The organism is Algoriphagus sp. NBT04N3, assembly GCF_019443765.1.
Classification (GTDB): Bacteria; Bacteroidota; Bacteroidia; order Cytophagales; family Cyclobacteriaceae; genus Algoriphagus; species Algoriphagus ornithinivorans.
Genome location: NZ_CP048415.1, coordinates 2,914,058 through 2,971,728, shown reverse-complemented (window position 1 = coordinate 2,971,728; position 57,671 = coordinate 2,914,058). Strand labels below are relative to the sequence as shown.

General features: G+C 39.5%; 49 protein-coding genes (2 of these 49 running past the window's edge). 28 read left to right on the top strand and 21 right to left on the bottom strand.

The annotated features are described in order from the left end of the window. Positions 1 to 777, bottom strand: partial view of an endonuclease/exonuclease/phosphatase family protein gene (locus GYM62_RS12825; protein ID WP_219956707.1) — the 5' portion only. The gene continues 264 nt to the left of window position 1, outside the view; only the first 777 of its 1,041 coding nucleotides appear in the window; it begins with the start codon at positions 775 to 777; its stop codon lies beyond the left edge, outside the window. A 161-nt stretch (positions 778 to 938) separates the two neighbouring features. Between GYM62_RS12825 and acnA the strand changes: the two genes are divergently transcribed. Continuing rightward, positions 939 to 3,710, top strand: a complete 2,772-nt coding sequence (gene acnA, locus GYM62_RS12820) for an aconitate hydratase AcnA (RefSeq protein WP_219956706.1) — start codon at positions 939 to 941, stop codon at positions 3,708 to 3,710. A gap of 160 nt (positions 3,711 to 3,870) precedes the next feature. Here acnA and GYM62_RS12815 read toward each other — a convergent pair whose 3' ends face one another. After that, positions 3,871 to 4,659 carry a hypothetical protein gene (locus GYM62_RS12815; RefSeq protein WP_219956705.1) on the bottom strand — a complete coding sequence of 263 codons (789 nt, stop codon included), beginning with the start codon at positions 4,657 to 4,659 and terminating at the stop codon, positions 3,871 to 3,873. Positions 4,660 to 4,757: 98 nt separating this feature from the next. Between GYM62_RS12815 and pgi the strand changes: the two genes are divergently transcribed. Further along, complete coding sequence (pgi, locus tag GYM62_RS12810) at positions 4,758 to 6,404, top strand: glucose-6-phosphate isomerase (RefSeq protein WP_219956704.1); 1,647 nt, start codon at positions 4,758 to 4,760, stop codon at positions 6,402 to 6,404. A gap of 29 nt (positions 6,405 to 6,433) precedes the next feature. Here pgi and GYM62_RS12805 read toward each other — a convergent pair whose 3' ends face one another. From GYM62_RS12805 to recQ, 4 genes are read right to left on the bottom strand one after another with little or no spacing between them, the layout of a single operon-like run. Beyond that, positions 6,434 to 6,892, bottom strand: coding sequence for a gliding motility lipoprotein GldH (locus GYM62_RS12805; RefSeq protein ID WP_091649021.1), 459 nt, complete (start codon positions 6,890 to 6,892; stop codon positions 6,434 to 6,436). Next, on the bottom strand, positions 6,885 to 8,318 hold the full coding sequence (locus GYM62_RS12800) for a regulatory iron-sulfur-containing complex subunit RicT (protein WP_219956703.1): 1,434 nt from the start codon (positions 8,316 to 8,318) through the stop codon (positions 6,885 to 6,887). Before GYM62_RS12800 ends, GYM62_RS12805 begins: the two co-directional genes overlap by 8 nt. A gap of 35 nt (positions 8,319 to 8,353) precedes the next feature. Continuing rightward, complete coding sequence (gene purD / locus GYM62_RS12795; RefSeq protein ID WP_219956702.1) at positions 8,354 to 9,643, bottom strand: phosphoribosylamine--glycine ligase; 1,290 nt, start codon at positions 9,641 to 9,643, stop codon at positions 8,354 to 8,356. Positions 9,644 to 9,657: 14 nt separating this feature from the next. Next, on the bottom strand, positions 9,658 to 11,838 hold the full coding sequence (gene recQ, locus GYM62_RS12790; RefSeq protein WP_219956701.1) for a DNA helicase RecQ: 2,181 nt from the start codon (positions 11,836 to 11,838) through the stop codon (positions 9,658 to 9,660). A 95-nt stretch (positions 11,839 to 11,933) separates the two neighbouring features. On the opposite strand from recQ, the gene GYM62_RS12785 reads away from it, so the two are divergent. Continuing rightward, a complete protein-coding gene (locus GYM62_RS12785) occupies positions 11,934 to 12,902 on the top strand; it encodes an SIS domain-containing protein (protein WP_219956700.1) in 969 nt (322 codons plus the stop codon). A gap of 7 nt (positions 12,903 to 12,909) precedes the next feature. Beyond that, a complete protein-coding gene (locus GYM62_RS12780; protein ID WP_219956699.1) occupies positions 12,910 to 13,986 on the top strand; it encodes a mannose-1-phosphate guanylyltransferase in 1,077 nt (358 codons plus the stop codon). A 13-nt stretch (positions 13,987 to 13,999) separates the two neighbouring features. Here the strand turns inward: GYM62_RS12780 and rlmB are convergent, their stop codons facing one another. Together rlmB and GYM62_RS12770 are read right to left on the bottom strand one after the other, a co-directional pair. Next, the gene (rlmB, locus tag GYM62_RS12775; protein ID WP_091649035.1) at positions 14,000 to 14,776 is read right to left on the bottom strand and encodes a 23S rRNA (guanosine(2251)-2'-O)-methyltransferase RlmB; all 777 of its coding nucleotides are present in this window, start codon (positions 14,774 to 14,776) and stop codon (positions 14,000 to 14,002) included. After that, positions 14,749 to 15,984 (bottom strand): GWxTD domain-containing protein, encoded by a 1,236-nt coding sequence (locus tag GYM62_RS12770; protein ID WP_219956698.1) that lies wholly within the window; start codon positions 15,982 to 15,984, stop codon positions 14,749 to 14,751. Before GYM62_RS12770 ends, rlmB begins: the two co-directional genes overlap by 28 nt. 60 nt (positions 15,985 to 16,044) lie before the next feature. On the opposite strand from GYM62_RS12770, the gene GYM62_RS12765 reads away from it, so the two are divergent. Continuing rightward, complete coding sequence (locus tag GYM62_RS12765; RefSeq protein ID WP_219956697.1) at positions 16,045 to 16,821, top strand: bifunctional 2-polyprenyl-6-hydroxyphenol methylase/3-demethylubiquinol 3-O-methyltransferase UbiG; 777 nt, start codon at positions 16,045 to 16,047, stop codon at positions 16,819 to 16,821. A gap of 38 nt (positions 16,822 to 16,859) precedes the next feature. Here GYM62_RS12765 and GYM62_RS12760 read toward each other — a convergent pair whose 3' ends face one another. Further along, positions 16,860 to 19,847 (bottom strand): DUF2723 domain-containing protein, encoded by a 2,988-nt coding sequence (locus tag GYM62_RS12760; protein WP_219956696.1) that lies wholly within the window; start codon positions 19,845 to 19,847, stop codon positions 16,860 to 16,862. A gap of 162 nt (positions 19,848 to 20,009) precedes the next feature. Between GYM62_RS12760 and trxA the strand changes: the two genes are divergently transcribed. From trxA to GYM62_RS12695, 13 genes are all read left to right on the top strand, one after another. Beyond that, entirely contained in the window at positions 20,010 to 20,330 is a 321-nt protein-coding gene (trxA, locus tag GYM62_RS12755; protein WP_144606531.1) for a thioredoxin, read from the top strand. Positions 20,331 to 20,414: 84 nt separating this feature from the next. Further along, positions 20,415 to 21,836: a rhodanese-like domain-containing protein gene (locus GYM62_RS12750; protein ID WP_219956695.1), complete on the top strand. Its 1,422-nt coding sequence runs from the start codon at positions 20,415 to 20,417 to the stop codon at positions 21,834 to 21,836. 88 nt (positions 21,837 to 21,924) lie between these two features. After that, the gene (locus GYM62_RS12745; RefSeq protein WP_219956694.1) at positions 21,925 to 23,328 is read left to right on the top strand and encodes a hypothetical protein; all 1,404 of its coding nucleotides are present in this window, start codon (positions 21,925 to 21,927) and stop codon (positions 23,326 to 23,328) included. Between the two features lie 15 nt (positions 23,329 to 23,343). Next, positions 23,344 to 23,925 carry a YeeE/YedE family protein gene (locus GYM62_RS12740; RefSeq protein WP_219956693.1) on the top strand — a complete coding sequence of 194 codons (582 nt, stop codon included), beginning with the start codon at positions 23,344 to 23,346 and terminating at the stop codon, positions 23,923 to 23,925. 12 nt (positions 23,926 to 23,937) lie between these two features. After that, positions 23,938 to 24,429, top strand: coding sequence for a DUF6691 family protein (locus tag GYM62_RS12735; RefSeq protein ID WP_091649670.1), 492 nt, complete (start codon positions 23,938 to 23,940; stop codon positions 24,427 to 24,429). 354 nt (positions 24,430 to 24,783) lie between these two features. After that, positions 24,784 to 25,938 carry an MFS transporter gene (locus GYM62_RS12730; protein WP_219956692.1) on the top strand — a complete coding sequence of 385 codons (1,155 nt, stop codon included), beginning with the start codon at positions 24,784 to 24,786 and terminating at the stop codon, positions 25,936 to 25,938. A gap of 5 nt (positions 25,939 to 25,943) precedes the next feature. Further along, entirely contained in the window at positions 25,944 to 26,675 is a 732-nt protein-coding gene (locus GYM62_RS12725; RefSeq protein WP_219956691.1) for an acyl-[acyl-carrier-protein] thioesterase, read from the top strand. Between the two features lie 102 nt (positions 26,676 to 26,777). Then, complete coding sequence (locus GYM62_RS12720; RefSeq protein ID WP_219956690.1) at positions 26,778 to 27,842, top strand: c-type cytochrome; 1,065 nt, start codon at positions 26,778 to 26,780, stop codon at positions 27,840 to 27,842. After that, entirely contained in the window at positions 27,839 to 29,182 is a 1,344-nt protein-coding gene (locus GYM62_RS12715; protein ID WP_219956689.1) for a hypothetical protein, read from the top strand. The genes GYM62_RS12720 and GYM62_RS12715 overlap by 4 nt, the downstream gene beginning before the upstream one ends. A 441-nt stretch (positions 29,183 to 29,623) precedes the next feature. Further along, a complete protein-coding gene (locus GYM62_RS12710) occupies positions 29,624 to 30,613 on the top strand; it encodes an acyl-CoA desaturase (protein ID WP_219956688.1) in 990 nt (329 codons plus the stop codon). A 4-nt stretch (positions 30,614 to 30,617) separates the two neighbouring features. Then, the gene (locus GYM62_RS12705) at positions 30,618 to 31,823 is read left to right on the top strand and encodes a DEAD/DEAH box helicase (protein WP_091649066.1); all 1,206 of its coding nucleotides are present in this window, start codon (positions 30,618 to 30,620) and stop codon (positions 31,821 to 31,823) included. A gap of 9 nt (positions 31,824 to 31,832) precedes the next feature. After that, a complete protein-coding gene (locus GYM62_RS12700; RefSeq protein ID WP_091649069.1) occupies positions 31,833 to 32,078 on the top strand; it encodes a cold-shock protein in 246 nt (81 codons plus the stop codon). 5 nt (positions 32,079 to 32,083) lie between these two features. Beyond that, positions 32,084 to 32,278, top strand: a complete 195-nt coding sequence (locus tag GYM62_RS12695) for a cold-shock protein (RefSeq protein ID WP_091649072.1) — start codon at positions 32,084 to 32,086, stop codon at positions 32,276 to 32,278. An 87-nt stretch (positions 32,279 to 32,365) separates the two neighbouring features. Here GYM62_RS12695 and GYM62_RS12690 read toward each other — a convergent pair whose 3' ends face one another. Together GYM62_RS12690 and GYM62_RS12685 are read right to left on the bottom strand one after the other, a co-directional pair. Beyond that, entirely contained in the window at positions 32,366 to 33,361 is a 996-nt protein-coding gene (locus GYM62_RS12690; RefSeq protein WP_219956687.1) for a 2-hydroxyacid dehydrogenase, read from the bottom strand. A gap of 145 nt (positions 33,362 to 33,506) precedes the next feature. Further along, positions 33,507 to 34,685: a hypothetical protein gene (locus tag GYM62_RS12685; RefSeq protein WP_219956686.1), complete on the bottom strand. Its 1,179-nt coding sequence runs from the start codon at positions 34,683 to 34,685 to the stop codon at positions 33,507 to 33,509. A gap of 134 nt (positions 34,686 to 34,819) precedes the next feature. Between GYM62_RS12685 and GYM62_RS12680 the strand changes: the two genes are divergently transcribed. Continuing rightward, positions 34,820 to 35,245 (top strand): Dabb family protein, encoded by a 426-nt coding sequence (locus GYM62_RS12680; RefSeq protein WP_219956685.1) that lies wholly within the window; start codon positions 34,820 to 34,822, stop codon positions 35,243 to 35,245. 7 nt (positions 35,246 to 35,252) lie between these two features. Here GYM62_RS12680 and GYM62_RS12675 read toward each other — a convergent pair whose 3' ends face one another. Continuing rightward, entirely contained in the window at positions 35,253 to 35,657 is a 405-nt protein-coding gene (locus tag GYM62_RS12675) for a hypothetical protein (RefSeq protein WP_091649083.1), read from the bottom strand. Between the two features lie 96 nt (positions 35,658 to 35,753). On the opposite strand from GYM62_RS12675, the gene GYM62_RS12670 reads away from it, so the two are divergent. Then, on the top strand, positions 35,754 to 36,359 hold the full coding sequence (locus GYM62_RS12670) for an alpha-ketoglutarate-dependent dioxygenase AlkB (protein WP_219956684.1): 606 nt from the start codon (positions 35,754 to 35,756) through the stop codon (positions 36,357 to 36,359). On the opposite strand, the gene GYM62_RS12665 is transcribed toward GYM62_RS12670, so the two are convergent. After that, entirely contained in the window at positions 36,356 to 36,739 is a 384-nt protein-coding gene (locus GYM62_RS12665; RefSeq protein ID WP_091649089.1) for a response regulator, read from the bottom strand. The two genes, GYM62_RS12670 and GYM62_RS12665, sit on opposite strands and share 4 nt — an antisense overlap. Positions 36,740 to 36,886: 147 nt before the next feature. Continuing rightward, positions 36,887 to 37,966 carry a peptide-methionine (S)-S-oxide reductase MsrA gene (msrA, locus tag GYM62_RS12660; RefSeq protein WP_091649093.1) on the bottom strand — a complete coding sequence of 360 codons (1,080 nt, stop codon included), beginning with the start codon at positions 37,964 to 37,966 and terminating at the stop codon, positions 36,887 to 36,889. A 207-nt stretch (positions 37,967 to 38,173) separates the two neighbouring features. On the opposite strand from msrA, the gene GYM62_RS12655 reads away from it, so the two are divergent. Next, positions 38,174 to 38,770, top strand: coding sequence for an outer membrane beta-barrel protein (locus tag GYM62_RS12655; protein ID WP_219956683.1), 597 nt, complete (start codon positions 38,174 to 38,176; stop codon positions 38,768 to 38,770). 60 nt (positions 38,771 to 38,830) lie between these two features. Further along, positions 38,831 to 40,270, top strand: a complete 1,440-nt coding sequence (locus GYM62_RS12650; protein WP_219956682.1) for a hypothetical protein — start codon at positions 38,831 to 38,833, stop codon at positions 40,268 to 40,270. A gap of 6 nt (positions 40,271 to 40,276) precedes the next feature. Here the strand turns inward: GYM62_RS12650 and GYM62_RS12645 are convergent, their stop codons facing one another. Further along, the gene (locus GYM62_RS12645) at positions 40,277 to 40,939 is read right to left on the bottom strand and encodes a GDSL-type esterase/lipase family protein (RefSeq protein WP_219956681.1); all 663 of its coding nucleotides are present in this window, start codon (positions 40,937 to 40,939) and stop codon (positions 40,277 to 40,279) included. A gap of 324 nt (positions 40,940 to 41,263) precedes the next feature. Here GYM62_RS12645 and GYM62_RS12640 point away from each other — a divergent pair, with 324 nt between their 5' ends. After that, positions 41,264 to 42,349: a DUF4407 domain-containing protein gene (locus tag GYM62_RS12640; RefSeq protein WP_219956680.1), complete on the top strand. Its 1,086-nt coding sequence runs from the start codon at positions 41,264 to 41,266 to the stop codon at positions 42,347 to 42,349. Positions 42,350 to 42,369: 20 nt separating this feature from the next. Here GYM62_RS12640 and GYM62_RS12635 read toward each other — a convergent pair whose 3' ends face one another. The 6 genes from GYM62_RS12635 to leuS form a co-directional block, all read right to left on the bottom strand. Further along, positions 42,370 to 43,089, bottom strand: a complete 720-nt coding sequence (locus tag GYM62_RS12635; protein WP_144606495.1) for a VIT1/CCC1 transporter family protein — start codon at positions 43,087 to 43,089, stop codon at positions 42,370 to 42,372. Position 43,090: 1 nt separating this feature from the next. Further along, the gene (locus GYM62_RS12630) at positions 43,091 to 44,251 is read right to left on the bottom strand and encodes a dipeptidase (protein ID WP_219956679.1); all 1,161 of its coding nucleotides are present in this window, start codon (positions 44,249 to 44,251) and stop codon (positions 43,091 to 43,093) included. A gap of 638 nt (positions 44,252 to 44,889) precedes the next feature. Further along, on the bottom strand, positions 44,890 to 45,930 hold the full coding sequence (locus tag GYM62_RS12625; protein WP_219956678.1) for a glycosyltransferase family 4 protein: 1,041 nt from the start codon (positions 45,928 to 45,930) through the stop codon (positions 44,890 to 44,892). Then, a complete protein-coding gene (locus tag GYM62_RS12620; RefSeq protein ID WP_219956677.1) occupies positions 45,927 to 46,268 on the bottom strand; it encodes a DUF86 domain-containing protein in 342 nt (113 codons plus the stop codon). Before GYM62_RS12620 ends, GYM62_RS12625 begins: the two co-directional genes overlap by 4 nt. Continuing rightward, entirely contained in the window at positions 46,261 to 46,560 is a 300-nt protein-coding gene (locus GYM62_RS12615) for a nucleotidyltransferase family protein (RefSeq protein ID WP_219956676.1), read from the bottom strand. The genes GYM62_RS12620 and GYM62_RS12615 overlap by 8 nt, the downstream gene beginning before the upstream one ends. Positions 46,561 to 46,644: 84 nt before the next feature. Continuing rightward, entirely contained in the window at positions 46,645 to 49,419 is a 2,775-nt protein-coding gene (gene leuS / locus GYM62_RS12610) for a leucine--tRNA ligase (protein WP_219956675.1), read from the bottom strand. 256 nt (positions 49,420 to 49,675) lie between these two features. Between leuS and GYM62_RS12605 the strand changes: the two genes are divergently transcribed. The 5 genes from GYM62_RS12605 to GYM62_RS12585 form a co-directional block, all read left to right on the top strand. Beyond that, positions 49,676 to 51,268, top strand: a complete 1,593-nt coding sequence (locus GYM62_RS12605) for an amidohydrolase (protein ID WP_219956674.1) — start codon at positions 49,676 to 49,678, stop codon at positions 51,266 to 51,268. 255 nt (positions 51,269 to 51,523) lie between these two features. Further along, the gene (locus tag GYM62_RS12600; protein WP_219956673.1) at positions 51,524 to 51,997 is read left to right on the top strand and encodes a GNAT family N-acetyltransferase; all 474 of its coding nucleotides are present in this window, start codon (positions 51,524 to 51,526) and stop codon (positions 51,995 to 51,997) included. Between the two features lie 88 nt (positions 51,998 to 52,085). Beyond that, complete coding sequence (locus tag GYM62_RS12595; RefSeq protein ID WP_219956672.1) at positions 52,086 to 52,712, top strand: 7-carboxy-7-deazaguanine synthase QueE; 627 nt, start codon at positions 52,086 to 52,088, stop codon at positions 52,710 to 52,712. Positions 52,713 to 52,716: 4 nt separating this feature from the next. Further along, positions 52,717 to 54,639, top strand: a complete 1,923-nt coding sequence (locus GYM62_RS12590; protein WP_219956671.1) for an OmpA family protein — start codon at positions 52,717 to 52,719, stop codon at positions 54,637 to 54,639. Between the two features lie 482 nt (positions 54,640 to 55,121). After that, a protein-coding gene (locus tag GYM62_RS12585) for a TonB-dependent receptor (protein WP_219956670.1) crosses the window boundary here: on the top strand, positions 55,122 to 57,671 show its 5' portion. Its footprint extends 432 nt past the window's final position; the window shows 2,550 of its 2,982 coding nt (coding positions 1-2,550); its start codon is at positions 55,122 to 55,124; its stop codon lies off the right edge, out of view.

Sequence of the window (57,671 nt, the reverse complement as noted above, 5' to 3'; positions counted from 1 at the left end):
AGATATTTTTAGAAATAATTCAGTAGTATAACTCCAAGCCACATCGTTCAAATCTCCTATTACCAAAGAAGGAAGTGGGTTTGCTTTAGATTTTTTCCCAACTATAAGTATTTCAGCATCTCTTTCTGTGCTAACCGAATTTTCTCCAGGCACAGGGGGAGTAGGGTGAATGGCATAAAGGGTGATTTTTTGACCATCGTTCAATATAATATCCAGCTCTAAGGATGGAATCTCAGAATCAATCAGATAATGGGTTTCTTGTCTGTCAATTTTAAGGTTGGTATACAACAGCAGTCCATAGGTGTTTTCAAGAGGGATTTTAATGCATTCTGAATATTTCATCTCCAGTTCTTCCATAGCATTAGCCCATGCTTGGTCAGTTTCTACCATAAATACCAAATCCGGGCTTTCCTTTTCCACTAAGCGAAGCATCTTATGGTACTGCCTATTGTATTGATATACGTTAGCCACTATCAAATGAATTCCTGAACGCTGGTCAAAATTTACTTTTTGAATCATTTTCTTTCCCAGAGGGGTGAAAGGAATCACTTTCCGAATTAAGAAAACTTCGCATGCAAGCAGTAAAATTACCCAAATCCAAAATTCAACATTGAATTGAGGAGAGAAAGTAACCCATCCGATTAAAAGCAATAGGTTGATCATGAACTTCTGGATTCTGGGATAATCAAAAACCCGAATCCACCAATGATCCCATTTGATCAATGGGAGAAAAGTGGCAAGGATAAAAAAACCACTAAAAATTCGCAGTAAAATCATGATGAATAAGAGGGAAATAATGGTGAATGTAGAATTTTTAGCAAGGAAATGTTCTCAAAATTCTCAAAAAATAAATACCTTTTACATATATGGGGAATCCAAATGCCCCGATTCTGGTTAGTTTAATAGAAATTGTTTTTATACTCTAATACCTTTTTACCATGAACTTAGATCCATTTAAAATCAAATCCCAACTCAAAACCTCAAGCGGAGAGTATACCTATTGGAGTTTGGAAAAGTTGGAAGCGGCTGGCAAGAAAGTAAAACACTTACCTTTTTCCATCCGAATCTTATTGGAAAATGCTCTTCGAAACTTCGATAATTTCGCAATTACACCAGAGCATTTAGAAACTATTTTAAACTGGTCTCCTAGCCCATCGGATAAAGATATTCCTTATAAACCTGCCCGTGTGCTCATGCAGGATTTTACTGGTGTACCAGCAGTAGTTGATATTGCTTCACTTAGATCAGAAGCTAAAAGAAAGGGCAAAGATCCTTCAAAAATTAATCCCCTGATTCCGGTAGACTTGGTAATCGACCACTCTGTACAGGTTGATTTTTTTGGAACCAATTATAGCTATCAGAAAAATGTGGAGGTAGAATATGAGCGAAATAAAGAGCGATATCAGTTCTTAAAGTGGGCTCAAAAGTCCTTTAATAATTTCTCAGTTGTTCCTCCTGGAATGGGAATCTGCCATCAGGTCAATCTGGAGTACCTCGCTCAGGGTGTAATTACCAGAGACGGAAATGCTTTTCCGGATACTTTGGTGGGAACGGATTCTCATACTCCAATGGTCAACGGTATAGGTGTTGTTGGATGGGGTGTCGGTGGAATTGAAGCGGAAGCGGCTCTTTTGGGGCAACCGATTTATTTCATCATGCCAGAAGTGGTTGGATTGAAATTGACAGGAAAGTTGCCTGCAGGAACCACCGCTACAGATATGGTATTGACCATTACAGAATTGTTGAGAAAACATGGAGTGGTTGGAAAATTTGTGGAAGTCTTCGGTCCAGGATTGGATCACCTTTCTGTGCCTGACAGAGCCACCATTTCAAATATGTCTCCTGAATTTGGATGTACTGTGACTTATTTCCCTATTGATGATAGAACCTTGGATTACATGGGAAAAACCAATAGAAGTGAGGAGCAGATCAAATTGGTGAAGGATTATTGCAAAGCAAACTTGCTATGGAGAAAAGACGAAGATTTGATTCAGTACTCGTCTTTGGTCGAACTGGATTTGGGTACTGTTGAAGCAACTGTCTCAGGCCCAAAAAGACCACAGGATAAAATCCTTGTCAGAGATTTCAAGCCCAAATTCCAAGAATTACTAAAATCTGCGCATGGGAGAGAATACATTCCAATAGATAAACGTGAAGTTTCCCGCTGGTATGCAGAGGGAGGAGGACAAGCAGGTGCAGAAAATACGGCAGTCCAAACAGACGTGAATTATGAGACTAAAGTAAAAAATGGTCTCAAAACTGTTACAGTAGATCTTCACAATGAAAAATTCGAGCTATATGACGGTTCAATTGTTATTGCAGCAATAACCTCCTGTACAAACACATCCAACCCTTCGGTAATGCTTGGAGCAGGTTTGGTTGCCCGAAAAGCTAGAGAAAAAGGATTAGACGTTAAACCTTGGGTCAAAACCTCTTTGGCTCCCGGATCTAAGGTAGTCACTGACTATCTGGAAAAAGCTGGACTGATGGACGATTTGGAAGCTTTGAAATTCCATACCGTGGGTTATGGCTGTACTTCATGTATCGGTAACTCAGGACCACTTCCTCGCCATATTGCAGCTGCAGTGGAGGATAATGATTTGGTAGTGGCATCAGTTCTTTCTGGGAATAGGAACTTTGAAGCGAGAGTTCACCCTCAAGTGAAAATGAACTACCTCATGTCTCCAATGCTAGTGGTGGTTTATGCTTTGACTGGTCGCGTGGATGTGGACTTATATAATGAACCAGTAGGATATGATCCAAACCTAGAACCGGTTTATTTGAAGGATATCTGGCCGAGCCAGGAGGAAATAGATGAAATTGCAAGACAGGTACTTTCTCCGGGAGACTATCAGAAAAGTTACGGAGAAATATTTGAAGGCAATGATATCTGGAAAAAACTGGAATCTGGTGAAGGAGAGATTTATCCTTGGGATGATGAGTCTACTTATATCAAAGAAGCTCCTTTCTTTAAAGGTATTTCAGTGGATGTGCCTGAACCAAAAGATATCAAAGGAGCACATGTTTTACTCAAATTAGGAGATTCTATCACCACAGACCATATTTCTCCGGCAGGTTCTTTTAGAGAAAAGACCCCTGCAGGCCAATATTTGATCAATAGAGGAGTTCAAAGACCTGATTTCAACTCATATGGCTCACGCCGTGGAAATGATGAGGTGATGGTGAGAGGTACCTTTGCCAATGTCAGAATCAAAAACCAATTAGCTACTCAGGAAGGTGGTTTTACCACATATATTCCAAGTGGTGAGGAGATGAGTGTATTTGAAGCATCCACTCAATACCAATCTGCCGGAACTCCATTAATTGTATTGGCAGGCAAAGAATATGGCTCCGGTTCTTCAAGAGACTGGGCTGCCAAAGGAACCAACCTACTGGGAATCAAAGCGGTCATTGCGGAGAGTTATGAGAGAATTCACCGTTCAAACTTAGTTGGTATGGGAGTAATGCCATTACAGTTTCTAGATGGAGAAAATGCCTCTTCACTGGGATTAAGCGGGAAAGAGCAGTTTACCATTTCAGGAATTGAAGCAGGATTGACCCCGGGTCAAGAGCTTGATGTTATTACAAAATCTGACGAGGGTGAGAAAAAATTTAAAGTTAAATCCAGGTTGGATTCAGAGGTTGAAATCGCTTATTACAAGCATGGAGGTATTCTGAATTATGTACTTCGAGATTTTCTGAAAAGTTAAATAATAAATAAGCAATTCTCCTGTTGAAATTCTTCAATAGGAACCTATCAAACTCTCGCGAGTGTCGAAATTTCCTGATACCTAAAAGGAAATTTCGACTTCGCTCAGTTTGGTAATTGTGCGCTTTTGTCAGATTAAATTATTTAGACCTAAGACCAATTTAACGGATAAACTGAAGCGGGATATAAAGCCATTTTTCAATTGGATTTCCAAAAGGGTCAAGGGCGGGCAGATAATTATCACCCCATTTTAAGATGAGTTCTAAGGCTTTTTGCTCAAAATAATCCTCCACTTGGTGAGGGTTTGCAACTTCAATTTCTTTTCTATTGCCATTTTCATCAATTAAAACTGCTATCAATGCATATTGAGAATCCTCTTTGATTCTCATCCCGTTTACCTTGAAATTGCGGTTGAAAAATTTACCCCATTCTTCTTTTGAAGCATTCAATTGAGGAGTGAAATTATTTTTCTCCAATTGCTGAGGTGAATTTTCACCATTTCGTATCACACTGTAATTTCCGTTTCCTTCATAAATTGATTGAGCGACTTGTTTTCCATCGAAATAATAAGTTGTGATAGAAAGTTGATTTTCTAAGTTTTCGATATGGAGTGAAACCAAATCTCCAAGGCTGTCATATTCTTGAACAGTTTTTTCTCGATATCCTCCATCAGGATTATATCCGATGGTTTCCTTTTTGATTATTCGGTTTGATAAATCGTAATACCGGATGATTTTTAGACTATCGCTTAACTCGGTGCTGATCTTCAAAAATGCGACGTTAACTGAATCTTCTGGGGATATATTGATAAAATGCCGATTTAATGGCTCGATTGATCTAGTTTGAGCCTGAACAGCAGGAGCGATTATTAATAAGCTGCTTACTAGGAGAAAAGACTGAAAATAAATAGAAATTTTAACCAACATGAGTAGATTTTGAATACTAAACATCTAAGTAAAAAGGTTTTTCTCTTGAAGCAAAATCCAAGCAGTTCTTTTCCTATCGGGGATAAATCTTAATTTTGTTCCTCATTCCTAAAAACCTATACATGAAGGCAATCAACCCAACCTCCACTTCAGCCTGGAGGAGACTACTTGACTTAGCTACCAAATACAAAACACTGCAGATCCAATCTCTTTTTGAGGAAAAGGGGCGCTTTGATAGATATAGTATTTCTTTGGAAGATATCCTTGTTGATTTTTCAAAAAACCGCGTAAATGACGAAATCAGAAACGCTTTATTGGAATTAGCGAAAGAAACTGAACTTCGTCAAGCTATTGAGGCAATGTTCAGAGGGCAATCAATCAATGAAACTGAAAACAGGGCTGTTTTGCATACTGCCTTGAGAAACCGTTCCAATCGGGCTGTGACTGTAGATGGCAAAGATGTTATGCCAGATGTAAATGCTGTTCTGGAAAAAATGAAATCCTTTGCTGACAAGGTGAATCAGGGCAAATGGCTAGGCTACACAGGGAAACCCATCACAAGCTTGATTAATATAGGAATCGGAGGATCTGATTTAGGTCCTGTGATGGTTACAGAGGCTTTAAAGCCATACCAAGCCGAAAACCTTGAAATCTTTTTTGTATCCAATGTGGATGGAACTCACATTGCCGAAACTTTGAAGAAAGTTGATCCGGAAACTACCCTATTCTTCATCGCTTCCAAGACCTTTACGACTCAGGAAACCATGACTAATGCGCATTCTGCAAGGAATTGGTTTTTGGATCATGCAAAGGATGAGTCTGCTGTTGCTAAGCATTTTGTGGCTCTATCTACCAATCTCAAAGGAGTTGAGGCCTTCGGAATTGACCCCGCCAATATGTTTGAGTTTTGGGATTGGGTAGGAGGAAGGTACTCACTGTGGTCTGCAATAGGTCTGCCTATTGCCTGCGCTATTGGATTTGAAAATTTTGAAAAGTTACTTTCCGGAGCTTATGCCATGGATGAGCATTTCCGAACATCTGATTTTGATCAAAATATCCCGGTGCTTTTAGCCTTAATAGGCATTTGGAATACCAATTTTTTGGGAGCGGCATCCGAGGCTATTTTGCCTTATGATCAATATTTACATCGCTTTGCAGCGTACTTCCAGCAAGGCAATATGGAAAGCAATGGAAAATATGTGTCAAGATCAGGTGAGAAAGTAAATTATAGCACTGGTCCAATCATTTGGGGAGAGCCAGGAACCAACGGTCAGCATGCTTTCTATCAGCTCATTCATCAAGGAACTCAGTTGATCCCTTGTGACTTCATAGCTCCGGCTATATCGCATAATCCTCTTGGAGATCACCATCCAAAACTTCTGTCTAATTTCTTTGCTCAAACAGAAGCTTTGATGAAAGGGAAGTCTTTGGAAGAGGTAAGAAGTGAAATGAATAAGGCGGGGAAATCTGTGGAGGAAATTGATAAAATTGCCCCTCATAGAGTATTCGAAGGAAATAGGCCTACCAACTCTATCTTGGTTAAGCAAATCACTCCATATACCCTCGGAATGCTGATTGCCATGTACGAGCATAAGATCTTTGTTCAGGGGGCGATTTGGAACATTTTCAGTTTTGATCAATGGGGGGTTGAGCTTGGAAAAGTGCTGGCAAATGGAATTCTTCCGGAATTACAAAATGAAGAAGAAATCAACTCTCACGATGGATCAACCAATGGATTGATCAATGCCTATAAAAAAATGAGGAGTTAAAAAGAATGGCCTCCAGATGGAGGCCATTCTTATTTTAAAATTTTGATTCCTGCAGACTCAATCCCAGGTAAATTTTCCTGACGCATATATTGTAGCAAGACAATTGATTGTGTTCCTTCCTTCAATTGGAAAGGCATGGTGTCAAACTTGGTATAAGTGCTCCCAAATCCGGTTCCCAATGGTTCGCCTGACTTGGAATCAAATAGGGGGATATTGATCAGGCGATTTTCTGTAATCTGACCGGTAGAATCCTTGGAAATTACCCTCATATAAAAGTTAGAAAAAGGGTAGTTTTCTGTAAACCGGATTCCAATGATTGGTTTTTTGTCCTGAATAGGTAAATCACCGATCACAAAACTTAAGCTATCATATTGATTCCAGCCTGAAGTTTCATTGACAGAAATGTAATCTTCATATAGCCTGTCTCCAGAGCAGGAATATAGACAGAGGGATAAACCGAGAAAACAAAGAATTCGCAAGCTATTCATTACCCGAGTTGTTGTTTGGATTTTGATTTTTTCTAGGTGGAAAGCGTCTCTTATTTTCTTTTTTTGCAGGCCCTTGTCCAGTATTAGCTCCCTGATTATCCTGCTTAGCTTGTGGGTTAGCAGGATTTGGAGCCTGATTTTGTGGATTTCTAGGCTTCTTTCTATTCTTATTTCTTCTCTTTCTATTTTCTGGATCTCCTCCATCTTGCTTAGGACCAGCCTCAGGATTTCTAGGTCCTTTGTTCCTGTTCTCCCTGTTTTCCGGAGCTGGTCTTGGACTTGCTGCCTGGGGACTATTGGAAGTTTGCTGTTCTCTGCTTCTATTTCTAGGTTTTTTCTTCTTTTTCTTCTTAGCAAATTTCTTATCCAGCAACTCTAGCTCTCTGGTAGATTGAGCTGCCAAATCTTCCAAATCAGAGGATTCATTGTGTTGCAGGTTGAAAACCTTAACACCTTTCGCATTGAGTTCCTGAATTTCCTTTACCCTTTCACAAGTAATACTGTGCCAATCGTTATCATTGTTGTAACTGAACCACATCAACTTTCTGAAAATATCTGTTTTCTGAAGTTTGGCGATTCCGGCTTCAGTTTGAAGGGGTTTTTCTACCTCGGGGATATCCTTAATGGCATCCATATAGGTATCCAGTTCATAATTTAAGCAGCATTTCAATCTTCCACATTGGCCGCTTAATTTGCCTGGATTCAAAGAGAGATTTTGATATCTGGCAGCAGAGGTACTAACATTTTTGAAGTCAACAAGCCAAGTAGAGCAACAAAGTTCTCTACCACAAACTCCAATTCCTCCCAATCTGCCTGCCTCTTGTCTCAGACTGATCTGTCTCATTTCTACTCGGATTCTGAACTCACCCGCCAGAACCTTGATCAATTCACGGAAATCTACCCGTTCATCAGCGGAATAATAAAAGGTGGCCTTAGAATTATCTGCCTGATATTCTACATCAGACATTTTCATCTTGAGCCCAAGCTCCTCAACAATTTGTCTACATCGGTATAAGGTGGGAATTTCTCGGTTTTTGGCTTCCTCCCATTTTTCAATGTCCTTCTGGTTTGCAATCCGATAAATTCTCAGGATATTATCATCATCCCGAACTTTCCTTTTTTGCATTTGAAGGCGAACCAACTCTCCTTGCAGGGATACATACCCAATATGATGTCCGCTGGGCACATCTACTACCACAGGATCTCCTGTTGTTAAGCTTAAGTAGTCTACATTTCGAAAGTATTCCTTTCTACCGCCTTTAAACTTAACCTCAACAATATCAAAATTATCAACTTGAGGAATTCCCATATGGCTTAGCCAATCAAAGGAATTCATTTTATTACAATCGCTCGTTCCGCAGGTGCCGTTGTTTTGACAGCCTCCGGTACCTCCAGTTGAGGTGGAGCAGCTACTACATCCAGACATATATCTATAAGGGCTTTCGCCCTGAATTTTTGGGTTTATTTAATCAATTTGAGAATATCCTGACCAATATCCTTACGGTGGTAGGACTTATTCCACTTGATTTGATTAACGGCGGCATAAGAGTTTTTTAGAGCCGTTTCCAAATCTTTTCCTCTTCCAGTCACAGCTAATACTCTTCCTCCTTGATTTACTAATTTGCCTTCTGAGTTGCTGGAAGTTCCCGCATGAAAAATCGTAGCCCCTTTTACTGAAGCAGGAAGAGAAATTTCAAATCCTTTTTCGTAAGAACCCGGATATCCTCCGCTTACCATCACAACGGTTGTAGCATAATCAGGAGAAATAGAAAGCTCATAATCCTTCAGGTTACCCGTTCCAATGGCCCAAAGTAACTCAAGAAAATCGCTTTCAATTCGTGGTAAAACCGCTTCGGTCTCTGGGTCACCCATCCGCACATTGTATTCAATCACATATGGATTTCCATTATTATTCATCAAGCCAATGAATAAAAACCCTTTGTAAGGAATATCTTCTGCTGCAAGACCGGCGACAGTTGGCTGAACGATCAGCTCTTCCACCTTATCCATGAAAGCTTTATCTGCGAAAACAACAGGAGTAACAGCTCCCATGCCACCGGTATTCAAACCAGTATCGCCTTCCCCAATTCTCTTGTAATCTTTTGCCTCAGGTAAGATTTTATAACTTTTGCCATCCGTGGCAACAAATACTGAAAGCTCTATTCCTGTCAGGAATTCTTCAATCACTACTTTGGAAGAGGCTTCACCGAATTTTTGATCCTGAAGCATTTCCTTCAAAGAAGCCTTAGCATCTTCTAATGTCTCACAAATCAATACACCTTTACCGGCTGCTAGACCATCGGCTTTGAGTACGATCGGAAGACTTTGCTTTTCTAAATATGCTAAACCTTCTTCCAACTGATGAACGGAGAAGGTTTCATAGGCAGCTGTAGGGATATTATTCCGCTGCATAAAGCGCTTGGAAAAATCCTTACTACCTTCTAAAGTCGCACCTAATTGGGGAGGTCCGACTACAGGAATTGTTTTGGTCTCATCGAAAGAAAGAAGATAATCTACCAAACCCTCCACTAAAGGAGCTTCTGGCCCTACTACCACCAAGTCAATCTTTTTATCAAGGATAGCAGCCTTAATTGCTTCAAAGTCTGTAACGCCTATGGAAAGGTTGATTGCTATTTCAGAAGTCCCGGCATTACCCGGTGCAACATAAAGCTGACTGCATTTTGGGCTTTGTACTATTTTCCAAGCAAAGGCATGTTCGCGACCTCCGCTACCCAATAGAAGTATATTCATTGAATTAATTCAGTTTAATTGGCATGCTCTGAGATAAACTTGATTCGATAAACACGGAGTTCGTCCTCCGCAAAATCCTCATCTTCAAGTTCGTCAAGCGCTGCCTTTATACTATCGTTTTCCGCATTCATAAAGTAATCATGAAGAATATCTTCTCTTTCCTCATCCATGATGTGATGAATGTAGTAATCGATATTTAGTTTAGTTCCGCTGTAGATGATTTGCTCTATTTCCTGAAGCAACTCACCCATACTCATATTCAAATTTTCTGCGATTTCATCCAGATCAATCTTGCGGTCGATTTGCTGGATTATTGAAATCTTCACTTTTGATCTTGTGCCTGAAGATTTGACGACAACATCTGAAGCTGTTTCTATTTCATTTTCCTCCACATAGGAAGCGATCAATTTCAGAAAAGATGACCCAAATTTAGCCACTTTTCCCATTCCTACCCCGTTGATTTGAGCTAATTCCTCTCGGGTGGTTGGATAGACCGTTGCCATTTCCTCCAAAGATGGGTCTTGGAAAATCACATAAGGAGGGAGGTTTTTCTGTCGGGCTACTTTTTTTCGCTCGGCTTTGAGTAACTCAAATAGTTTTTCATCATAAGCTACTCCACCTGAGGAAACCTCAACCTCCGGTTGTTCATTTTCCAGCTCTTTTTCGAAATCGTGATCGTTATGCAGCTGTACTGAGTAAGGCTCATCCAGAAACGCCTGGCCTTTTTTGGTCAGTTTCAGAACACCGTAATTTTCGATGTCTTTTTCCAGTAGATTCATGACCAAAGCCTGACGGAAAACAGATGTCCAAAGCTTTTCTGTTTGGTCTTGTCCTTTTGCGAAGACTTCTAATTTGTCGTGCTTATAGCTTGTGACATAATCTGTTTTTTCGCCTATCAGGACCTTTACCAAGTGCTCCAAACCAAATCGCTGATTGGTAAGCTTGGTAGTTTGTAAGGCCAGGGTTAGAAAATCCATTCCCTCGAAAGTTTCTCTAACGCGCTTACAGTTATCGCAGAAACCACAGTCTTCCTCCATGGTTTCTCCAAAGTAGTTGAGGATAAATTTTCTGCGACAAACTCCCGTTTCTGCATAGGCTGCCATCTCCTGAAGTAGGACTTTGGCATTTTCTCTTTCTGTAACGGCTTTATCTTTATTGAACTTATCCAGTTTCAGGATGTCCTCATATCGGTAAAACATGAGACAATGTCCTTCCAAACCATCTCTACCTGCACGGCCGGTTTCCTGATAATATCCCTCAAGAGACTTCGGTACATCGTAGTGGATAACGTATCGCACATCCGGTTTATCAATACCCATCCCAAAAGCGATTGTAGCTACAATTACATCTAGTTCCTCATTGAGAAAGTCATCCTGATTTTTGATTCTTACTGAAGAATCCAAACCGGCATGATAAGGAGCTGCATTGATTTGATTTACTTTTAGGAGATCAGCTATTTCCTCCACCTTTTTTCGGCTGAGACAATAAATGATACCTGATTTCCCCTTGTGGGATTTGATAAACTTGATTAGCTGTTTTTTGGACTCATTCTTTACTTTTGGCCTAACCTCATAAAATAGGTTGGTCCGGTTGAATGAGGACTTAAACAAATCCGCCTCTTCCATCTGTAAATTTCGCTGAATGTCCTGCTGAACTTTAGGTGTAGCAGTGGCAGTCAATGCGATAATTGGCAGATTAGGAGCAATCTGAGCGACAATAGATTTGATTTTTCTGTATTCCGGGCGGAAATCATGTCCCCACTCAGAAATACAATGCGCCTCATCTATTGCTACAAAACTCAGATGCGCTTCCTTCAAAAAGGCTATGTTCTCTTCTTTGGTCAGTGACTCGGGAGCCACGTAAAGAAGTTTAGTATTTTTCTTTAGTACTTCGGACTTAACCCGATTAGACTCAGACTTACTGAGCGTTGAATTCAGAAAATAGGCATTGATTCCAATTGCATTCAATTGGTCAACCTGATTTTTCATCAAGGCAATCAGAGGAGAAATGACTATCGCGGTTCCTTCCTTCACCACGGCCGGTAACTGGTAGCACAGCGATTTGCCGGCCCCAGTTGGCATGATGACAAAGGTGTTGCGCTGCTTGAGCAGGTTGTCAACTATGAGTTCCTGATTCCCTCGAAAATGACTGAATCCGAATATGTGCTTAAGATCTGCTTTTACTTTTTCTTCCACTTGAACAGGGGCTTTAAGGGTACGTAAAGCTGTAAACAGGAATGATTTATTACTTTTATACCTTTGTACAAAATTAGTGATTAACACAGGTAAAATTGAATTTAGCTAAAAATATTAAAAATACAGCGGCTAGGGTCCTGCAAAATGAATCAGAGGCTATTCTTAGGCTTGTTGATTATTTAGACGGGGATTTTGAGGCCTGTGTGGAAAGGATTCTGACAGGAAAAGGTCGCGTTGTCATCACTGGAATTGGTAAAAGCGCCATTATCGCCAATAAAATTGTAGCAACCTTAAATTCCACCGGAACTCCGGCAGTTTTCATGCATGCCGCAGATGCTATTCATGGGGATTTGGGCATGGTGCTGGAAGAAGATGTAGTCATCTGTATTTCCAAAAGTGGTAATACTCCGGAGATCAAAGTTTTGGTCCCCTTGTTGAAAAAGCTCGGCTCTGTGTTGGTCGCTTTGGTTAGCAATCCCAATAGTTATTTGGCAGATCATGCTGATTATGTGCTGAATGCTTCTATAGGAGAGGAGGCTTGTCCGCATAATCTTGCGCCGACTACGAGCACAACCGCTCATTTGGCTTTGGGAGATGCATTGGCTGTTTGTCTTTTGGAAGCCAGAGGATTCAGCTCCGATGATTTTGCAAAATATCATCCGGGAGGTTCCTTGGGTAAGCAGCTTTACCTGAGAGTTGATGACCTGCTTAGCTCGGAGCAGATTCCTAAAGTAAAAGAAGATGCAAGCCTAGCTGAAGTCATAGTAGAAATTTCTGGAAAAAGATTGGGAGCTACCGCTGTAACCGATCATCTGGATCAACTTTTAGGGATTATTACCGATGGAGATTTGAGAAGGATGCTTCAAAAAACCCTGGATATCCAAAATCTTCAGGCAAAAGATATTATGACTCGAAATCCAAAGACTATTTCAAAGGATGAATACGCCATTCGTGCCTTGAATATGATGCGTAATCATAATATTACTCAATTAGTGGCCATGGATGGGGAAAAAATCGCAGGATTTATCCATATTCATGAATTAATGAAAGAAGGTATAGTTTAACGAATTAATGCAGGAAAAACCCTACATCATCATCATGGCGGGGGGAATTGGCACCCGCTTTTGGCCTCATAGTAGAAGAAAGAGGCCGAAGCAATTTTTGGATATTCTCGGGACTGGGAGGTCACTTCTTCAAATGACCTATGATAGATTTTTGGAAGTTGCGGACAAGGATCGATTCTTCGTGATTACCTATAAAAAGTACGTCAACCTGGTAAAAGAGCAGTTGCCGGAATTGGAAGATCATCAAATCCTCAGTGAGCCGAATAGAAAAAATACAGCTACCTGCATCGCTTATGCATGCTACAAAGTAAACTCTATAGATCCAGGAGCCAGTATGATTGTAACCCCGGCTGATCATTTGATTTTGCAGGAGGGAAAATTCGTTAAAACCATTCAGAAAGCATTAAAAGCAGCGACTATTGAAGGAAGGCTTATTACAGTAGGAATTAAGCCTAACAGACCGGAAACTGGATATGGATATATCCAATATCTGGAATCCAAAAACTCTGAAGAGGCCCTGAAGGTCAAAACCTTTACGGAAAAACCTAATAGCAAACTGGCAAAGACATTTATTGAAAGTGGAGATTTCGTCTGGAACTCCGGAATTTTTGTCTGGAAATGCAGCAGTCTACTGAGTTCATTTCAAAAGCATATGCCTGACGTGGCAGAAATTTTTGACGAAGGTAAAGAGTTCTTCGGCAAGGATGCAGAACCTGATTTTGTGAGCAAGGCATACTTACAGGTGAAAAATATTTCCATTGATTACGGCCTGATGGAAAAATCCAGTGATGTCTATGTGATTTTGGGCGATTTCGGATGGTCAGATCTCGGGTCCTGGTACAGCCTACATGAGTTGAGAGATAAGGATGAGCACAACAATGTGGTGGAGGCCAATGCTATGTTGTATGACACTGAAAACAGCTTTATCAAAGTGGACAGTGAAAAATTGGTTGTAGTGGAAGGACTCAAAAATTACCTAATCAATGAAACAGAGAATGTTCTTTTGATTTGTCCTTTGGATGGGGAGAAGAAGTTTAGGGACTTTGTTTCCAATGCCCGGAAAAAAGGAGAGGACTTCATTTGAAGTCCTCTTTTTTTTATGCTTTTCTCTGTCTTATTGCTTCGTAAATTGCTACACCGGCAGATACTGAGACATTTAAACTTTCAATGTTTCCTGCCATAGGGATTTTGACTTTGTCATCTACAATTCCGAAAATTTCCTGAGAGATTCCATCTTCTTCTGAACCCATTACCATAGCTACAGGGCTTGAAAAATCTGCTTCATACATGGATTTTTCGGTCTTTTCGGTGATGGCGATGAGACTTAAGCCCATTTTTTGTAAATCCCTGCAGGTGTAAAATAGATTTCTTACCCTCACTACGGGAAGGAAGTTTAAAGCTCCAGCAGATGTTTTGATGGCATCTGAGTTGATCTGCGCACTTCCCTTTTCAGGGATAACTATTGCATCTACTCCCGCACATTCTGCTGTTCTGGCGATGGCTCCGAAGTTTCTCACATCAGTGATATGATCCAAGACCAAAATCAGGGGAGACTTTCCAACTGCATAGCAATTGTCAATCACATGGTCCAAAGAAGCATACGCGATGGCAGAGGTTTGTGCTATGACTCCCTGATGATTTTTGCGGGTGATGCGGTTCAATTTAGCTTCAGGAACCCTCACCACAGGTAGGCCTGAGCCTTTGCATAGCTGAAGTAATTCCTTGATCAGGTCATTGTTCAGTTCCTTCTGAACCAATACCTTATCCAGTTCTTTGCCAGCATGGATAGCCTCCATGACTGCACGTGTTCCAAAAATAAAATCTTTGTCTTGAGCTCCTTTTTCTATTAGAAAGCCATCTTTCCGCTTCTCCATTGGGATATGTTTTTAAACCAGATCGGCTGATAGGCCCTGGATCGGTTTAAGGTGTAATAATGTGGGTTGAGAATATTTTTTACGCGGGCAAAGGTAAATCTAATTTTCGAACTCTCGTCCAATCCTTGATAGCTCCACACTTCACGGTCTAGATAAAAGTTGACTTCTTGCGGTGGCCCCATGACTATATACACCATCCCTTTGTCTGTTTTCCAACCTTCTTTGAAGTCTGTGAACAAAATATTGGCAAACTCAACTTGTCTAAAATACTCCCGAATGAGTTCTTTGGCGATCTCTGGGTTTCGGGTCAAATTCAACCAATATTGATCCAGGGCTCTTTTCTTATCCTCCGCTATCAGTAGGGATTCATGCTCTCTTCTAGTAGAAATATATGTCACCATGTCCACCATTTCATCCCAATCTTTCACTTTAGGATAAGCATCATGGGTAGTTCGGATCAAAAGCCCAGTGGACTTACTCGTATCCTGCTGGAAAAAGTAATATCCCTTTTCATCAAGTTCATGAGGAACATTGGATAGAAAATCCCCTTTGTCTTTGACTTCTAATTCCCTTGGAACCGGTGCCGGTTTGGTTTCCATGGGAGGATAAGGTATTTCAAAATCCATAGGATAAAAGAAATTATGGATGCTAGGCCCTGCTAAGCTTTTAAATAACAACGCTTCACCAGCGGGTAGATAGTTTTGATCAAAAGGAACTCCATTTGCATAATATGCGCCAAAACTGGGATGATCAAAAACAAATGGGCTTTTGAGATCTATATGATAATTATATTCATCTCCCTGCCGGGTGTCTAAGGCGGTGAAAAGCAAAATGGCCTGTTCTTGACTCTCAGGAATCTGAATTTCTTTCTCAAATACCCAATGCCTGTCGGTGTCATATTTCAAATCTTCAGCAATCAGGATATTTACTTCCTCAGGTTTGATTGCTGTTTGATAGCCATCAGCCAAGGCATATGAAAAGCTGTAAGTGTTAAAATTCGGCTGATCTTCGATTTTCTCTACTACCAGCTGAGCCAAAAAAGTGGAGGAACTCTTTTTTTGAGGGATGATTTTCAAAGCCAACCTAGAATATCTGGAATATCGAAGCGCTTGATTATAATCAGCTAATCTTTTCTGGGAAAATGAGGGTATGGCACAAAGAAATGCCAGCGCGAAAAAAATTGAAAGTTGAATGGTCTTTTGCTTCATCGGGTGTTATCTCTGGTTTTAAAAATTAACCTTACTTTTGCCAAAATAGTAAAATTTTACATGGCTACCTATACAACGGAAATCGCCTCGGACAAGTTGGTTAGCGATAATCCTATTCACCAACGATTATTGAAGGCATACATTGCAGCAAAACCCTGGATCAGTGGAAATCTCCTAGAAATAGGCTGTGGAGAGGGCAGAGGGGTAGAGACTTTATTGCCTTTGGCGGACAGTTATGTAGGCTTGGACAAGATAGGTGAAGTGATCGCAGACTTGCAAAAGAAATTTCCGGGGGTTGATTTTAGGCAGGCAGTAATTCCCCCTTTCCAAGGTTTTGAGGATGAGTCCTTTGATACGATTGTAAGCTTTCAGGTGATAGAGCATATCCAGAATGACCGATTGTTTTTGCAGGAAATCTACCGAATGCTAAAGTCTGGAGGTAAAGCCATTATTTCAACTCCAAATAATACCCATACACTTTCCAGAAATCCATGGCATATCAGAGAATATGTGCCTCAACAATTGATTGATTTAAGTGCTGGAATATTTGATAAAGTGGAGGCAAAAGGAATTGGTGGCAATGAGAAAGTTTGGACCTATCACGAAGCCAACCGTCAATCTGTACAGAAAATCATGCGTTTTGATATTTTTGACCTTCAATACAAATTACCTGCATGGATACTCCGAATGCCTTATGAAATCCTCAATAGGATGAATCGGAACAAATTGCATCAACAACAAGGTGATTCAGTAGTGCAAATCACTCATGAGGATTATCCTCTGGTAGATGATCCTAAAAAAGGGCTGGATCTCTTCTATATTCTTTGGAAAAAATAAAAATGGCCGGGTTTTTTAAAGATCCCGGCCATTTTTATTTAATCTCTTCGCTGCAGTCTGCTAGGACCTTGACTTTCACTCCCTAGCAATGAATTTAGTCTTTGACTCAATTCTTGAGCTTTTTCCTGATAGCCTCTTTCCTCCAATAAAGGAATAAAGTACTTGACCATTTCAATAGAGATCATCATCTCTCTATCGTAATCTCTATTTTCCGCAGTGTAGTATTCTATCATGTCTAGAGATCGGTTGGAGATCTTATCGATAATATCCAGAGCTTTCTCTTCTTCTCCTACTTCAAAGAACAAAGGAACAGACTGCCCACTGGACAGATCATAAGGAATAGCTTCATTTGGCATGACTTCCAAACCATAATTCAAAAGATTAGCAGCTTTTTCCATATCATCCTGATCCAATAAGGCCATGACAATACCGTTGATGGCACTTCTATGGTTGGAGGCAAATCTTCTGTACTCTTCATCCAAATAAGCATCTGGATTATTCATACCACGGAAGGCAAACTCGTTCATATAATTTTCATAAGCCAAATCAGCGTTAACCAATTCCTCTCTTACATAGCCAGGCTTGCGTATAGGCAGTAGACGATAGGTCAAACCTTCCATCACCACATGCTCTTCCAAGTTAACTCCAATTGTAGCCAAGGAGGTATTGTTGAAATAAATCGGGCGTTCCCAATTATTGGTAACGATCAAATCAATCAACATCATGGTTCCTTTGGTCACATAGTTTCCTTTGACCTGAAGATTAATCTGCGGAGCGAATAAAGGTTCGAATTGCTCTGGAATGATATCCTTGCTGAATACCTTTGCGCTATCTACTTCTAAAATTAAATTTCTGGATGGAACCATGTTGACTTGGCTTTTTCCTCCTGTCTTCATTTTCAGAAGGTCAGAACCTGAGTTCAAAAGTTTGAGATATTCTCTCGCGCTGATAGCATCCAGTCCATCTCTTTCCATGACAAATAGCACATCATTGGTTCCTTTTTGGTATCGCTCTGGAGCGAGTGAGAAAGGTAGCGCATCAGACTCATTGACCGGACGGTTCATTTGGTCCACATACCAGTCAGTATCGAAGTAACTCAATACGATGACTCTGACATCAGTTCTAAAGCCTTCCACTTCCTGCACATACCAAAGCGGGAAGGTGTCATTATCTCCCCCGGTGAATAAAATCGCGTTTGGAGCACAGGAAGCCAAGAAGTTTCTTGCTGCATCCACAGAGAAATAACGTCCTTGTCTGTTATGGTCATCCCAGTTTTCTACAGCCATCAAGCCCGCAATCGGCAGGGTAATCAAGGTTGCGATTATTCCGGCAGTTGCCAGATTTTTGGTGAATTTACCGATTCCATGAGCAATGGCTAATACTCCCATTCCAGCCCAAATAGCAAAAGCATAAAAGCTACCCACATAGATATAATCTCTTTCACGAGGCTCTACTGGTGGGGAATTCAGGTAGAGTACCAATACTACCCCCATCATCAGGAATAGCATAAGATTGACATAGAAGGATTTAGGGTCCGCTTTTGCTTGGAAAAATAATCCTATGATTCCCAGTAAGAGCGGGAGCATCAAGTAATTATTATGTGCTTTGTTTTCTGTGATGTATTCCGGGAATTTATCAGAAAATGCATCAGTGATCCCTATCCAAGGAGCATCTGTAAAGTCACTTTCTCTTCCGGAAAAATTCCACATGAAATAACGGAAATACATATGTCCCAGCTGATGGCTGAGCATAAAGTAAATATTGTCTCCGAATGTAGGTTGTTGACCTTCTCTAAGCCCAAGTTTTTGTCTATAAATTCTTTTGTGGTTTTCCTGAGTAGAGTAAATCCTAGGCAGAATGGTTGTCTTTTCAGGGTTATAAGTGTTTTTCAACTCATAATCAGCTATCTCATATTTATCCTTTCCTTTTCTATAGACGGGAGCTCCTTCTTCCTGATCGATTAGCTCAGCAGTAAAATATTGTCCGTGAATCAAAGGTCTATAGCCGTATTGCTCTCGCTTGAGGTAAGAAACGTAGCTAATAATATCTTTTGGAGCATTTTCATTAATCACTGGATCCTGATTAGCCCGGATTACAATCAAAGCATAGGAACTATAGCCAATGAGGATAAATATCAATGATAGCAAAATAGTGTTTAACCCTGCTAGAGCCTTGTTTCGAGAGTATCGATAAGCCACAAAAAGGATGGCAAAGAAGGCTAAGGAAAAGAAAATGATTCCTGAACCGAAAGGAAGACCTAGGCTATTGACAAAAAAGATCTCAGTGGAACCTGCCAAGCTAGGAAGCCCGGGAATGATAAAATTATTGATTACTACCAAAGCTACACCGCCGAAAAAGAACGCAATCACCGCACCTTTTAAGTTGGGCTTTTCGTACTTTTTGAAATAGTAAATCAATGCCAAAGCCGGTAGTGTCACCAAGTTAAGCAAGTGGACCCCAATTGAAAGACCCACTAAATAAGCAATCAAAATCATCCACTTGTTCTCCTCACGAGGATCTTTGACCACATCCCACTTCAACACAGCCCAAATTACAATCGCCGTGAAAAAAGATGACATGGCATAAACCTCTGCTTCTACCGCTGAAAACCAGAAACTGTCCGAAAATGTGTAAATGAGAGATCCTACGATACCTGCACCCATCAGGCTGATGGTTTCTCCTTTAGATTCTTGACCTTCCTGTATTTTGAAAAGTTTTCTTCCAAATAGGGTGATTGACCAAAACAAGAATAAAATGGTAAATCCTGAGAATACAGCACTTCCCACATTCATCCAGTAAGCAATTTCCAGTTCGTTACCGAATGCCAGAAAGCTGAACATTCTATAAACCAGAAGGAAAAAAGGAGCTCCTGGAGGGTGGGGGACCTGAAGCTTGTAAGAAACAGCTATAAATTCTCCCGGATCCCAAAAACTTGCCGTCTCCTCGACGGTCAACACGTAAACCAAAGTGGCTACCAAAAAAACCACCCAGCCGGTGACATTATTGATTTGCTTGAAATTGAGCATTAATAAGGTAATTTTGACGGACGAAAATATAAAATTTATTCCCAAGTCAGGGTTTTTTAGCACTTTTTAAAAGTCTGACCTGTTTCTTCTAAGTGATAAACATTACCGACTTTGACAAAGCGGTCATTTTATCTTTGTTTAGAAATTTAAAATAGCGCTGATATGACTAGCAAACCAAAGACATTTCAGGAATTAATCAATGGAGAAACTCCTGTTTTGGTGGATTTTTTCGCTACTTGGTGTGGTCCTTGTAAAATGATGCAACCCATCTTAGAAGATACAGCCAAGCAAGTGGGAGAAAAAGTGAAAATAATCAAAGTAGATGTGGACAAAAATCCTCTTGCAGCCAGTTCTTATCAGGTAAGAGGTGTTCCCACTTTGATCCTATTCCAAAAAGGCCAAATCCTTTGGAGGGAATCCGGAGTAGTTCCTGCTCACCAATTGACTCAAATTATTGAAAAAAATGTCACAAAAACTGCCTAAGCCAGTGTGACAAAAGTCATTTTAAACCCATGATTGGATCTCTAATTTTGATCCATCATTTGAAAAAAGAACAAAAATAAAATTATGAAAATAGAACAGATTTATACCGGATGTCTAGCCCAAGGGGCTTACTATATCGAATCTGATGGTGAAGCAGCTGTGATAGATCCATTGAGAGAAGTTCAGCCCTATATCGAAAAAGCCGAGCGCAGAAATGCTAAAATCAAATATGTTTTCGAAACACACTTTCATGCTGATTTTGTGTCGGGACATAAAGATTTAGCTGCTAAAACAGGAGCGAAAATCGTCTATGGTCCAACGCCTATGAAAATGGGTTTTGAGGCTATTATTGCGGAAGACAATCAGGAATTTCAGATTGGGAAGGCAAAAATTAAAGTTATTCATACTCCGGGTCATACATTGGAGTCCTCCTGCTATTTACTATTCAACGAGGAAGGTAAGCCGGAGGCTATTTTTACCGGGGATACCTTGTTTATCGGTGATGTAGGAAGACCAGATCTCGCCCAAAAGGTTGTGGAGGATTTAACTCAGGAAAAGTTGGCAGGACACCTTTATGAATCTTTGAGAAATAAAATCATGCCACTACCGGATGATTTGATTGTTTATCCCGCTCATGGGGCAGGATCTGCTTGTGGCAAGAATATGAGTAAAGAAACATCTGATACCTTGGGAAATCAAAAGAAGACCAATTATGCGCTTCAAGAAATGACCAAAGAGGAATTTATCAAAGAGGTTATTACTGGTTTGACTCCGCCTCCTGCCTATTTCCCTCAAAATGTGATGTTGAATATACAGGGATACGATAGTATTGATGAGGTGTTGGAAAGAGGTATTAAGCCACTTTCTCCAGAGGAGTTTGAGACAGTGGCAAATGAGACAGGAGCATTGATTTTGGATACAAGAGCTCCACAGGTGTTTAACAAAGGATTTATCCCCAATTCCATTAATATTGGAATAGATGGTTCATTTGCTGTATGGGTTGGTGCCATGATTCCTGATGTGAAACAGGAGATTCTGGTAGTTGCGGAAGAGGGCAGAGAAGAAGAAGTAATCACTAGACTGGCAAGAGTAGGCTATGATTATTCTTTAGGATACTTAAATGGCGGATTTGCCAGCTGGAAAAAATCCGGTAAAGAAATAGATAGCATCACTTCCATCAGCGCAGCTGAATTGGCAAAAATCCAAGAAGCTGACCCTAATGTACCTATTCTGGATGTGAGAAAGAATTCCGAATTCCTTTCAGAGCATATCAAAGGTGCTGAAAATGCTCCTTTAGATTATATCAATGAGAGCATGCTGAAAGTAGATAAGAATAAAACCTATTACGTGCACTGCGCAGGAGGTTATAGATCTATGGTATTCAACTCTATTTTGAGAGCTAGAGGGTATGATAATCTGATTGATGTGGATGGTGGTTTTAAAGCTATCAAGGAATCAGGAAAATTTGAAGTAACAGACTATGTTTGCCCAACTACCTTGTTGTAAACCAGTCTTTCTTCCAAAGAAAATGGCAAGCCTTCGAGCTTGCCATTTTTCATTTAAGGGAAACCCATGTGATCAAAGTCACTGATATATGTTAAGGTTACTTACCACATTTGTACTGGTTTTATTCTTGGGTCTTCATGCATTTGAGTTAAAGGCTCAACATGAAACTCCATCGGTTGAAACTGAAAAAACAGATCAAAAGCTATTTGGGCAAATCCTGAAGAGTGGCTCTTTTGAATTTCATTTGAGGTCTTTTTACATGACCACAATCAATCAAGGGGCATTGACAGACTATTCAACCTGGGGTACAGGAGCTGGGCTGGGTTATTTCTCGCCTCGATGGAAAGGATTTGGAATTGGATTTAGTGGGTTTTTCGTCTTTAGACATTTCGAAAATAATATCATTGCCAAGGACCCACTAACTGGAAAGTCAAATCGATATGAACTGCTCCTCTTTGATGTGCACCATCCAGAAAACCACAAGGATATGGATAGATTGGAAGAGTTCTACCTTTCTTTCGAAAAAGAAAATATCTCTGCATGGTTTGGGAGACATCACTTTGAAAGTCCATTATTAAATGCTTCAGATAATAGAATGAGACCCAATTTGTTCAGTGGGCTTTCAGTGGATTGGAAAGTAAATAATTGGAAAGTCAGTGGAGCTTGGTTCTCTCATGTGATATCGAGAGGATCTTTGGAATGGCTGCCAGTAGAAGAGTCCTTTGGATTTTTCGATTCAGGTAGGCATCCATTGGAGTCTGTGAAAGAGTATGACCAAGAGGTGGATTCAAAAGGAATTGGCGTTTTGGGGGTTGAATATGAGGGAAGAACCTGGTCCGTAGAGTCTTGGAATTATCTTTCTGAGAATGTGTTTGGGCTCACTATGTTACAATTGAATGGTAAATCACCATCCCATCATGGATGGAACTGGATTTGGGGTGTTCAAGCCTTTTATCAGGAATCGATCAATGATGGGGGGAATCCTGATCCCGATCTTACATACATATTGCCAAATGAAAATTCTTCAGGATTTGGGGCGAGAGCGGGAATGAATTGGCCAAATACAAGTGTTTCCATTAATTATCTGGGAATCTCTAATTCTGGAAGATTTCTTTTCCCTAGAGAATGGGGGAGGGAACAATTCTTTGTTACACTTCAAAGAGAAAGATTTGAAGGCCTCGGAGGTGCAAATGCAGTAATGTTACAGCTTGATCAGGAAGTGGTAAAAGATAAATTTAAAATGAGCTTTGGGGCATCACATGTCAAAACTCCTGGGATTGACAACCTTGCTTTAAACAAATATGGAATCCCAAATTACATCCATTTCACAGGCTTATTGGACTATAAGTTTGACGGCTTCTTTCAAGGTTTGGACTTACAGTTTCTAGTTGCTTTGAAGAAGGAAAATTCTGAAAAGGAAATCCCCTTAGAATATGTGATCAATCGGATTAATATGGCGAATTTGAACTTGATTTTGGATTATAGGTTTTAATAAAAAATAGATAAAATGAATGAATTTATAGAATGGGTTTCACAACCTTGGCCTTGGTACGTGGCAGGTCCTTTAATAGGATTGACAGTGCCCGCCTTACTTATTTTGGGGAATAAAACCTTTGGGATTTCTTCCTCATTGCGTCACGTCTGTGCAATGTGTGTACCTGCGGGAATTCCCTTCTTTACCTACAATTGGAAGAAAGAAATCTGGAATCTACTCTTTGTGATTGGGATATTAATAGGAGGCTTTGTAGCCACTTCTTATTTATCCAATCCGGAAATCATCAAAATCTCTGAAGCTACACAGTCAGACTTGGCTGCTTTGGGTATTACAGATTATTCCAGCCTCTTGCCTGTGGAGATCTTTTCTTGGGAGAATCTCTTTACGGCCAAAGGCTTGGTGTTCTTTGTTATTGGAGGGTTTCTAGTAGGTTTTGGAACTCGCTATGCGGGTGGATGCACCTCCGGACATGCAATTATGGGAATCAGTTCCCTGCAATGGCCTTCATTGGTAGCTACTATTTTCTTTATGATTGGTGGATTTTTTATGACTCATTTATTACTGGAGCCATTGATGAAAATTGTAGGATTTTAATTGAAAAAAGACATGAAAGTTATAGATAAGAAAACTGTAGTAGAGGATCCCAATTGTGTAGCACCAAATCTACGAGAGGATCATGATAAGGGGTTAGAATTACTGAAATATGTGATTTTAGGAGTGTTATTTGGGATTGTTTTTGTCAAGGCTGAAATCATTTCTTGGTTTAGAATTCAGGAAATGTTTAGGCTTCAGTCCTTTCATATGTATGGAGTGATTGGCTCAGCGATTGTTACTGGAATCATATCTATCCAGATTATCAAGCGATTTGGGATCAAAACCATTCATGGAGAAAAAATCAATATTCCAACCAAGGAGTTTAGAAAAGGGCAAATTATCGGAGGTTTTATCTTCGGTTTAGGCTGGGCTATTACAGGAGCATGTCCAGGGCCATTATTCGCACAGATTGGTAGTGGATTTACAGTAGTAGGTATTACCCTGATTTCGGCAATTGCAGGAACTTGGGTTTATGGAAAGTTTGCTGATAAGCTACCTAACTAAGCCCTATACAAATATTAAAAGCCGTGGGAACTAATGTCTCCACGGCTTTTTTATGTCATATAACTTTCAATTAGTTCTATTCATAAGACCTTTTAATGGCTTATAATTTTATATTTTCAGACTAATACAGTTCTGATATCCGGTAAAATTTTCAATCGAATACTTTTTTAATAATAAACCGAATCATCAATATTATACAGGCTAGGATCGACCCCACTATTACAAATTCCATACAACAGATTTTCACTTAAAACCAAGCAAATCCTAAATAGTTTTTCCGCTCCTAGGGTTTCCACAAGTTTATTTCTTTGAAACTTCTTTACTTTGGGATGCCTATTCAACTTATTTCAACTCATGAACCCATTGGTTAAACGTAGAATCGCCCTGGGAAGCCTTTTCTTTTTTATAGGGCTGTGCTTTGCTAGTTGGGCAGCAAGGATTCCCGATATCCAAGCAAAATTTGATCTTTCTGAAGGACAGTTAGGGACTTTGTTGTTGTTTTTGCCCATAGGTTCCATTTTGGGATTACCCATTGCTGGATGGTCAGTCCATGAGTTTGGAAGCAGAAGAGTGATTTTAACCGGAAGTTTTATTTACGCTATTTCTCTTCCATTAATAGGATTAAGTCCTACCACCTGGATTTTAGTGATCGTATTGATTCTGTTTGGCCTAATGGGAAATATCATGAATATAGCTTTGAATACTCAGGCTTTAGACTTGGAAGATCAGATGGGAAAAAGCATCCTGGCTTCTTTTCATGGCCTCTGGAGCTTGGCTGGATTTACCGGTGCAGGAATTGGAGCTGCCATGATATTTCTTGATTTCAATCCTACTCAACATTACCTGCTGGTTATGACTCTATCATTTGTCATTATTTTCTTGGCACATAGTTATGTGGTCAAAGAGAAAAAACGGGATGATTCAGGCGGATTAGTTTTAAAAAAGCCAGATAACCTATTATTAAGAATTGGCTTGATAGCCTTCCTCGGAATGATGACTGAGGGCTGTATGTTTGACTGGAGTGGAGTTTATTTCAAAAAAGTACTGGTTGCGAATCCGAGTTTGGTGAGCTTGGGATATGTGGCTTTTATGGGGACTATGGCATCTGGTAGATTTATTTCAGATAGGCTGGTTCAACGCTTTGGAAAGGTGCCTGTAATTAGAGTTAGTGGCTTGTTGATATTTCTAGGTTTACTACTTTCCGTCTTGATCCCGACATTGCCTTTTGCTACGCTTGGATTCTTTATAGTTGGATTCGGAGTTTCCTCTATCATTCCTGTTTCCTATAGCATAGCAGGAAGGTCCAAGCAGTTTGCTCCCAGTGTCGCTTTGGCCTTGGTTTCTACGATTTCGTTTTTCGGATTTTTGATAGGGCCTCCAATGATTGGATTTATTGCGGATTTATTCAGCCTGAAAATCTCATTTGCTCTCATAGCAATGAATGGATTAGGAATCGCGCTCTTGGCATCCATTAGAAAAGAGGTTTTTTACCCTTCTCAAGTAAACTAGACGTTATGAGTTACCCCGAGAATTTCCAATTCAGAAAGATATTTGAAATCAACTCCTTCATGGTCAGCCCCAATGGTACGCTTCGTGTTAAATCCTTGGCAGACTTACTTCAGGAGATTGCTTGGAAGCACGCTGATTCTGAAGATTTTGGCAGGAATCTCATGGAGAGTCAGCAAATGTGGGCCTTATCCAGGTTTGAATTTAAAATTTTCAAGCTTCCTAAGTGGGGAGATGAAATTGAAGTATTCACAGGTGGAAGAGGGGTTGAAAAGTTTTTTGCCTTTCGGGAATTCTTAGTAAGAGATAAATCCGGGAATATTTTGGTTCGAGCTATGAGTTCCTGGCTGCTTTTAGATCTGCGAACCAAAAGGATACAAAGGCCCGATCAGGTTTTGCCAGCTCAAGTATTTGATCCGCAGTTAAAGCCGGATTGGCAGCCTCCAAAAATACTAGTGGAAGGAGAGGAGATTTTCTCTTGCTCTCTTCAGGTAAAGCACTCTGATTTAGACTTATACAACCATGTGAATAATACCAGCTATATCCGTTGGGTGGAGGATTGTTGTCTGGAATTAGGGATGCAAATTATCGAGGAGCTTAGCATCAATTATCAATCGGAGTGTAAACTTGGGGATCAGTTGAATCTCATGGTTTACGAATTTTCAGGAGAGTTTTTATTGAAAGCCGTACTAGAAGATAAAGTCTGTTTCACAGCGAAGTGTAAGGGAAAGAGAAAATGAGAGGTGTTTTTCAATTCCTTTGCTTAACTTGATTTAGATGTGATGCAAGTCACAGGAATTCAGTGTATAAATCCTGCATTTTTGTAAAGAATCAAGCATCTTATGAATCAGTTAGGAAAACCTTTTTTACAAATCATTTCTCTGTTGTTAGGCTTATTGGCATTGGCTACTGCTTTAGTAGCAATGGTTGGAGGTGTTGTTTTAATTTCTTCAGCAGGAATTCAACTGCCATCTCTGAAAAACTCAAATCCTGAAACTTCCTTGCAGACTGAAGTTGCTGAAGTCAAACCCAAGTATTTAGAAGATCCAGCAGGAATGTGGATGGCTCCTGATTGGTCTAAAGTAGAATTAGAGCCAAATGCTGAAGAAATCAAGTACGGCAGGGATTTGATCGCAAATACTGCTGAGTATTTAGGGCCAAACGGGAAGGTGAGAAAAATGTCCAATGGACTCAATTGTCAAAACTGCCACCTACAGGCAGGAACGGTTCCCTTAGGAAATAACTATTCAGCCGTGGCATCTACTTATCCAAAAGTCAGATCACGCTCCGGAAAATCAGAGGATATTCCCAAGAGGATCAATGATTGTTTTGAGCGCAGTTTGAATGGAGGCACATTGGAATCAGACTCCAAGGAAATGATTGCTATGGTAGCATATATGAATTGGGTAGGGAAGGATGTTCCAAAAGGAGAGAAGCCCAAAGGGGTAGGTTTGTATGAGGTTCCTTTGTTGGATAGAGCAGCAGATCCGGAAAAAGGGAAAAGTATTTACATCAATCAATGTCAAAGCTGCCATGGTCCAGAGGGTCAAGGTTTGGCAAAGCAAGATGGCAGTGGATATATCTATCCTCCTTTATGGGGTTCGAATAGCTACAATCAGGGAGCAGGATTATTTCGACTCTCTAGGTTTGCGGGTTATGTCAGAGCCAATATGCCCTTGGGAGCAACTTTTGAAAACCCGCTTATATCAGATGAAGAAGCCTGGGATGTGGCAGCCTATGTCAATAGCATGGAAAGGCCATCCAAAGATTTAAGTCAAGATTGGCCTGATATTTCCAAAAAACCGATGGATCATCCATTTGGGCCATATAGTGACAGTTTCCCTGAAGTGCAACATAAATTTGGTCCGTTCAAACCTATCACTGAAGCAAAGTCCAAGTCGGAATGAAACTGACCACATTGGTTTTATTTTGGATTCTTCCATTAGGACTGAATGCCCAAGGTTCTGCCCAAAAGCTGAGTTTTCAGCCAACTATTCATGCTCGAAGTTTTTGGATGAGTACTTCTTACCAAAAAGACTTTAAAGATGATTTTGCATGGGGTAATTCTCTGAGTCTGGGCATAAAGTCCAATTATCTTCAAAAATGGTATTTCCGAGCATCTATCAGAGGTTTTTTGAATACATGGAGCTCGGATATATATGCCAATGATCCCTTGACCAATAGAGATAACCGATATGAAACTGGATTATTTGATCTATTAAATAGGGGAGATAAAGCCTTTTTATCTTTTGAAAATCTATCCTTAGCTTATAAGTCTACCAAATGGGAGATTGAAATTGGAAGGATGGGAGTCAATACTCCATGGATCAACCCTCAAGATGGTCGATTGGCACCTACTCTGATAGAAGGTTTAAGGCTTGGTTTCAATCCAAGTTCCGATTGGAAAGTTTCTGGCTGGTTTATTCATAGATTGAGAGTTCGTGGAACTAAGGACTGGTTAAGGCCGGGAGAAACTGTCGGTATTTTCCCAGTTGCCCGAGATGTGAATGGTCTTCCGTCTCAATATTTCAATAACACGGAGAGCCGGTCTATACTCATCTCAGAGGTAGAAAAAGAATCCGAATGGGGTACTTTTAATTTTTCGAATACCTGGGCTGCTCATTTATTCTCTACTTATTGGTTCCAATGGGAAAGGGATTGGAATCGAGAGGAAAAGACTTCCTTTTTTTTCACTGGCTTACAGCTAGGTTTCCAACATGGAATCCGAAATGGGGGGAATGATAATCCCTTATTGGCATTCAAAGATCCTTCTGACCAAAATTGGGTAGTTTCTACGAGAGTTGGATGGAAGAATTCCAAAGTAGAAGCACATTTGAATACAAGCATCCTGAGAGGTAAAGGGAGGTGGCTTAGTCCAAGAGAGTGGGGGAAGGATGCCTGGTATACATTTATACCCAGAGAAAGAAATGAAGGCTATGAGAGTTTGGAGGCATTGACAGCTTATTTTTCATTTCAATATCGAAGAAATATCCAACTATTTGGCCATATGGGCTTTCACTGGCTTCCAGATATTGGTGATCCATTAGCTAATAAATACGCTTTTCCTTCCTATAGGCAAGTGAACTTGGGAGTCAAATTCCATCCTAAAAATTACCAAAAATTGGATTTTCAGGTATTGGTCATGAATAAAGAAGCTTTGGGGTCACAAAACCTCAGCCCTACCCAACGCTATAATAAGGTTGAAATGATTCACCTGAATATCATAGCAAATTGGAGTTTAAACTGAATTAAGGTCTGTTCCGGTCAAAAAAACTGAATATCAATATTTTGGATGAATCTACCCAATTGGATGTTTTTCTAATAAATTAGGAAATACCGAAACTTCTCCTCACCTTTGATGCGGATTCAAAAAAGGGACAAGCCCTTTAGAATTCAAAAAAATAATTTAGCGTTGATATTCAACCTGCTTAAGTAGCAAATTTCAGAGTTCCTCCCTTGCAAAGGTTTTAATTCTCTTCTTTCTACTTTTTTAATGGACGGTCATAGGACCGATAAATTAAAACCTGCAGCGAAATTCCCCCGGGAACAACTTTACCTTCTTAATTAACAGTTTATTAAAACAGTAAGATTCTCAGAGTCAGTTTTATCTGAATTCTCCAAAACCCTTCGAAAAAGAGTTTATAACCATTTTGAAACTACCCAGCAGTCCAAATACGGAAATGCTGAGATGGTATTTAAAACCGTTTTTTTACTCTCTCTCTACATTGTGCCCATCGCATTAGTGATTTTGGGCATTGCTCAAACCACCTTTCAACTTTACGCTTGCTTTGTTTTAGCAGGATTAGGGATGGCAGGTGTAGGAATGGGAGTGATGCATGATGCCAATCATGGTTCTTATTCCAAAAACCCTACTGTCAATAAATGGGTAGGTTATACTTTAAACTTGGTAGGAGCTAGCTCCACAGTTTGGAAAATTCAGCATAATGTTTTGCATCATAGCTTTACCAATATTGACGAGCATGATGACGACATTAATGCACCCTTTTTCCTAAGGTTTTCTCCAAGCGCGAAGAAAAATTTCCTGCATAAATTCCAGCATTTGTATGCTTGGATCTTTTATTCTCTTTCCACCATATCTTGGGTTACCGCCAAAGATTTCATTAGACTGACTCGTTATCACAAAATGGGATTGGTTAAGGGAGAGAATGCGTATAGAAACAATATATTCAAATTGATCGCCTGGAAATTGGGCTATTTCATTGTAGCCTTGGGATTACCCTTGCTATTTGCTCCGTTCTCTGCAGGTCAAATCATATTAGCATACATCGTAATGCACGCTGTAACAGGTTTTGTAATTACCATGGTATTTCAAACTGCTCACATTGTGCCTGAAGTTGAATTCCCTCTTCCTAATAGTGAAGGAATCGTGGAAGGTGAGCGTATGCTACATCAATTGGCTACTACCTGTAATTTCGCCCCAAATTCCAGAGTTTTGGAATGGTTTATAGGTGGACTCAATTATCAAGTCGAACATCATTTATTCCCTGATATCTGCCATGTGCATTATCGGGATATTTCAAAAATTGTAAAAGCAACGGCTGAGGAATACCAGATTCCTTACTATTCAAAGCCTAATTTTTTTGGGGCAGTATATGATCATTTTAGAATGCTTTATCTCTTGGGGAATAGCCCTGAGTTAGAGCCAGTAAAAGCCTAACATTATGAATCCGAATAACAGACCAAAACCAAATAGGGACAAGAGCAGAAATGCACGTCCCGTCGGTAGAACATCGCCTAAACAAGGCAAGCAGGCCAAAGTGTCCAAATTGGATCCAAGGCTATTGGTGAAGACAGCTTCACCGAGCAGTAAAACAGATTTTAAATCTGAAACCACTTTCTCTGATCTACCTATCGGTGCTCAGTTGAAGAAAAACCTGACCTTGAAAGGGTATACAACCTTGACAAAAATTCAGGATCAGTCTCTACTTCCACTTTTGGAAAAAAGAGATTTGATGGGAATATCTAATACAGGGTCAGGTAAAACCTGCGCTTTCTTAATACCTATCATTGAGCATGCTTTAGCAAACCCTCATGATTTCAAGGCATTGATCGTGACTCCGACTAGAGAGTTGGCGCTTCAGATTGAGGAAGAGTTTAAGAGCCTGACCAAAGGCATGAATTTGAGATCTGCCACCTTCATTGGAGGCACAAATATTAATTCTGACGAAAAATCCTTGCATAGACATCCGCAGATTATTGTGGGTACTCCTGGAAGATTGTTGGATTTATATGGTAGAAGATTACTCAAACTCAACATGGTCAAAACACTCGTCTTGGATGAGTTTGACAGAATGTTGGATATGGGTTTCGTAAACGATGTGAAGAAGTTGGTAGCGCCTATGAATCAAAGGAGCCAGACTATGCTTTTCAGTGCGACGCTAGACCCGGATCAATCAGTATTGATCAAAAGCCTTTTGAATAATCCAGTTGAAGTAAAAGTAAATAGTGGAGGCAACTCCAGCGAGAATGTAGATCAGGAGATTGTCCATTTGAAAGATGGTCAAGATAAGTTTACTGTTTTGCAAAATATGTTTCAAAGTGCAGAGTTGGAGCGGGTGATCATTTTCACCGAAACCAAAAGATTGGCTGATAGACTGAGTAAAAAATTAAATCAGGCAGGGATTCAATCCGGTCTGATCCACGGCAATAAATCCCAGAACTTCCGCAATAGGACTATTGAGGAATTCAAAAACGGAACCACCAGAGTATTGGTAGCCACCGACGTGGCGGCCAGAGGTATAGACGTGGCTGATGTGACCCATGTGATCAATTATCAGCTTCCCATGTCTATGGATAGTTATATCCACAGAATAGGCCGGACAGGGCGCGCCGGAAAAGCCGGTCGTGCCATCACATTTGTCAACTAAAAATTCTATATGTCAAAAAATCAAAATGCATTCATCAAAAAACAAAAAGCAGAACTTAAAAGAAGAAAACAAAAAGAAAAATTAGAGAAAAAATTAGCCCGCAAAGAACAGCCTAAAAGCGGCGATTTAGAAGACATGATGGCTTATGTCGATGAGTTTGGAAACATATCCGAAACTCCTCCGGAACCGGAGCCACCAAAAAAAGAAAGACCTAAAAATCAATATTTCAATAACAAACAACAAAGTAAAAATTAGTAATCATGAATGAAGGAACAGTAAAATTCTTTAACACAACCAAAGGTTTTGGTTTCATTACACCAGCAGACAACAGTGAAGATGTATTCGTACACCACTCCGGTCTAGTACACGAAATCCGTGAAAATGACAAAGTTACTTTTGACGTAGTTCAAGGTAAAAAAGGTGTTAACGCAGTGAACGTTAAAGTAGTAGGTTAATTCCTCCTGCTTTCAAAATAGAATCCCTGGGGCTATGCTACAGGGATTTTTTTTTGGAAAAATCGATCAGAAAAGGAAACTGGGAGTTTACTTCAAAGCAATCTGATTGCCTAGCCTTTCTCCTTTTTCAAATTGAGTAATATTGTCTAGGGTAGTTTTGGCTATTTGTGCCAAAGCTTCATGAGTCAAGAAAGCCTGATGGCCTGTAATCAAGACATTGGGAAACGTCATCAACCTGGAGATTTGCTCATCTTCCAAAATTTGTTCAGAAAGATTTCTGAAAAATAAGTCTTCCTCCTGCTCATATACATCTATGCCCAAATAGCCTAGTTCCCGGGATTTTAAAGCCTGAATTACCGCCTTGGTTTCGATCAAAGCTCCTCTCGAGGTATTGATTAGCATGCAGTTGTTTTTCATCTGAGAGAGAGCAGCTTTGTTGATCAAGTGCTTTGTGTCCAGAGTTAAGGGGCAGTGAAGGGAAATGATATCAGACTGGGAGAATAAATCCTCTAAATTGACATAATTTACCCCTATGTCCTTCATTTCTTCATTTTTAAATACATCAAAGGCTACAACTTCACATCCAAAACCCAATGCTATCTTACAGAAAGCCCTACCAATGGCCCCGGTACCTATGACCCCGATAGTTTTTTGGTATAAATTAAATCCAGTGAGCCCCTCCAGAGAAAAGTTGGATTCCCTGATCCTGTTGTATGCTTTATGTGTCTTTCTACTTAGTGTCAGAATCAAGGCAAAGGCGTGTTCAGCAACTGCCTCAGGGCTATAGACTGGCACTCTGACTACAGGAAGGTCTAAAGAACTCGCAGCTTCTAAATCTACCTGATTGTAACCGGCACAACGAAGAGCTATTAACTGAACTCCATTTTCTTTGAGGAGAGTAAGAGTATTTTGATCCAAACTATCATTTACAAACGCACAGACAGCTTCATATCCTTTTGCTAAAGGAGCTGAAAATTGGTCAAGCTTCGTCTCAAAATAGGTGATCTCGTGATCATAGTTTGGCAAAATGGAGCCAAAGCTATCTTCATCATATGACTTAGTACTAAAAAATGCAATTTTCATGTGTTTATAATTTGTTTTCAAAGGTCACTACCTGTCCCGAAAATCGGGATGGAATCCCTGCCTGCGGCACATAGGTCGCACAGTTTCCCCGATATATTGGGGCATGCCAATGTGTTTCGTTCTCCTCGTGCTCGATTTCATGCTTTTATATTTTTACCTGATAAATTGAAAAACGCGTAACTTCTTCCTCAATTTCTGAATTTTCAGGCTCTTGAACCAAAAATTTTCCATTTCCCATTCCAAATAAAATAGTTCCGGGCACAGATGGAAGTTCTTGATTCAATTGCTTCTTATTTTTAATAAGGATCAATCTCTTCTCATTAAGGTCTGAAATAGGACTATAAAGAGGATCTTCCGCTTTTCGATTATCATATTCAGATGGTGTAATTCCCGTGAAATAAGAAATCAAATAAAGGTCCTCATCGATTTGAATCAGGGAGATATTCCTCCCAGCCATCATTCTAAGCTGGGTGATCCTTTCATCGTTTTGTGCAATTTCAATAGGGACCGAGTTATAAGTTAAAAACTCCTCATGTTTCAGGGGAATACTTCCTTTGTAATTCAAACCCGGAAGATCATAAACTTCAATTTCATCCTCTAGACCGTGTAAAACCAATAATTCGGAAGTCTTCCGATTAATTTGAAAGGATTTGGTCATCAATTCAGGATAAAAACCTTCCGTTTGTCTGTAAACAGATTGCGCTCTATATGGGACCACAGATTTCATCTCTCCCGACTCCAGATGCAGTTTGTAGAAATTCTTTAATGTATCCCTGCCTTCCTCGTTTCTGATCAGATAATGGGCAGATAAATAATTGCTGGGGCCCACTAAAAAAAAGGTACTGTCATTTGACTCGAAATATTGAGTTTTTCCGAGAGGACCGAATGCACGGATAGGTAATGGAGACTGGATTCGTTGCTGAAATTGGGTTTGATAAGTGGAATCAAAGGCAAATAATGCAAAGGGCAATTCAGCAATCCTTAATCCATCCGGACCAAAACTCATTCCGATAGGATTCCAATTACCATAATTACCCGGACCATCTCCTTTCTTTTTAGCTCTTTGAATAATATTTCCATCCAAATCTATTTCCAGAATTTCATCTTCTGCCGTTGCGTAGCCCAAATACGTTTTTTCCTGCTCGGAATAATCACTGATAATTACCCTTGTGAGATTGTTGACTTCAAAGGAGTCTATTTTCTCTATTTGAAAATCATTTTCTGAAGATTTTTCCTGTTGATTATCAGACGAACAAGCCTGCAAACCCAGTAAAACAAGAAAAATCCATAAGATGTATTTGGGAGATAGAGTGGGATATTTCATTATTTAAAATATAGTTTTTCTACTTATTTATCGTTGAATTTACAATCAATTCTTGACTTTCCCAGCTAATCTTCTTTTTTCCTAATTCTGTCAAGAGTTGCTAACTTAAGCATTCCAAACTCAATCCTAATTCTATGAGAAAAAATCTGCTGTTTTGCTTGTTTATCCTAGTGTTTTCCTGTACGGAAAAGAAAGAGGAAGTAAAAGAAATTGAAAAAGAAGTTTATAAAGAAATTACCATGGACCCTCAACCCGACTCTGTTTTAAGGCATGTTGTTTTGTTTGCTTTCAAGGAGAGTAGCAGTCCGGCCGATATCAATCAAATCATCGAGGCATTTGAAAACCTTCAGAATGAAATTCCTGAAATCAAGTCATTTGAATGGGGGCTCAACAATAGTCCGGAAAATTTGAATAAAGGCCTTACTCATGCCTTTTTTCTGACATTTCATTCAGAAGCAGACCGAGAGACCTACTTGCCTCATCCTGCCCATCAGAAATTCGGGGAATTGATCGGCCCTCATCTCAAAGATGTAACGGTGGTGGATTATTGGACCAAATAAGATAATCTTAATTGTAGGGGAGGCCGGATGAATTCCCCATCTTGCTTTCTCCTACAGTTAGAACCTCGGTAACCACAAAATTACTGGCTCCTCTCCAAGGGAGCATCCCATTATATTCTTTATAGCGTAGCTCCACAAATTTGCCTGAGGCTCTTTCCAATTTTTCAGCAACTTCGGGGTCAGTTACACTAAACCTAAACTCATTGCTTTGGAGTCCGCCTGCAGTTGGACTTTGGAATCCTTCCTGTACCACACGTCCTTCGTAGGTTTTAAACAGGACTCCCTTTTTCACAAAATAATTCAAAGAGCCAGCTTTTACACCTTCACCGAAGACAAATAAAAACTTGTACCAAAAGATAGCTCCTAATATGAGAACAAGGATTAATCCGAAAATCCACCCGAATTTTTTCATAATATTTAATTTTCAACTTCTAATATAAGCAGTGATTTTATCTAAAAAATAGAAAGACAAAATAAAACCTAGCAAGTGTTTTCGTGTTTTTAAATCATGCAGGAGGATTTATTTCAAAAAAGCGGACAAAATTTATTACCCTTTCAAGGTGAGGTAAGGTATTATCCTGACTTTATTCAATGGGAGAAGGCTTCTGAATTGTACCAGCGCTTGGAAAAAGAAATCGAATGGAAACAGGAGCCTATTCGCCTTTTTGGGAAAACAATCCTGCAACCAAGATTAACTGCCTTGTATGGAGATCCCGAAAAATCATATAGTTATTCTGGGATTACCATGAATCCGATTCCGTGGAACGATACCCTTCGTGAAATTAAGTTTCAGATTGAAAAATTAAGTATGGAATCTTTCACACATGTGCTGCTTAATTTTTATCGGGATGGAAAAGACAGCATGGGTTGGCATAGGGATAATGAGGGCAGTTTGGGACGAAATCCGACCATAGCCTCAATCAGTTTGGGGGAAACCAGAAATTTTCAGCTGAGGCATTACGAGGATAAAAAAATAAAATTGAATATCCCTTTAAATTCCGGAAGCTTATTGATCATGGGAGGGGAGAGTCAACATTTTTGGGAGCATCAAATTCCCAAAAGTAAAAAAGTAAGTAAAGGAAGAATTAACCTGACCTTTCGAAAATTGATTTAAAATATCACCTGTTCTTTCAACATATTAAGATATTCAAACGGAAGTGGCTTTTCGATATAATCTATCACGCTTGAATATTCCATGGCTTTATTTTTATCAGCTACATTGACAGATGAGCTAATCAAAATCACCTTTATTTTTTCGGGAATATTTTTGTTTTCAATGAAATCCAAAACACCCCATCCATCAATTGTTTTCATGTAAATATCCAAGAACAGAAGGTGGTTTTTATCCATGTTCTCTTCCAAGAAACGGATTGCGTCATATCCATCTTCAAATTTCAAAGGAGTTTGATGGAAGTCGGATTTCTTTGCCAAGACATCATGGATGAACAAGAAATTAGGGTCGTCATCTACGATTATTAAGTTAAAATTGGCCATCAAATGGGTAAGTAGTGAAAGGTCGGAGTTGGGTTCCGTGGTGATATTAATAAGATTTATTTATTCAAATAATAAATTATGAAAAATAATTCCGAATTATTCATCAAAAATATAAAAAAAAAGCCCCGATTTGAACGGGGCTGAAGATTAATTAACTAGCCAAATAAACTCGCCGTATCCTTCTTTTTCCATTTGTGACTTGGGGATAAACTTCATCGCTGCAGAATTCATACAGTATCTCAATCCGGTAGGCTCTGGTCCATCATAGAAAACATGTCCTAAATGGCTATTGCCTAATTTGCTTCGAACTTCCACCCGAATCATTCCCAAGGTCTTATCAACTGGTTTATCTATTATCCTAGCATCGATTGGTTTGGTGAAACTTGGCCATCCTGAACCTGACTCATATTTGTCCTTAGAACTGAATAAAGGAGCTCCTGATACTATGCATACATAAATCCCAGCCTCCTTATTTCCATTGTACTCATTTTGGAAAGCATATTCAGTTGCATCTTCCATAGTCACCTCATACTGTAAATCAGTTAATGTAGCTTTCAGCTCTTCTTTTGATTTAGCTGGGTATTCTTCTTGGCTTAATTCTGGCCAATGCTTTTTGATAAAAGCATCCCTGCCACTTCCTGTTCTGTAGGAATAATAATCCTGAGGCTTTTTCTTATAATAATCTTGATGATATTCTTCTGCTTCGTAGAAGTTGGTGTATTTGATAATGGGAGTTGCGATAGGCTTGTCAAATTTCCCGGACTGATCCAACAGCTTTTTGGATTCTTCGGCTACCTTTTTTTGCTCAGCATCATGAAAGAAGATTGCAGACTCATATTGGGAGCCTCTATCATAAAAGGATCCACCTACATCTGTGGGGTCAAAAGTTTGCCAAAAAATATCAACCAACTCTGAGTAACTGATCACTTCCGGGTCAAAAGTAATTTGAACTGACTCACGGTGAGAGGTTTTTCCTGAACTTACCTCCCCGTAGGTTGGATTTTTTTCTTTTCCTCCAGCATATCCGGATACAACGGATAATACACCGTCAATTCCTTCAAATGGGGCTTCTACGCACCAGAAGCATCCTCCTGCAAAAGTTGCAAGCTCTGTTTTACCGGAGAATGAAGTGACTGGATCTGCCTGTTTTTCTGTTTCTTGGTTAGCTGAACCTTGCTCGGATGGAGCACTACAGGCCATCAGTAGGCCTAGTATAAAGCTGAACATAATTGTAAATGATTTTTTAGGTGAAGACATATTGGATGTTTTTTTCACAGCTAAGTGATTTTGGTCTCGTATTTGAAACTGATTTATAAACACTTCAGTTCGCGATCTGTTTGAGTTCCATTCCAATTACGTACTCAGATCCAAAAAAAGATGATTTGTGATTACAACTGAAGCGGCAGGATCGACCAAAACTTAAAAGAGAGAGTTATGAAAAGTTTTCAGCAGCTATTTTACCTGGGTTTTTTCTTTCTGATTTCTTACCCGATGGCTTTGGCACAACAGGGATCTGGTTTAGGAGTCAAGTTTGGAACAAATTATAATACCTCTGGCAAATATTTTAAAGATGCCGAATCAGTTTGGAAAGATCCATTAGGAGGTGTAGGGTATCATGCAGGGATATTTTACAAAATGAGCTCTTATGATATTTATCTTCGTCCTGAGCTGGTATTTACTGAAAGCAGGTTTCAAACCTCCTTTGGAGAGGCGAATGCACAAAGAATTGACGCTCCTATTTTGGGTGGAATACAGCTTTTCAAAATAATCAATGTCTTCGCAGGTCCTTCATTTCATTATACTCTCAATGATAATTATCTGACAGGAAGTTCTTCCGATTTCAATAAACGGCTTAGAATGGGTTACCAGTTCGGGATGGGAGTTTCTATCGGTCCATTGGGACTGGATCTCCGTTATGAACGAGAGTTCAATGATCAGAAATTCACGATGGATCGTGTGTTAGGAGGGAATCAGGATTTTCGCCATCAGCAGATTTTGCTAGCGCTTTCTTTGAGAATTTTCGGGCCCTAAAAAAAAATAATATAATAAAAATCTATTTTTCTAGTTAATTGAAAAATCAACTAGAACTATATGAAAAAGACACTTTTCATTTTTGGATTTTTATTTCTTAATTTTTTGACATTCGCGCAAGAAAAAACTGCATTTGAAATTTATACCGGTCCATCAAAAGCCATTTTGCCATTTGAGGTAATTCCTACAAATTTTAATATTTCTACATCGAATCCACTGAGCTATCACCTTGGATTGAGTTTTATAACTGAAATAGCCCCGACATGGCAACTCAGTACTCAGGTGGAATTTTTTAAGCGTCATCTAGGTACTTTTGCTTTTTCTTCTCAGGCGGACACTATTAGAATTACGGGGTATTCAACGGATGTTATCCCTTTAATTGCTCTGGGGATTCGCAAAAATTGGTTGGGTTTTTCTCACTCATATTATTTCCAGCCAAGTTTGAGTTTGATGAAAAGTCCTGCTTTCTTGGATGTATATGAACCTGAGCCTGGTGACGAATTTAATGGAATTCCTTTAGGTCTAGTTTCAGCTTCCAATTTAGGGTTAGGAATTAGGTTAGAAGGGGGAGTTAAGAGGTACCTAACGGGCGGAAATTACCTCACTTTAGGATTAAGATATCAGCAGGGGCTACGTTTAATGGATCAAATGAATGCACCTATTTTCTACAGAGGCAACCTTGAGCATGTCTTAGTTGCGAAAAGTAAAGGCAGTTATTTAGGAGCGTATATAGGGTTTGGAATAAGTGGTCAAAAATTCAAAAAATCTCCTAGTCATAGTAATAAACATATTCCTGATGAATTAAACCTCCAAAAGGAAAAAGCAGCAGGAGAAGACGGGGTTTATTTTTTTATGTTAGGAGGGATTAGGTTAAGAGAGCAACTTCTGCAAAACCCCTACACGTACTCCAATATTAGCGGTCAGTTCCAATTGGGTATTGGCTATTATTTCAAAGATTTTTCAATTGAAACTGGTTACGGAAATTATAGTTATAACAATAATTATCAATTGGACTGGGATGGTCAAAAAGCTGTTTTTATGACCTTTGAGCATTTTTCTGCAGGAGGTATCCCTCTAACTTTGAAGTATCATTTGCCTCTTGATGAAAGGAAAAATTGGAAAATCGGCCCTAGCTTTTCTGGTTTTTTGATTTTGTCTAACACGGCAGATAGCCCCTATTACTATGGAGGGGGGCAAAGAACAACTACAATAGGAGATCAAACTTATGAGGCGACTAGTTCATTTGAAGCTTTATCAACAAATTGGCGAAGTATGTTCAGTTACAGGGCTGGATTATTTACTGAACGAAGATTTTTGAATTCTTCCTTTTTGTCTCTTCAGTTTTCAAGGAATTTTGGTAGCCCGGTTTTATCCAGGTTAGTCGTTGATTATCAAATTGAGGGTCAAAATATAAATCAAATCCATGAAGGGGGATTGAATGGCTATAGTTTAGAATTATCGTTAAGGTTCCCGATTAAAGTTTTAATGGCAGTCAATTGATCAAAATCAATTTTTCATAAAAGGTCTAAATGCCCCAGACCAGAGTTTGTATCCTTCAGCATTGAGATGGAGTTGATCTTGGATATAGAGTTCTGGTCGAGGGTTTCCATTTTCGTCCAAGAGGACATCCCAAACAGACAAAAATTCCACTTGCTCTTTGCTTTGGGCATATTGCGCCATCATTTGATTTAAAATGACATAGTTTTCCTTTTTGGACCAGCGACTTGGGCTGGGTTTGGCACTGATCAATACCACCTCTGTATAAGGATTAATCACCTGAATTCTGGAAACAATATTGTCCAATGACTCCATGATTTGCGATACATTAACGTCTGCCCAGATATCATTATCACCTTCATAAATGAAGACTTTTTTGGGTTCAAAACGGATGACAAGAGGAAATAGATGTTTCTCCAAATCTGAAGCCTTAGATCCGCCAAATCCGGTATTGATGATGTTTCGATTTGGAAATTCCTCTTTTAAACTTTGCCAAAAACGAATACTGGAACTTCCGGTGAAAACAATTCCTCCCGGTTCCCAACCTGCATTGTCTATTCTTTCTGAGATTGCCTTTACTTCTTGCTCAAAAGGAACAACTTGGGCAAAAAGCACTTCGGCTTTTACAAAGAATACCAAAAAGAATAGGAAGAGAATCTGGCTAATTTTCATGGGTTTTAAAATTGTGGGTGGGAATGAATTGTGAAATCTTTCAAATCTGAAATAAACACCTCAAAATTGATCTTTTTTACAGAATAAACATACGGGGAAAATTCACATGCTCAAAACCGTTCACCAAGTGGACGATTCCGCACAGAGCGAACGAACCCGAGTTCTGTCCTGTAATTTTGTACAGAGGATTAAAATATGGCTTTCTATCCCATTTTAGGGGATTTCTGTCACAGGTAAGCCTTTGACCATCCCTGATTTTCCTATTCACTTACTTTTGGAGTGGTTTCTGCGTTTAAAAAGAGAACTCAAGCAATCATTCCTATCATGCAGCAACTCACCCGTTTTTTCTGGTTTTGTAGCGGAGCTAATTTCTCCATTCTCAAACGAACTCCCACTGAATCAAATAAATATGTAGGAATTGGCGCCACAGTCTTTTTTACAGGAGTGTTGGCGGCCTTGGCTGCAGGCTATGCTTTGTTCACGGTTTTTCAGTCCATTTGGCCTGCCATCGGGTTCGGATTCCTTTGGGGTTTGATGATTTTTAATTTGGATAGGTTTATCGTGTCCAGTATGCGTAAAAAACAAAATGCCTGGGCTGAATGGAAGTTGGCGATTCCCCGATTAGTATTAGCAGTATTATTGGCCTTAGTCATTTCCAAACCTCTTGAACTGAAGATGTTTGAAAGGGAAATAAACCGGAAATTGGATGAGAAAAAAACTGAGTTTATCGCTGAGTCCAAAGCCAATTTGGCTAAAGGTTTTCCGGAGATTCAGGAATTGGAAGCAAAAATTGATACATTAAAGTCTGAGGTTGCTTCAGCTGAGTCTTTTAGGGATCAGTTGCAAAAAGAGTACGATGCTGAGCGCTTTGGTGAAAAAACAAGCGGTACCAGTGGGATAGTAGGACTGGGAACCAATGCCAAGAAAAAAGAGCAGCAGTTGGATGCAGCCCAGGAGGCTTTAAATAGTTTGAGGGCAAGGAATCAAATTCGCATCGATACTATCGAAGCTCAAATTCGAGAATTTATGGCTTTGCGACAGCAGGAATTTGAAAAGCAACAACCTGGAATTGAGAATTTTGATGGTTTGGCTGCCCGGATGGATGCTTTGTCCCAACTGACTGAAGAAAGTCAGGCCATGGCTACTGCCAATATTTTTATCATGCTATTGTTCATTGCAATCGAGACTGCTCCGATTTTTGTGAAATTGATTTCCAATAGAGGCCCATATGATGAAATTCTGGAATTGCACGAGGATAAGGTGATCCTGTTTAAAGGGGAGAAATGGACCTTTGCCAAGGGGGAATCAGATGCCAGAGTAGATTACTTTCAAGGTACTCATACCTTTGCAAATGAGTTAAGGAAAGAACAAACTAACAAGAAAAATAAAGCACTCTTGGATATTGATTGATTACGACTTAAAAGGCACTTCTACAGGAAAAATTTCTCCAACACATCCCCTACATAAAAAGCGACCACAGCTGCTAAAAGACCCAATGACAGGGTTTCGCTAATACTTCGCAAGGCTGATGTTTGATTGACTATGCCTTTTAGCCAACCCACTATAACAAAGGCTAAGCCTGTCAAAATGCTGGTCCAAAGAAAGATGTCTTGATCTATGGGTATGAAAAAATCCCACAGATAAACCATCAAGGGAATAAATCCCACCAGTATAAATGATAGTAAGGTAGCCAGACCTATTTTGAAAGGGCTTTTACTTTCTTTCATCATGCCCAGCTCATCTTTCATCATCTCTGCCACCCAAAGGTCTTTATCAGAGCAGATATGGTTCACAATTTTGTCCAAAAGCTCTCCTTTGAATCCTTTTTCCCGATAAATCTCAGCGATTTCCTCTCGTTCTAAATCAGGGAGATTTTCTATTTCCCAATATTCGATTTTCTCGTGTTTGTTAAAATTATCTCTCTCACTTTTCGCTGAGAGATAAGCGCCTACAGACATGGAAAAGCCGTCTGCAAACAAATTAGCGAAGCCAAGAATAATCAAGATTCCCGCATCCAAATTCGCTCCGTATCCACCAGCCACGACGGCAAAAGTGGTGACTGCACCATCGATTCCTCCGTAGACAAATTCCCTTAAATACTCCTGTAGCTTACCAAATTTTCTGTTTTGATGATGGATTACTTTTTCCATATTATCTGAGATTCTTTAAGAAAAACTCTTTGACATTTTCACCCATAACTGCTCTAATCTCAGTTTTGGTAAATCCTTCTTTAAGCAGGCCTTCTACAATCAGAGGCAAGCCTGTAATATCAAAAGGAACCGCCACAGAACCATCATAATCAGAGCCTAAGGCCACATATTCAATGCCCACCAAATCTCTAATATGCTTGATAGAGGCAATAATATTAGGGAGCTCAGGCTCTCCAACTGCCATGTCAAAAAATGCAACGCCTATAATCCCTCCCTTTTCCGCTATTTTTTTGATTTGTTCGTCACTGAGATTTCGTTGTGAGTCTAAGACGGCCCGTACACCGGTGTGGGATACAATAACCGGCTGTGTGCTAATAGCCAATACGTCATCAACGATGGCAGGAGAGGAGTGAGCCAGATCGACAAATATTCCCAAGTCATTCATCCTTCTAACAGCCGCCTTTCCAAACTCGGTTAAACCGTCCCCGCTCTCACCGTGGGCAGAGCCTCCTAATTCATTGTCAAAGAAATGAGTTGGTCCTATCATGCGAACTCCTGCTTCAAATACCCGATCGATATTTAAAAGATCGCCTTCCAAAGCATGAGCCCCTTCTATCCCTAGCATGGCTCCAATGGTGTTTTTATCCTCAGCTCTAAGGGTTAAGAGTTTTTGTAAATCAGCTTTTGACTGGATGAAAATTGTCCTTCCGTCTTTACTGATAAAATCATTTAAATCACTGCTTTGAGATAAAGTCCTATTGATTAAGCTAAACCAATTGAATGGGCTTTCACCTTTGACAATGGTTAATGGAGTAATATTATCAAAAGTCTCAGCACTGTTTTGCTGCATATTTTGACCTGATGGGGATTTGGAGACTATAGTAAACATTTCGAAGGCCACATTAGCCTCTCGCATTCTTGGGAAATCCACGTGCCCTCTGTCGCCTCTTTCGGTAAGATCTCTTCCCCAAAGCAAAGCATCACAATGGAGGTCTGCGATGAAATCCAAGCTATCATAGAATGCCTGAGCTTCATCTGAAACTAGATAAGGCCCACTGGATTTTACCGGGTTTCTTTCATTTTCTATGTAGGAAGGGATAGTGGAGATTGCGATTACATACAGTAAAAAGAGAGCAAGTAGGGCGATCAGTATTTTTTTCATAGTTGTTGGGGAATCCTTTTTTTAAGATACTAAAAATTAATCCTTTGAAAGAAGCGAATGAAATCCATTAATTCTACTTTTCTTATTTCAATTCAAATTCATTTCAATTTTTCTTCACATGGGATCAGAAAAATAATTTATGGAGGAGCAACCAAGTATATTCAAAAAAAAAATGAAAAATTTTTTACTGATTTTGTGCCAAATATTTAAATTTTATTAAGTTTAAGAAATTTTGGTATTCATAAAAGTTACTCAACCCAGCTGTTTACCAAAGTTTATTTGGTTTTACTTAATCAACAATAGACCCTGATTGAGAGCTTGTTTTCGAACAAGCTCTCTTTTTTTTAACTAGTTCTAAACCACATTTTGTTGAGATTTAAAAAACAGGTTTAAAAATTAAGCTTAGCCTCTTGTTTTTTTGTAAAAGTTGAAAAAATCGGTTTCTCACCCTAAGGTTTCGTCAAGAAATATATTCTTTTGTTTTTGATCGGTTAAAAAGAAAAACCTTCTCAAATATTTCGAGAAGGTCTTTACATAGATAACCCTTTAATCCAATGAATTTTGAAAAACTCTCCTGAAGAGTTAAAAATCTCCATTCATTTTTAAATTTGCGCAATATTCAATACACTGTCAGTGATTCATGTCACGGTTTTATCTTCTATTAAAGCCTTGGTAAGTTTTTCTTGCCGTAGTTGATAGCTGAAAAAATCTAGAATTCTCTTTCGCGCAAGAATAGATTTTTCTTTCGGGTTTTCCAGCAAAAATTGAGAAAGTAAGTCTTGCAGTAAGGCTAAGTCTTTTTGGGGCAAAATCAAGCCCGTAGAATCAATAATTTCTGGAATTGCACCTACTGCGCTGCCTATAGGTATGCAGCCACATGCCATAGCTTCTCCCAGCGAGTTGGGAAATCCTTCAGAAGTGGACAATTGAAGGTAATAGCGATGGGTGTTGTAGGCTTCTACCAGGTCTTGAGCTTTCATTTTGCCAAAGACCTTGATATTGGGCAATGAGCTTTTGTAGTTTGAGTCTCCAATTAAAGTGAAGCTCCATTCTGGATGATTTTTGGCAAGTTCTTCTATCAAATCATAGCCTTTGACAATAGCTCGGGAAGGATTGGAAGTGCCTGTAGCTACTGAAATAAAGCTCAAAGGTTCTTTTGTTTTCCCAATGTCCCTCCAAAATTCCGTATCGAAGCCATTTGGGATTACTTGAACGGGAGTTTGAAGATCTGGTATCAGGTTTAATAGGCCTTGTTTGGGACTGATTCTAGAATCATAGGTATAATTTTGCTTGATCAATGCATCTGCTACCGGCAATATCAAGGAGCAGTTTTTAAAGGAATAAGTGGTAGCCTTTCTCAACCACTTTTTTCTAAAATTGCCATAACCTATTTCGGGCATGTTAATACAATCCATGCCTCCTGCCTGAATGATGCAACGTATCTTAAATATTTTTCCAAACCATACAGGTAGTACAGAATGATATCCTCCAAAAAAGCATAAATACTGACTGGTTTTAGGTAAAAACCATAACAATTGAAAAAACTGAATGAAGAAGTAGAAGGGGAGTTTAATTGGGCTTTGGGTAAACTCTAGGCTTTTGATATTTGCGACCGGGCGGATCATTTCCAGATCTCGGTCGGTAAATGCTGTGCGGATAGGGTAGGTAAAGAGGATCATTTTTCCTCCAAAAGTTTTTTGCCTTCTTTCTTTAAGATTGGAAAGTTCTCATTGATGACCTTGACTATAGTCTCATAAGTTATTGCTCCATATTCATGGGCAATATAATTTCTAGCACTGATTATTTTCCTTGTATCCGAAATGGCAATTGAAGGCGATGTTTTAATAAGTTTTTTCGTCGCTTCACCGATAATTTCCAACTCTCGCTCTACTGCGCGAATAGTTTTTATATCTTCTAACAAGGATTCTAAAGTCACTACTTTTCCTTCAAAAAATTGTTCTACCTCCTCAATATAAGTAAGAATGTCAAAAAGGTAGGTTTTTATTTTTCTATCCATAGATCAATTCTTTGGTTTCATCCACCTCATCTCTAAAATATGGATTACGGATAGCGTCATATTCAATTAAATCAACTTCTCTCCCAAGAAGGTCTTCTAATGCAAATTGCAATTCGAAATAGTTGCTGGCAAAATCCGAAATATCATGTCTTTCAAAGTCTACCAAAAAATCGACATCGCTTTCTTCATTGAAAACCGAATTAAGAGCCGAACCAAAAGCATAAAGCTTTGCTACTTTGTGTTTTTGACAAAGGTTTATAATGGCTTCGATATTTGCTTCTAAAAGCTCCATTAATCAAATATAGTCTTATTACATTTAAACAAAAAAAGACTCAAATTTAGATTTTGAGTCCTTTTATTTAGCGTTTATAGCGACTTAGATTACCAAATTCACAATCTTACCCGGTACAACAATGATCTTTTTCGGGGTTTTCCCTTCCAGCCATTTTTGAACTGTTTCATCTGCCAAAGCCTCTTTTTCAATAGCTTCTTTGCTAAGGTCTAAAGATAGGTTGATCTTGGCACGCATCTTTCCATTGATCATTACAGGATACTCAAAGCTGCTTTCAACCAAAAACTCCTCTTTAAACTCAGGGAATTTAGCTTCGGTAATCGATCCAACATGACCTAGTAATGACCAGAGTTCCTCGGCAATGTGAGGAGCGTACGGCGAAACCAAAATAGCCAAAGGTTCTAATATTTCACGCTTATTGCATTTCAGTGATGTCAATTCATTGACACAGATCATAAAGCTAGAAACGGAGGTGTTAAAAGAGAAATTAGCCATATCCTCTTCCATCTTCTTGATGGTTTTGTGCAAGGTTTTCAGCTCTTCCTTGCTTGCTTTTGCATCAGAAACTTCAAATTCTCCTTTTCCATTGTGGTAAAGGTTCCAGAGCTTTCTCAAAAACTTGAACACCCCGTCAATACCGTTGGTATTCCAAGGCTTGAACTGCTCCAAAGGCCCTAAGAACATCTCATACAGCCTTAAGGTATCAGCTCCATAACGCTCAATGATATCATCCGGATTGACTACATTGTACTTGGATTTAGACATTTTCTCTACTTCTGCTCCGCAGAGATATTTGCCGTCTTCCAGGATAAACTCAGCATCTGCCAAATCTGGTCTCCAGGCTTTGAATTTATCCAGGTTCAATTGGTCATTATGAACAATATTGACATCCACATGCATGGCTGATGTGTCATATTGATCTTTTAATCCATGAGAGACAAAGGTGTTGCTTCCTTTCAACCTGTAAACAAAATTGGATCTACCCTGAATCATCCCTTGATTGATCATTTTTTGGAAAGGCTCGTCAATACTCACCACTCCTAAATCATACAAGAATTTGGTCCAGAATCTGGAATATAATAGGTGTCCCGTGGCATGTTCTGACCCTCCTATATACAGGTCAACAGAACCCCAATAGTCAGTTTTGCTTTTATCAGCAAAAACTGCATCGTTTTTCGGATCCATGTATCGGAAAAAATACCAGCTCGAGCCCGCCCAACCAGGCATGGTAGAAAGCTCCAGCGGATATTCTCCATCTGCAGTTTTATAAGTCCAATCTTTGGCTCTTCCCAAAGGCGGCTCTCCATCTTCTGTTGGTAAATACTTATCTACTTCAGGCAGTACTAAAGGAAGGTCCTTTTCATCAATTAAGTAGGGAAGTCCGTCTTTGAAATAAACTGGAAGTGGCTCTCCCCAATAGCGTTGACGGGTAAAAATTGCATCCCGCATTCTGTATTGGATTTTTCCTTTTCCAATTCCTTTTTCTTCCAAAAAGGCGATGGCTTTTTCCATAGCATCTTTCATATACAATCCAGAAATGAATCCAGAATTGATAATCAAGCCTCCTTTTCCGGGGAAAGATCCGTTTTCCATGGAACCCTCAATTACTTGACGAATTTCCAAGCCAAAATGCTTAGCGAAGTTGTAATCTCGCTCATCATGAGCAGGTACTGCCATGACAGCGCCCGTTCCATAACCTGCCAAAACATAGTCCGCCACCCAAATTTGGATTTCTTCTCCATTGAAAGGGTTGATAGCGTAGGAACCCGTAAAGGCTCCGGATATAGTTTTGACATCACTCATTCGCTCTCGCTCGGAGCGATTTTTTGCTACTTGAATATAGGCTTCAGCAGTTTCGCGCTGATCTTCAGTAATCAGCTCAGCCGCCAAATCAGATTCAGGTGCCAAAGCCAAATAAGTTACCCCATAGATGGTGTCTACGCGGGTTGTAAAAACCTTGATTTGATGATCAGATCCTTTGACTTGAAAAAGCACTTCCGCACCGATGGATTTTCCAATCCAATTTCGTTGCATTTCTTTGATGGGTTCTGCCCAGTCTACTTTCTCCAATCCCTGCAATAACCTATCCGCATAAGCAGTGATTCGCATGGACCACTGCATCATCTTTTTTCGCTCTACGGGGTGACCGCCTCTTTCAGAAAAACCATCCTTCACTTCATCATTTGAAAGTACGGTTCCTAGAGCAGGACACCAGTTGACGGTAGTTTCTGCCAAGAATGTCAATCTATATTTAAGTAGAACTTCTTGTTTCTCTTTTTCTGAAAAACCTGCCCAATCGGAAGCTGAAAAAGTAGGAGTATCCTCATCGCATACAGCAGATATCCGGGTGTTTCCTTCTTTTTCAAATTGGGATACCAAAGAATCTATAGAAAGTGCTTTGTCAGCTTTCAGATCATAATAGCTATTGAATAGCTGCATAAAAATCCACTGAGTCCATTTGTAATAGGATGGATCAGAAGTACGAACTTCTCTTTCCCAGTCAAATGCAAAGCCTATGTTTTTTAGCTGCTCGGTGTAACGAGCGATGTTCTGCTCGGTTGTGATAGCCGGATGTTGTCCAGTCTGGATTGCATATTGTTCGGCTGGTAATCCGAAAGAATCATAGCCCATAGGATGCAGGACATTGAATCCTTTCAGTATCTTAAATCTGCTGACGATGTCTGAAGCGATATAACCCAGTGGATGGCCTACATGCAAGCCCGCACCTGAAGGGTAGGGAAACATGTCCAGAGAATAGAATTTGGGACGATTGGGATCGACTTCTGCATGAAAGGTTCCTTTTTCTTTCCAGAAGCCTTGCCACTTCTGCTCTATTTCCCTGAAATTATACTCCGCCATGATTAATTATTTCTTGATTTTTTAGCTAAACGCCTGCAAAAATAGAAAATTCAGGCGGGTTTGGTAATCAATTTTCTAATTCCTCTTGCACTTATCATTTTCCATCCGTCAATTTTTTGATAGAGAGTTTCCTGTTTTTATTAATTTCAGCAAGCTAACCATCAACCTTATGAAATGCACATGAGGAAAAATCTCACACAGGGAGATGATTATCCTGGGCATTCCATCTGACCTCTAAAAAACAAATTAAAAACAGATGAAAAGTAAATTATTGATAATGTCCGCTGCATTGATCTTTTGCAGCCAGATAACTTTTGCACAAAAGAAATATTCTCAAAAACAAATTGATGCCCTTAAAGCTGAAGTAAGCCAATTGGTACAGGAAAATCATAAAATGAGCCAAGTAATGGTGGATAAAATTTTCAGTTTTGCCGAATTAGGCTTTCATGAAGTGGAATCGTCCAAATACTTAACCAGTATTCTGGAAGAAAATGGATTTACCATAGAAAAAGGAGTGAGTGGGATACCTACTGCTTGGTTTGCAACATGGAAAAATGGGGAAGGCCCGGTTATCGCCTTGGGTTCAGACGTAGACTGTATTCCAAAAGCCTCTCAATACCCCGGAGTAGCTTATCATAAGCCCATGGTGGAGGGGGCTCCAGGCCATGGAGAGGGACACAATGCAGGAATTCCTTTAAATATTACTGCTGCTCTGGCGGTGAAGAAAATCATGGAGCGTGAAAAAATTGGAGGTACATTAATCTTATGGCCCGGAATTGCTGAAGAGCTGGTTGCAGCCAAAGCTTGGTATACCAGAGATGGTCTGTTTGATAATGTTGACCTATGTATTTTCACCCATGTTGGCAATAATTTGGGAGTAAGTTGGGGACAATCCTCAGGCACTGGATTAATCTCTGTGGAGTATACTTTTTCAGGTGAAGCAGCTCATTCTGCCGGTTCTCCATGGAGAGGCAGAAGTGCCTTGGATGCAGCCGAATTGATGAATATAGGTTGGAACTATAAAAGAGAGCATTTGCATCCTTTGAAAAGGTCTCATTCCATTTTTACAGATGGAGGAGATCAACCTAATGTAGTGCCTTCCAAGGCTTCTATTTGGTACTATTTCCGCGATGTGACTTATGAAGGAATTATGGAAATGTATGAAACGGCCAATAAAATGGCTGAGGGTGCTGCATTGATGACTGAAACGGAAGTTAGCAGTAAGATTTTGGGTACTGCCTGGCCGAGGCATTTCAATAAGGTGATTGCAGAACAGATGTACCAAAATATATTGAAAGTTGGATTGCCAGAGTGGTCAGAGGAGGATCAAATGCTGGCTAAAGCTGTTCAGGAAGAGGTAGGATCCTCCAGAGAAAATGGATTACCTACAAAGCTGGATACTTTGGGTTTACCTGTAACCCAACCTGTTTCTGGTGGTTCGGATGATATTGGGGATGTATCATGGGTCGTGCCTACTGTTACATTGAGATTTCCTTCTAATATCCCTGGGCTTCAAGGACATCATTGGAGTAATGCCATAGCTATGGCAACGCCGATTGCTCACAAAGGAGTGACTCAAGGGGCAAAAGCTGAGGCAATGACTATTTTGGATTTCCTTCTTAAGCCAGAATTGGTGGATCAAGCTTGGGATTATTTTAAAAATGTCCAGACAAAGGAGACCCAATACAAGCCGATGATTACTGCTGATGATGCTCCTCCAATTTATCTGAATACAGAAATCATGAATCGTTTCAAGCCTGAGTTGCAAAAGTTTTACTACGATGAGACCAAGTTTGATACTTATCTGGAACAATTAGGCGTAAAGTATCCAACAGTGAAGAAAGACTAGGAATTTCTTGTCTAAAGAAAAACAAATCAGAACCGTTAACTGAATCAATGTTTTGAAAAAATGCTAATTTAATAGTATGAATATCCGCTTTCTTATCAGTAAGAAGAAGAATATGGCTTAGTATTAACTGGAAGGGTCAGAACCCCGAAGCTTCGGACATCGGTCATCGGTCTTCCATTCGGCCAAGCAAAGAATATATGGTAACTGGCTAATTTGCGGATAATCAGATTTAAAAGTGTAATTAACTGATAATCCATGGATTCAGAACATCATTCGATAGTAATTCGTGAGGCCTCATTGGAAGAAATTCTTTCGGTTCATCGTGAGATACCAGAATTTCAGGGTGAGGTCTCATTGGATTTTTATAAAAATAGATTGGGTAACAAGTCTTATTTAGCCTTGGTAGCAGAATTGGAAGGGGAATTATTAGGGTTCAAAATTGGCTACGAGGGAGAGAATCCAAAAATATTTTATTCCTGGATGGGAGGAGTGAAGCCAGAGTTTAGAAAAATGAGAATCGCTGAATCTTTGGCAGATTATCAGGAAAAATGGGCTCTTGAAAAAGGGTTTGATACCGTTTATTTCAAAACAAGAAACCGCTTTTCAGACATGATCAATTTCGCTTTTAAAAGAGGTTTTCAGATAGTAGATTTTTTTAGAAAAGGGGAAGTGGAGGATTTCAGGATTGTGATGATGAAAAAACTGGATGGTTCAAAGATTGAATTTTAGTAGTCTTCTCCATCATATTCAAAACTTAGCTTTACCTTTGTGAGATAATTAACCAGCGGTCGAATCACCCGCTTTACCAAAAATTCAAATGACTACTCAAGAATTGGTGGCCTCAGGCCTACAGCTTCCAGTCATGGAAGCTTTTTACACTATCCAAGGAGAAGGACGATTTACCGGAACACCCGCATATTTTATCAGACTGGGAGGTTGTGATGTGGGCTGCGTTTGGTGCGATGTTAAGGAATCATGGGAAGCAGGGAAATGGCCGGTATTAGCTATTGAAGAAATAGTAGAAGAGGCTGTAAAATATCCTGGAAGATTAGTGGTGATTACCGGAGGAGAGCCATTGATGTATGATTTAGATCCTTTAACCCGTCTTTTGAAAGAAAATGGCTTTACTACCAATATTGAGACATCAGGGGCGCATCCTTTTTCAGGAGATTTTGACTGGGTATGTTTTTCTCCAAAAAAATTCAAGAAGCCTCACGCGTCCATTTATTCAGAGGCTGATGAACTGAAAGTGGTAATTTTTCATCAAAGTGATTTCAAATTTGCAGAAGAACATGCTGCATTGGTGAATAAAAGTTGCGAGTTAAGGCTACAACCAGAGTGGGGTAAGGCTGAAAAATTCACTTCTGAGATCATAAACTATGTGAAAAATCATCCAACTTGGAATATTTCCCTACAAACTCATAAATTTATGGATATTCCATAAGTTCATGCGCCCTGTTTTAGTAGGAATTCTTCTTTTGTTATTGACTTCCCATGCATTTGCACAGGATTTTTCCATTATTGATGGGCGGGCAATTCGTTTTTACAAGGAAGGAGAGCAGCTAATTTTGGAAAGGAGATATGATGCTGCCTTAGAAAAATTCAAGGATGCGATCAATCGAGAGGCATCTTTTTTGGAAGCCTACGTCAAAATGTCTCAGCTCTTGATTACCATGGGGAATTTGGAAGAGGCCGAAAGAGTAGCTGAGTCTGGAAGATCCAGATTGAGTGGGAAAAATGCAACGCCTAAGCACAGTGCTGACATTGGCTGGGTTTTCTCCAACATTTATTTGCAAAAAGGAGAATTCGAAAAAGCCTACAAGCAGTTTGAAGCCATAGATCCTTTATTGGATGATTCCTTTCGCTCTCATGTTTATTATAAAGAGATGAAAACCCAGATGGAATTTCTCAAAACTCAATTGGGAAAATCCATGTCCATAGAAAAGGAAAAACTCGAGGCTCCTCTAAACCAATTTCAATTGCAATACTTTCCTGTCTTAACTGCGGATGGGAAGCAGATTCTTTTTACCAAAAGAGATGGTACGGGCAATTATGATAAAGAAGATATTTTTACCTCCTTTTTAAGCGAGTCAGACGAATGGTCTGTTCCCAGAAGTATAGCATCGACGATCAACTCACAATACAATGAGGGAACTTGCTCGGTAACCGCAGACGGAAATATTCTTATTTACACTTCATGTGATGCGCCTGATTCTGAAGGCAGCTGTGATTTATATGTAGCCTATAAGGTCAACGGAACTTGGCAGAGGCCCAGAAATATGGGTAAAAAGGTGAATTCAAGGTCCTGGGATTCCCAGCCATCCTTGTCGGCCGATGGTCGAATCCTGTTTTTCTCTTCTAATAGAAAAGGTGGCTATGGAGGAAATGATATATGGTATTCAGTCAGATTAGCTGATGGGAGTTGGGCTGAAGCCAAAAATCTTGGGGAAACTGTCAATACACCTAAGGATGAGATTTCACCTTTTATGTTTTTTAATAATGAAATCTTGTTTTTTGCTTCAGACGGTCATCAGGGTTTCGGAGGGATGGACATATTCTTATCCCGAGTAAAGGATGGAAAGTTTACCAAACCCGAAAATCTAGGTCTACCTATCAATGATCAACTAGATCAAGTTGCCTTGTTTATTACAGCTCAAAAAGACTATGCATATTTCACGGAGCTAGCGAGTTCAGAAAATGGTAGAGATAGGTCCTTATTGTATAGATTCAAATTCCCGAAGGATATATATCTAGGCGAAAACCTGACTGTTACAGGCGGGAGAGTTTTTAATTCTAAAACAGGAGATCCGATAGATGCTACTCTTTCCTTGGTTTCGCTAACGAATGACAGTACGCTTTATGAATTTAAAGCTGATGGTAAAACGGGTGAATTTATGATGCTTTATCCTGAAAAGTCAATTTCAGGTCTATATGTGGAGAAGAAAGGGTACCTGCCGAAGATTTATAATGTAGAAAGAGACAAGCTTCAAAATGTAAAGGATTTGGAGGTACAATTGACTCCGGTTGCTTCAGGTGAGGAGTTTGTTTTTGAAAATGTATTTTTTGATTTCGATAAATATAATCTGAAGCAAGAGTCCATGTCTTCTCTGAAGCGATTGGTGAAGTTTCTCAATGAAAACCCCAATGTTAATATCATGGTTACCGGCCACACTGACAACGTGGGTTCTTCCGCATATAATCAAACACTCAGCTTGCAAAGAGCTAAGAGTGTTCAGGATTATTTGATCCAAAATGGAATGCATCCGGGTAGGGTTTTGGTGGAAGGAAAAGGAGATAAAGAACCGATGGTTCCAAATACCAATGCTCAAAATCAAGCCTTAAACAGGAGGATTACTATACGAGTTTTGTGATTTTTTGAATCGTATAGCCCTAAGTTGATTTGCTCGTAATTGCAGAATAAAATTCTGTATTAGCGAGAAAAAACAAATACTATTTATCAGCTTTAAAATACTGTATTAGCTATATTTTTCATTTATTATAATATGCAATTTTTAATATTTAATAAACCTTATTTCATATCTAAATAATTTTGCGAAAAATTAAAAAAGGGCAATAAAAATTGGAATTGTATTTTTTTTCTTAAATTTTTTAGACAAATTTAAGATTTAGTATTAAAAATTAACTTTTGTTAACATTGAGATAATGTATCTAATTCAGAATTAAATATCACATATGATATTTATTCCAAAATTAATTCTGAAATTATCTTTTTTATCAAATTCTGAACGTACTTTTTATTATAAACAATTCTAAATTTTATGGGTAGTGCTCTTGGGATATTCAAAGATATCGGATATCATTGAACTTATTTTAAACCATAATCAAACCAAATATGAGGAAAGTTTTACTTCTAGGACTCATGCTGTTTTTGGGAAGTGCGGTAGCATTTGCCCAAAATCGTGTGATTACTGGTACTGTTACCTCAACCGAGGATAACTTGGGAGTACCAGGAGCGACTGTTCTGGTAAAGGGAACTACGATTGGTACTGCCACCGACTTGGATGGTAATTATTCAATCAGTGTTCCAGCCGGAAGCAATGTTTTGGTCTTTAGCTTTGTAGGCTTAAGACAGCAGGAAGTGAGCATCGGAAACAGAACTACCATCAATGTAGCTTTGGAGCCAGATGTTCAAGCTCTTTCTGAATTCGTGATCACATCATACGGTGATCAGTCGAAAAGAGAAATTACAGGTGCGATTGCGTCTGTGAAAGGTGAGGTTTTCGAAAACCTGCCTGTTCAATCATTTGACCGTGCAATGCAAGGTCGAATTGCGGGTGTTCAGGTGACTTCGACTTCTGGAGCTCCAGGAGGTACTTTGAACGTTCGAATTCGAGGCGTAGGTTCGATCAACGCAGGAAATGATCCACTTTATATCGTTGACGGTGTGCAGGTGGCTTCAGGATCCTTGTCTGGTCAGGGACCTCAAAATGCCTTGGCATCTATCAATCCAAATGACATTGAGTCAATTGAAGTATTGAAGGATGCTGCAGCTGCTTCCATTTACGGTGCTCAGGCAGCCAATGGTGTTGTATTGATCACTACTAAAAAAGGGAAAAAGGGTGTAACTAAAACAAAAATCACTGCTCAGGAAGGTATAGTACAACCTTTGAATCTATATGAGGTGATGAATGCTACTCAGTTGGCTACAATCAAGCGTGATGCTTACATTAACGCCGGATTGAATCCAGCAAACGCGGCTGCTACTTATGGAAACCCTGAGGATCCAAACTTACAGTCTTATGACTGGGTAGACGAGTTGTACAGACAAGGTAGACTTTCTGTTTATGACGTTTCAGTATCAGGAGGTGATGAAAAGACTAATTTCTATCTTTCTGGATCTTACACTAACCAAGAAGGTCAAATTATTGAGTCTAGCTATGAAAGAGCAACTGGTCGTTTGAATGTGACTCACAGACCAAACAAAAAGTTGACTGTCGCTGCCAACCTTTCTTTGGCATACCAAAGAACATTGGGAACCATTGCAAATGGTAACTTCGTGAATGGTCCTTTCTCTGCTGGTTTTACCATGAGACCTAATGTACCTATCTACAATGAAGATGGTTCATTCAAAGCAGATTATCCTTCTAACCATAACTTCGGTTACAACATCGTGCAAGGTGTTTATGAAGAATTGAGGAGAGGTACTTCAGTTCAGACTGTTTCTAACTTGCAAGCGAATTATCAGATCACTCCTTGGTTGAGCTGGACATCTTATTTTGGTTTGGACTTCTCTGACAATAGAGATGAAAACAACAGACCATCTACAATTCCAGTATTCTCTTCTTTTGGTGGTCAGTCTTTTTATGCCGATAGAAGAAACAATAACTTCAACACCAACCATAACTTGAATTTCAACAAGAAATTCGGTGATGTACATACTATTACCGGTTTGGCTGGTTATGAATATAAAGGATTCCAATCTGAAGAGACTACAGCAACTGGTCGTGGATTTGCTAATCCAACTTTGAGATATCTTCAAAATGCTGCGACTCCTTTCGCAGTAGGAGGTTTCTTTACTGAATTCAAAAGAATCGGTGTATTTGGAAACGTGAAATATAACTACGATGACAGATACGATGCTGAATTCACAATCAGAAGAGACGGTCACTCAAGATTTGGTGCTCAAAACCAGTGGGGTACATTTGGAGCTGCTTCAGTAGGATGGAGAGTTTCTTCTGAATCTTTTATGCAAGATTTGACTTGGTTGGACAACTTAAGAGTTAGAGCATCTTTCGGTATCACAGGTAACTCTGATATCGCAAACTTCGCTTCAAGAACCCTTGTAGGAAACACTGGACAATATTTAGGTTCAGGTTCCTTAGGTCTTTCTCAGTTGGGTAACGATCTATTGACTTGGGAAGAGTCTAAGACTATCAACTTAGGTGTTGACTGGACTATTTTCAATGGTAGATTGATCGGTACAGTTGATTTCTGGAGAAAGGACTCTGAATCATTGTTATTTGACACACCTCTTCCAATTGATTCAGGATTTGGAAGTATTACGAGAAATACAGGCTCCGTAAGAAATCAAGGGATTGATATTGATTTGCAGACTGTGAACGTTGTATCTGGAAAATTCCAGTGGAATACAGGATTCAACATCACATTCTTGGAGAATGAATTAAGAGAGTTATATGATGGACGAGATAGAATTGGAAATGATCTTATTGTAGGTAGACCAATTTCATTCTGGTATACTCATAGATTCTTGGGTGTTAACCCAGCAAATGGTAGAGCAATGTACGATGATGCGAATGGAGGATATACCTACATCGTAGGTGAATCAACTCTTCAATACATCGGAAGTGGATTGCCAACTAGCTATGGTGGTTTATCAAACACTTTCTCTTATGGTCCTGTGTCTTTGGAGGTATTCTTCCAA

What these genes read in the sequence shown, in the direction of transcription:
- GYM62_RS12700 (WP_091649069.1), top strand. Translation starts at nt 31,833, where the DNA reads ATGTCAAAAAATCAAAATGCATTCATCAAAAAACAAAAAGCAGAACTT.
- GYM62_RS12740 (WP_219956693.1), top strand. Translation starts at nt 23,344, where the DNA reads ATGAATGAATTTATAGAATGGGTTTCACAACCTTGGCCTTGGTACGTG.
- acnA (WP_219956706.1), top strand. Translation starts at nt 939, where the DNA reads ATGAACTTAGATCCATTTAAAATCAAATCCCAACTCAAAACCTCAAGC.
- pgi (WP_219956704.1), top strand. Translation starts at nt 4,758, where the DNA reads ATGAAGGCAATCAACCCAACCTCCACTTCAGCCTGGAGGAGACTACTT.
- GYM62_RS12630 (WP_219956679.1), bottom strand. Translation starts at nt 44,251, where the DNA reads ATGAAAAAAATACTGATCGCCCTACTTGCTCTCTTTTTACTGTATGTA.
- GYM62_RS12650 (WP_219956682.1), top strand. Translation starts at nt 38,831, where the DNA reads ATGAAAAAGACACTTTTCATTTTTGGATTTTTATTTCTTAATTTTTTG.
- GYM62_RS12590 (WP_219956671.1), top strand. Translation starts at nt 52,717, where the DNA reads ATGCGCCCTGTTTTAGTAGGAATTCTTCTTTTGTTATTGACTTCCCAT.
- GYM62_RS12640 (WP_219956680.1), top strand. Translation starts at nt 41,264, where the DNA reads ATGCAGCAACTCACCCGTTTTTTCTGGTTTTGTAGCGGAGCTAATTTC.
- GYM62_RS12705 (WP_091649066.1), top strand. Translation starts at nt 30,618, where the DNA reads ATGAATCCGAATAACAGACCAAAACCAAATAGGGACAAGAGCAGAAAT.
- GYM62_RS12760 (WP_219956696.1), bottom strand. Translation starts at nt 19,847, where the DNA reads ATGCTCAATTTCAAGCAAATCAATAATGTCACCGGCTGGGTGGTTTTT.
- GYM62_RS12655 (WP_219956683.1), top strand. Translation starts at nt 38,174, where the DNA reads ATGAAAAGTTTTCAGCAGCTATTTTACCTGGGTTTTTTCTTTCTGATT.
- GYM62_RS12730 (WP_219956692.1), top strand. Translation starts at nt 24,784, where the DNA reads ATGAACCCATTGGTTAAACGTAGAATCGCCCTGGGAAGCCTTTTCTTT.
- GYM62_RS12780 (WP_219956699.1), top strand. Translation starts at nt 12,910, where the DNA reads ATGCAGGAAAAACCCTACATCATCATCATGGCGGGGGGAATTGGCACC.
- GYM62_RS12680 (WP_219956685.1), top strand. Translation starts at nt 34,820, where the DNA reads ATGAGAAAAAATCTGCTGTTTTGCTTGTTTATCCTAGTGTTTTCCTGT.
- GYM62_RS12715 (WP_219956689.1), top strand. Translation starts at nt 27,839, where the DNA reads ATGAAACTGACCACATTGGTTTTATTTTGGATTCTTCCATTAGGACTG.
- GYM62_RS12750 (WP_219956695.1), top strand. Translation starts at nt 20,415, where the DNA reads ATGAAAATAGAACAGATTTATACCGGATGTCTAGCCCAAGGGGCTTAC.
- GYM62_RS12690 (WP_219956687.1), bottom strand. Translation starts at nt 33,361, where the DNA reads ATGAAAATTGCATTTTTTAGTACTAAGTCATATGATGAAGATAGCTTT.
- trxA (WP_144606531.1), top strand. Translation starts at nt 20,010, where the DNA reads ATGACTAGCAAACCAAAGACATTTCAGGAATTAATCAATGGAGAAACT.
- GYM62_RS12685 (WP_219956686.1), bottom strand. Translation starts at nt 34,685, where the DNA reads ATGAAATATCCCACTCTATCTCCCAAATACATCTTATGGATTTTTCTT.
- GYM62_RS12625 (WP_219956678.1), bottom strand. Translation starts at nt 45,930, where the DNA reads ATGATCCTCTTTACCTACCCTATCCGCACAGCATTTACCGACCGAGAT.
- rlmB (WP_091649035.1), bottom strand. Translation starts at nt 14,776, where the DNA reads ATGGAGAAGCGGAAAGATGGCTTTCTAATAGAAAAAGGAGCTCAAGAC.
- GYM62_RS12615 (WP_219956676.1), bottom strand. Translation starts at nt 46,560, where the DNA reads ATGGAGCTTTTAGAAGCAAATATCGAAGCCATTATAAACCTTTGTCAA.
- GYM62_RS12805 (WP_091649021.1), bottom strand. Translation starts at nt 6,892, where the DNA reads ATGAATAGCTTGCGAATTCTTTGTTTTCTCGGTTTATCCCTCTGTCTA.
- GYM62_RS12710 (WP_219956688.1), top strand. Translation starts at nt 29,624, where the DNA reads ATGGTATTTAAAACCGTTTTTTTACTCTCTCTCTACATTGTGCCCATC.
- GYM62_RS12770 (WP_219956698.1), bottom strand. Translation starts at nt 15,984, where the DNA reads ATGAAGCAAAAGACCATTCAACTTTCAATTTTTTTCGCGCTGGCATTT.
- GYM62_RS12800 (WP_219956703.1), bottom strand. Translation starts at nt 8,318, where the DNA reads ATGTCTGGATGTAGTAGCTGCTCCACCTCAACTGGAGGTACCGGAGGC.
- purD (WP_219956702.1), bottom strand. Translation starts at nt 9,643, where the DNA reads ATGAATATACTTCTATTGGGTAGCGGAGGTCGCGAACATGCCTTTGCT.
- GYM62_RS12675 (WP_091649083.1), bottom strand. Translation starts at nt 35,657, where the DNA reads ATGAAAAAATTCGGGTGGATTTTCGGATTAATCCTTGTTCTCATATTA.
- GYM62_RS12765 (WP_219956697.1), top strand. Translation starts at nt 16,045, where the DNA reads ATGGCTACCTATACAACGGAAATCGCCTCGGACAAGTTGGTTAGCGAT.
- GYM62_RS12595 (WP_219956672.1), top strand. Translation starts at nt 52,086, where the DNA reads ATGACTACTCAAGAATTGGTGGCCTCAGGCCTACAGCTTCCAGTCATG.
- GYM62_RS12620 (WP_219956677.1), bottom strand. Translation starts at nt 46,268, where the DNA reads ATGGATAGAAAAATAAAAACCTACCTTTTTGACATTCTTACTTATATT.
- GYM62_RS12605 (WP_219956674.1), top strand. Translation starts at nt 49,676, where the DNA reads ATGAAAAGTAAATTATTGATAATGTCCGCTGCATTGATCTTTTGCAGC.
- GYM62_RS12645 (WP_219956681.1), bottom strand. Translation starts at nt 40,939, where the DNA reads ATGAAAATTAGCCAGATTCTCTTCCTATTCTTTTTGGTATTCTTTGTA.
- GYM62_RS12670 (WP_219956684.1), top strand. Translation starts at nt 35,754, where the DNA reads ATGCAGGAGGATTTATTTCAAAAAAGCGGACAAAATTTATTACCCTTT.
- leuS (WP_219956675.1), bottom strand. Translation starts at nt 49,419, where the DNA reads ATGGCGGAGTATAATTTCAGGGAAATAGAGCAGAAGTGGCAAGGCTTC.
- GYM62_RS12815 (WP_219956705.1), bottom strand. Translation starts at nt 4,659, where the DNA reads ATGTTTAGTATTCAAAATCTACTCATGTTGGTTAAAATTTCTATTTAT.
- GYM62_RS12720 (WP_219956690.1), top strand. Translation starts at nt 26,778, where the DNA reads ATGAATCAGTTAGGAAAACCTTTTTTACAAATCATTTCTCTGTTGTTA.
- GYM62_RS12600 (WP_219956673.1), top strand. Translation starts at nt 51,524, where the DNA reads ATGGATTCAGAACATCATTCGATAGTAATTCGTGAGGCCTCATTGGAA.
- GYM62_RS12665 (WP_091649089.1), bottom strand. Translation starts at nt 36,739, where the DNA reads ATGGCCAATTTTAACTTAATAATCGTAGATGACGACCCTAATTTCTTG.
- GYM62_RS12725 (WP_219956691.1), top strand. Translation starts at nt 25,944, where the DNA reads ATGAGTTACCCCGAGAATTTCCAATTCAGAAAGATATTTGAAATCAAC.
- GYM62_RS12635 (WP_144606495.1), bottom strand. Translation starts at nt 43,089, where the DNA reads ATGGAAAAAGTAATCCATCATCAAAACAGAAAATTTGGTAAGCTACAG.
- GYM62_RS12735 (WP_091649670.1), top strand. Translation starts at nt 23,938, where the DNA reads ATGAAAGTTATAGATAAGAAAACTGTAGTAGAGGATCCCAATTGTGTA.
- GYM62_RS12695 (WP_091649072.1), top strand. Translation starts at nt 32,084, where the DNA reads ATGAATGAAGGAACAGTAAAATTCTTTAACACAACCAAAGGTTTTGGT.
- msrA (WP_091649093.1), bottom strand. Translation starts at nt 37,966, where the DNA reads ATGTTCAGCTTTATACTAGGCCTACTGATGGCCTGTAGTGCTCCATCC.
- GYM62_RS12745 (WP_219956694.1), top strand. Translation starts at nt 21,925, where the DNA reads ATGTTAAGGTTACTTACCACATTTGTACTGGTTTTATTCTTGGGTCTT.